This window comes from Stenotrophomonas sp. FW305-3-2-15-E-LB1 (assembly GCF_058787375.1).
In genome coordinates, this window is sequence record NZ_JBYSZR010000034.1 from 1 (window position 1) to 53,244 (window position 53,244).

Below are 53,244 nucleotides of genomic sequence, written 5' to 3' on the forward strand. Positions count from 1 at the left end.
CGGTAACGGCGAAGCCGGCCAGCGGCCGGCACTACCGGGCCGACAGCACCTTCAGCACCGCCGCTTCATCCACGTCCGGCACCACTTCAGCCCGGCCCATGCCGCGCCACAGCACCAGGCGCAGGCGGCCGGCCACGTTCTTCTTGTCCAGCCGCATCCGCCCCAGCAGGGCCTGCGGGTCCAGCCCGGCGGGGATCGCCACCGGCAGCTGCAGCCGTTCCAGCAGGGCCTGCAGGCGCACGCGGTCGGCATCATCGGCCAAGCCCAGTGCGGTGGACAGCTTGGCGGCCAGCACCATGCCGACCGCCACGGCCTCGCCATGGTTCAGCGCATCGCGGCCCGGGGCCGAATAGCCCTGCTCGGTCTCGATGGCGTGGCCAAAGGTATGGCCCAGGTTGAGCAGGGCGCGCTCGCCCTTCTCGAACGGGTCGCGCTCGACGATGGCGGCCTTGTGCCGGCAGCTGCGCGCGATGGCCTCGGCCAGCGCGGCATCCTCACCGGCCAGCAGCGCATCGGCGTGCTGCTGCAGCCATTCGAAGAACACCGCATCGCCCAGCGCGCCGTACTTCACCACTTCGGCCAGGCCGGCACGCAGTTCGCGCGGCGGCAGGGTCGCCAGCACGCGGGTATCGGCGATGACCGCGCGCGGGGGATGGAACGCGCCGACCAGGTTCTTGCCGGCCGGGATGTCCACGGCGGTCTTGCCGCCGACCGAGGAGTCGACCATGGCCAGCAGGGTGGTCGGCAGCTGCACGCAGTCCACGCCGCGCATCCAGCAGGCCGCCGCGAAACCGGCCAGATCGCCGACCACGCCGCCGCCGAGGGCGAACACGCAGGCATCGCGGGTGGCACCCAGCGCGGCCAATGCTTCAATGGCGCGGCCGAACTCGGCCAGGGTCTTGGAGGCTTCGCCGGCCTGCAGGACGTGTTCGCCAACGATCAGGTCCGGGCGCGCGGCCAGCAGCGTCTGCCTGACGGCTGCCAGATAAAGCGGCGCGACCTCGCTGTCGCTGAGCAGCAGCACGTGGCGGCCGCGCACGTGCGAGGCCAGCGCGGCGCCGTCGGCCTGGGCGCCGGCGCCGATGGTGATGGAGTAGGGGCGGTCGCCGCCAACGGCGACCTGCAGCAGGGCGGGGGAAGTCATGCGTTCAGGTCCTGGCGCTGCCATTGCATGGCCAGCTTGACGACAAGCTGGGCGGTGGCATCGGCAGCGGTAAACGGGTCGGTATCGAGGGTGAGGTCGGCCAGCTCGCGGTACAGCGGGTCACGCAGCGCGGCCAGATCGTGCAGCACCTGCTCGCGGTCGGGGCGCTGCAGCAGCGGCCGGCCCTTGTCGCGGGCCAGGCGTTCCAGCTGCGCGGCCACGCTTACCCGCAGGTAGACCACGAAGCCGCGCTGGGCGATGAGCGTACGGTTGCCGGCTTCCAGCACGGCGCCGCCGCCGGTCGAGACCAGCTGGCCCCGGCCTTCCAGCACGCGGGCCAGGGCCTCGCGTTCATGGCTGCGGAAGCCGGCTTCGCCGGAATGTTCGAAGATCGTGGGAATGCTGGCCCCGGCCGCATCGACGATGGCCTGGTCGACATCGACGAAGTCCAGCGTGAAGCGCTCGGCCAGGCGGCGGCCGATGCAGGTTTTGCCGGCGCCCATCGGGCCGATCAGGATCAGGTTCGGAGCAGGATTCATGCCCTCTGATCCTACCACTTCCGCACCCCCGGCCTGGCACGATGGTTGCTGTTGGAAGCATCCGCTGTGGCGCAGCGGTGGGTGTCAGCGCACGGCCTGCACCTGGCGCTGGCCATCCAGCACCACCACGTGGTCGGCGTGGTCGGGCAGGGCGCGCAGGGCCTGCCGGCTGACCCGCTCGTAGTACTGCACGAAGCGCTCCAGCTGGGGGCGGCTCATGCCGTGGCGTCCCGGCTGGGCAGCCTGCAGGTTCTGTTCCTGCTGCCAGCGCCAGCGCGGCACCACCGAGAAATCCGGCGGCTGCAGGAACCACAGGCGGTCACAGCGCTGCCACAGCGCCGGATAGTCGCGGGCCAGCGCCTGGTTGCACCAGCGCCGCCAGCGGCCATCGGCATCGGCCTCGCGTTCCAGCGCGTTCAAGGGGCTGTCCAGCTCGGCATCGTCCTGTGCGGGCGTGCCGAGGAACCAGCCTTCGAACACCAGCAGGTCCAGCGGCGCTTCCAGGGCCACCCACTGCGCTTCGGGCAGCCGCTCATCGGCCAGCTTGTCGAAGCGCGGCAGTGCCAGTGGCCGGCCTGCGGCCACCGCGTCGAGCACGGCATGGGCCAGGGGCAGGTCGTGGGTACCGGGCGGGCCGCGGGTGATCAGCAGCGGGTGGACCTGGCGGGCGAGGCGCTGCCGCTGCGCGCGGGTCAGGTAGACATCATCGATGGACAGTGCCGCCGCGTTCAGGCCGCGCGCCCGTGCACGGGCGACCACCTGTGCGGCCAGCGTCGATTTGCCGCTGCCCTGCACGCCGCTGATGGCCAATACTGGCACCGTGGCACCGCTGGCCAGTGCATCGTCCAGCGCCTGCTCGGCGAGCGCTTCGGGGAATCCTTTCACCTGGGGCATGTACGCAGCAGCAACCATGCCGCCACAATAGCCCAATCCGTGCACGAAGAAGCGAACCATGACCGACCTTTACGCCGAAGCCCTGTCCACCTTTGCCGCCCTGTTCGATGAGGCGAAGCAGAGCCGCGAGGTCGAGCCCAACGCGATGACCGTGGCCACCGCCGATATGCAGGGCCGCCCGTCGGCGCGTACCGTGCTGCTGAAGGCGTTCGATGAGCGCGGCTTCGTGTTCTACACCCACCTGGACAGCCACAAGGGCCGCGAACTGCAGGCCAATCCGCAGGCGGCGCTGCTGTTCCTGTGGCGCAGCCTGCGCGAAGCCGGCATCCAGGTGCGCATCGAAGGGCGCGTGGAGCAGGTGGCCGATGCCGAGGCTGATGCGTATTTCGCCAGCCGCCCGCGCATGAGTCAGATCGGCGCCTGGGCATCGCTGCAGTCGAAGACGCTGGCGACGCGCGAGGAATTCGACGCACGCGTGGCCGAGGTCGAGGCCCGTTTCGAAGGCAAGGACGTGCCGCGCCCGGATGGCTGGAGCGGCCTGCGCGTGGTGCCCGACCGCATCGAGTTCTGGTACGGCGCACAGTTCCGCCTGCACGAGCGCTGGTGCTACGAGGCCGGTGCGGAAGGCCGCTGGAGCAAGCGGCTGCTGTACCCGTGAATGACGCCGCGCCGACGATCCGCCAGGCCACGCCGGCCGACGCGGCCGCGTGGGCGCGTTTGCGACTGGGCCTGTGGCCCGATGCCGATGATCCGCCGGAGGCGCTGGCGCAGTCGCTGGACGATGCCGAAGGCGCGGTATTCCTGGCCTGCCTGGCCGATGGCGAGGCGGTGGGGTTTGCCGAGGTTCGCCTGCGGCATGACTACGTGAACGGTACCGGCTCCTCGCCGGTGGGCTTTCTGGAAGGCTGGTACGTGCAGCCGCCGTGGCAGGGCCATGCCGTGGGCCGTGCCTTGCTGGTGGCAGTGCAGGACTGGACGCGTGCGGCGGGCTGCAGTGAGCTTGCGTCGGACAGCCGCGTGGAGGATGTGCACGCGCACGCTGCGCACCGCGCCTGCGGATTCGAGGAAACCGAGCGCGTGGTGTATTTCCGCATGGCGCTGGATGCCGCAACGCTTTTGTAGAGTCGAGCTTGCTCGACTGCTTCTTGCTACAGAAGTCGAGCAAGCTCGACTCTACAAGAGCGGGTTGTCGCAAATGGACCGGTTCGCTTCATCTGCGAGCAGGCCCGCAACCGGCACACTCAGACGGATGCCCTCGACTTCCGGAGTTTTCATGCCCTCCTGGCGCTGCCTGTTCGCCGTGCCTCCCCCGCGTCGCGGCGTGGAAGCCGTCCTGTTGCTGCTCGCCCGGATCGTCGCCGGGGTGATGTTCTGTGTGTCCGGCTGGAACAAGGTGTTCACCGATGCGGGACGCGAGCGGATGGTGCATACGCTGGTCGATGCCGGTATCCCATTCCCTGTGCTCAGTGCGCCGGTGCTTGGGGCGATTGAATGGATCGCGGGTGGTCTGCTGGTAGTGGGCCTTTTGAGCCGCCCCTCGGCCCTGCTGCTGGCGGCGATCTGTGCAGTGGCGGCGTTGACCGATGGCATTGCACGCATCCCCGCAGGCCTGAGCGTGCCTGACTGGCTGAGCTGGTTCTTCTACCTGAGTGAAGTGCCGCTGGGGGTGTTGCTGCTGTGGATAGCGGCGGTGGGCAGCGGCCGGTTCGCCATCGAGGCGCGCTGGGCGCGCTGACAACACGCATCCTGTAGCGCCGAGCCCATGCTCGGCTGATGTTCCCGCAGAAGCAGCCGAGCATGGGCTCGGCTCTACAACCCCTCCGCGCGCAGCCAGCGCCACAGCGTGGTGCGTGACACGCCCAGCGCCTGCGCCATGCCCTCGCGGTCATTGCGGTGCTCCTGCAGCAGCGCTTCCAGCTGCACGCGTGGCGGGCGCCTGCCGTTGCTTTCCAGTGGCAGTGCCGTCGTGCCTTCGTTCACCAGCTCGGGCGCCAGCTGCAGCAGGCGCGTGGCATCGATGAGCCCTTCGCCTGGCTGCCAGTGGATGCGCAGGCGATCCACCAGGTTGCGCAGTTCGCGCACGTTGCCGGGCCATTCGGCAGCGGTCAGTACCGCCAGTGCCTCGTCATCCAGCGGCGCGTCGATGCCGCGCAGCTGGCGGAAGAAGTGCCCGGCCAGCAGCGCGATGTCCGAACGCCGCGCCCGCAGCGCAGGCAGGGCGATGCGCAGCGCGGCCAGGCGGTAATACAGGTCGCGGCGGAAACTTCCGGCGGCGGCGCGTTGCTCCAGTGACTGCAGCGTGGCAGCGACGACGCGCAGATCCACGGGGGTGGGTTCGGTGGCACCCACGCGCAGCACTTCGCGTTCCTCCAGCACCCGCAGCAGCCGGGTCTGCAGCGGCAGCGGCAGTTCGCCGATCTCATCCAGGAACAGGGTGCCACCGTCGGCCGCTTCGACCAGGCCAACGCGGCCACCCCGTCGTGCACCGGTAAAGGCGCCATCGCTGTAGCCGAACAGCTCGGCTTCCAGCAGCGATTCGCTGATCGCGCCGCAGTTCAGCGCCACGAAGCGGCCACGACGGCCGCTGGCTGCGTGCAGCTGGCGCGCCACCAGCTCCTTGCCGGTGCCGGTTTCGCCAGTGACCAGCACGGTGCTGTCATGCGGTGCATAGAGCACAATCTGTGCGCGTACCTGCGCCATCGCATCGCTGTCGCCGAGCAGGGCATGCGCATCACTGCGTGGGGCGGCACGCCGGCGCGCGGCCGGCCGGCTGCCCCCGGAGCGGGCCAGCGCCTGGGTCAGTTCCAGTGCGTGTTCGAAGGCGTGGCGCACCGAATCGGCTGAGTACAGCAGCACGCCCGGCAGGCCCATCTGTTCGGCATGGTCGATGGCCATGCCGGTGCCGACGATCACCTCGATGCCGTTGGCGCGCAGGTCGGCGATGCAGTCGCGCGCATCCTCGCGGGTAACGAAGCGGCGGTGTTCGATATCCAGGCCGAAGCTGTGCTGGAAGTTGCTGAATACCGGCACGTCGCTGGCGTGGGTGACCAGGCCGATGCGCGGGGCGATGCGGCGGGCGCGGGCCAGGGCTTCCATCAGGTCGAAGCCATTGGCCTGGATCGGCACCAGTGGCAGCTCAAGCCGCCCGCGCAGCCACGCGGCATTGGAGCCGCCGGCGATGACCACGTCGCAGTGCTCGCGGCGCAGGCGCTGGCCGATCACGTCCACCGCCTCCTCGAAGCCCAGGTTGATCTGCTCGATGCGTGCGCGGCGGTCGAACTCGGGGATGACATCGCCGAGCAGGCCGGTCAGGCGCGAGACGCTGACGGTCCAGATGACCGGGCGTCCGGGGTCGGCATCGGCATGGCGCAGGGGCGAGCGGGGCAGGTACATGGCAGCGGCAATGGGTAGCGATGTTTCATGATACATCCGTTTCAATGTTTCATTTGTTTCATCGTTGCAACGCGGTCATGCCTTTGAAATCAACCGCTTGCAGCTTGGCATGGTGCTTGCGCCCTCTATCCCGTTCCCAACCTGGATTGCCGCATGACCGCTTCCACTCCTTCTTCCGCCGGTGCCCGCTTCCGTGAGGCGCTGGCTGCCGAATCGCCGCTGCAGGTGATCGGCGCGATCAACGCCAACCACGCCCTGCTGGCCAAGCGCGCCGGCTTCCGCGCCATCTACCTGTCCGGCGGCGGTGTCGCTGCAGGTTCGCTGGGCCTGCCGGACCTGGGCATCAACACCCTGGAAGACGTGCTGATCGACGTGCGCCGCATCACCGATGTCTGCGACCTGCCGCTGATGGTCGACATCGATACCGGCTTCGGCCCGAGCGCGTTCAACATTGCGCGCACCGTGAAGTCGCTGATCAAGGCCGGCGCGGCCGCCTGCCACATCGAGGACCAGGTCGGCGCCAAGCGCTGCGGTCACCGCCCGGGCAAGGAGATCGTCTCGCAGGGTGAAATGGTCGACCGCGTGAAGGCTGCCGCCGATGCCAAGACCGATCCGGACTTCTTCCTGATCGCCCGCACCGACGCCATCCAGGTGGACGGCGTGGACAAGGCCATCGAGCGCGCCATCGCCTGCGTCGAAGCCGGTGCCGACGGCATCTTCGCTGAGGCCGCCTACGACCTGGACACCTACCGCCGCTTCGTCGATGCGGTGAAGGTGCCGGTGCTGGCCAACATCACTGAATTCGGTGCTACCCCGCTGTTCAGCCGCGACGAACTGGCCTCGGCCGGCGTCGCCATCCAGCTGTTCCCGCTGTCCGCGTTCCGCGCCGCCAACAAGGCCGCCGAGAACGTCTACCAGGCCGTGCGCCGCGACGGTCACCAGCGCAGCGTGGTGGAGAACATGCAGACCCGCGAGGAGCTGTATGACCGCATCGGTTACCACGCCTTCGAGCAGCAGCTCGACGCCCTGTTCGCCGCCAAGAAATAAGCAGTACCCTGCACCATCAGTTTTCGGAGGGAAAACATGAACGATACGACCGCAACCCCGACCTTCAAGCCGAAGAAGTCCGTCGCCCTGTCCGGCACTGCTGCCGGCAACACCGCGCTGTGCAGCGTCGGCCGCAGTGGCAACGACCTGCATTACCGCGGCTACGACATCCTGGACCTGGCCAATACCAGCGAGTTCGAGGAAATCGCCTACCTGCTGGTGCACGGCAAGCTGCCGACCCGTGCCGAACTGGTTTCGTACAAGGCCAAGCTGAAGTCGCTGCGTGGCATTCCGGCTGCGGTGAAGGCTGCCCTGGAAGAACTGCCGCCGTCGGCACACCCGATGGACGTGATGCGCACCGGCGTGTCCGTGCTCGGTTGCGTCGCCCCGGAAAAGGACGACCACAACCATCCCGGCGCGCGTGACATCGCCGACAAGCTGATGGCCTGCCTCGGCTCGATGCTGCTGTACTGGTACCACTGGAGCCACAACGGCCGCGCCATCGACGTGGAAACCGATGACGATTCCATCGGCGGCCACTTCCTGCACCTGCTGCACGGCGACAAGCCGCAGGATTCGTGGGTGAAGGCAATGCACACCTCGCTGATCCTGTACGCCGAGCACGAGTTCAACGCCTCGACCTTCGCCTGCCGCGTCATCGCCGGCACCGGCAGCGACATGTACAGCGCGATCTGTGGTGGCATCGGTGCGCTGCGCGGGCCCAAGCACGGCGGCGCCAACGAAGTGGCGTTCGAAGTGCAGAAGCGCTACGACAACCCCGATGAGGCCGAGGAAGACATCAAGGCCCGCGTCGAGCGCAAGGAAGTGGTCATCGGCTTCGGCCACCCGGTCTACACCGTGTCCGACCCGCGCAACAAGGTGATCAAGGACGTGGCCCGCGAGCTGTCCGAAGAACAGTCCAGCATGAAGATGTACGACATCGCCGAGCGCCTGGAAACGGTGATGTGGGACATCAAGAAGATGTTCCCGAACCTGGACTGGTTCAGCGCTGTCAGCTACCACATGATGGGCGTGCCGACCGCCATGTTCACCCCCCTGTTCGTGATCGCCCGCACCGCCGGCTGGAGCGCGCACATCGTCGAGCAGCGCATCGACGGCAAGATCATCCGCCCGAGCGCCAACTACACCGGCCCGGAAGATCGCGAGTTCGTCGCCATCGACAAGCGCGCCTGATCCACCTGCTGTACCCATCCGGCCGGCCACGTGCCGGCCGGATGCCTTCGTTGCCGCTTACACGGCACCCGGCCCGCCCCAAGTACTCCGCCAGCCCATGAATACCGATTACCGCAAGAACCTCCCCGGCAGCACGCTGGACTATTTCGATGCGCGCGCCGCCGTCGATGCGCTCCAGCCCGGCGCCTACGCCACGCTGCCGTACACCTCGCGCGTGCTGGCCGAGAACCTGGTGCGCCGCTGCGACCCGGCCACGCTCAGCGACTCGCTGGCGCAGCTGATCGAGCGCCGTCGCGACCTCGATTTCCCGTGGTTCCCGGCACGCGTGGTGTGCCATGACATCCTCGGCCAGACCGCGCTGGTGGATCTTGCCGGCCTGCGCGATGCGATCGCCGACAAGGGCGGCGACCCGGCCAAGGTCAACCCGGTGGTGCCGGTGCAGCTGATCGTCGATCACTCGCTGGCGGTGGAGTGCGGTGGTTTCGATCCGCAGGCGTTCGAGAAGAACCGCGCCATCGAGGATCGCCGCAACGAAGACCGTTTCCACTTCATCGACTGGACCAAGCTGGCGTTCGAGAACGTCGACGTGATCCCGCCGGGCAACGGCATCATGCACCAGATCAACCTGGAGAAGATGTCGCCGGTGGTCTACGTGCAGGACGGCGTGGCCTTCCCCGATACCTGCGTGGGCACCGACAGCCACACCCCGCACGTGGATGCGCTGGGCGTGATCGCCATTGGTGTTGGCGGCCTGGAAGCAGAGAACGTGATGCTGGGTCGCGCGTCGTGGATGCGCCTGCCCGATACCGTGGGTGTCGAACTGAGCGGTCGCCCGCAGCCGGGCATCACCGCCACCGACGTGGTGCTGGCGCTGACCGAGTTCCTGCGCAAGGAACGCGTGGTCGGCGCCTGGCTTGAATTCTTCGGCGAGGGTGCGGCGGCGCTGACCATCGGTGACCGCGCCACCATCTCCAACATGTGCCCCGAGTACGGCGCCACTGCCGCGATGTTCTACATCGACGGGCAGACCATCGATTACCTGCGCCTGACCGGCCGTGAGGAATCGCAGGTCGCGCTGGTGGAGAACTACGCGCGCACCACCGGCCTGTGGGCCGATGACCTGGCCACCGCGCAGTACGAGCGCGTGCTGCGCTTCGACCTGTCCAGCGTGGTGCGCAACATGGCCGGCCCGTCAAATCCGCACAAGCGCGTGGCCACTGCCGAGCTGGCCGAGCGCGGCATCGCCGACGAGGCCAAGCTGGAAGCGGGCAAGGCCGAGCAGGCGAAGGGCCTGATGCCCGATGGCGCGGTGATCATCGCCGCCATCACCAGCTGCACCAACACCTCCAACCCGCGCAACGTGATCGCCGCCGCACTGCTGGCGCGCAACGCCAACGCGCGTGGCCTGCAGCGCAAGCCGTGGGTGAAGTCCTCGCTGGCGCCGGGCTCCAAGGCCGTGCAGCTGTACCTGGAAGAATCCGGCCTGCTGCCGGACCTGGAGCAGCTCGGCTTCGGCATCGTCGCCTTCGCCTGCACCACCTGCAACGGCATGAGCGGCGCGCTGGACCCGAAGATCCAGCAGGAAATCATCGACCGTGACCTGTACGCCACGGCCGTGCTGTCGGGCAACCGCAACTTCGATGGCCGCATCCATCCGTACGCCAAGCAGGCCTTCCTGGCTTCGCCGCCGCTGGTCATCGCCTACGCCATCGCCGGTACCGTCCGCTTCGATATCGAGAAGGACGTGCTGGGCGTGGATGCCGACGGCAACGCGGTGCGCCTGAAGGACATCTGGCCGAGCGACGCCGAGATCGACGCGGTGGTGAAGGCTTCGGTGAAGCCCGAGCAGTTCCGCAAGGTCTACAACCCGATGTTCAACGTGCGCGTGGAGCATGGCGCCGCGGTCAGCCCGCTGTACGACTGGCGCCCGCAGAGCACCTACATCCGCCGCCCGCCGTACTGGGAGGGTGCACTGGCCGGTGAGCGCACGCTGGCAGGGATGCGCGCGCTGGCGGTGCTGCCGGACAACATCACCACCGACCACCTGTCGCCGTCCAACGCGATCATGGCCTCCAGCGCCGCCGGCGAATACCTGGCGAAGATGGGCCTGCCGGAAGAAGACTTCAATTCCTACGCCACCCACCGTGGCGACCACCTGACCGCGCAGCGCGCCACGTTCGCCAATCCGAAGCTGTTCAACGAGATGGTGCGCAACGACGACGGCAGCGTGAAGCAGGGCTCGCTGGCGCGCGTGGAGCCGGAAGGCAAGGTGATGCGCATGTGGGAAGCGATCGAAACCTACATGGACCGCAAGCAGCCGCTGATCATCATCGCCGGTGCCGATTACGGCCAGGGCAGCTCGCGCGACTGGGCCGCCAAGGGCGTGCGCCTGGCCGGCGTGGAAGCGATCGTGGCCGAGGGCTTCGAACGCATCCACCGCACCAACCTGATCGGCATGGGCGTGCTGCCGCTGGAGTTCAAGCCGGGCACCACCCGCCTGACCCTGGGCATCGACGGCACCGAGACCTTCGACGTGGTCGGCGAGCGCACTCCGCGCGCCGAGCTGACCCTGGTCATCCACCGCCGCGACGGCCAGGACGTGATCGTGCCGGTTACCTGCCGCCTGGACAGCGACGAGGAAGTGGCGATCTACGAGGCGGGCGGCGTGCTGCAGCGCTTCGCCCAGGACTTCCTGGAAGGGGCCAAGGTGGCGTAAGGCAGCAGGTAGCTGCCTTGTGTCGAGTTGCCGCCATGCTGGCTCCGGCCCGCATGGCGGTAGTCACGGAGGAGAGGGGCGTAGCCCCATCTGCATGGGAACGGCGTTCTACAACATCGCAGGCACGGTCAACACCGCTTTCATCCTGCTGAGCCTGTTGGGTGTGGGCGCGCAGCTGCGGCTGGTGCGCCGCCGCCGGGAACGTGCGGGCGCGGCTGACAGCGCCACTGCGGTGCTATCGCTGAACCAGTTCACGGTCAGCTTCCTGGCCTACCTGTCCTTCTTCGTCTATGGCTACAGCATCACGCCGTTCAATCACTTCATTGTCTGGCCGCGCTTGCTCGCGTCGGTGCTGGTCATGGCCATCCTGGTGGAGATATGGCGCGATCGCCGGAGCCGCTCCGCTACGACCAGCGTGCTGACAGCCGCCCTGCTGTTGCTCTGCGCACTGGCCGGGCTGGCCTGGGGTGACCGGCGTGTGGATGAGGGCAGGGTAGTGGCCAGCGCGATGATCGTGGCCATCACTGTCTTGCTGGCGCAGGGCTACGCGCACCAGATCCTGCTGATCCTGCGCAATGGCCACACCGGTGCCGTGTCGCTGCGGATGAGTCAACTGATCCTGCTGATGGACCTGTCCACGATCGTATTTGCCTTCGCCATGGGCCTCCGGATGGGATGGCCGTTGCTGTTGCTGGCCGTGGTGAGTGGAAGTACCAAACTGGCCATCCTGTATCTGTTCCGCTGGCAGCAAGGGACGTCCGCCGCGGATCGCCGTCGGCAGCAGGTTCAACCAGCGTAATGCGTGTGTTCCTCACATAATCGAGAATTCCATGACCTTCCTTCCCCAACTCCGTCTTCCAGCCACCTACATGCGCGGTGGCACCAGCAAGGGCGTGTTCTTCCGCCTGCAGGACCTGCCCGAAGCCGCGCAGGTGCCGGGCGCCGCGCGTGATGCACTGCTGATGCGCGTGATCGGTTCGCCCGATCCGTATGGCAAGCACACCGACGGCATGGGTGGCGCCACCTCCAGCACCAGCAAGTGCGTGATCATTTCCACCGCCTCGGTGCCCGACCACGACGTGGATTATCTGTACGGCCAGGTGTCGATCGATACCGCCTTCGTCGACTGGAGCGGCAACTGCGGCAACCTCAGCACCGCCGTCGGCCCGTTCGCGATTGCCAACGGCCTGGTGGATCCGGCCCGGGTGCCGCGCGATGGCCTGTGCACCGTGCGTATCTGGCAGGCCAACATCGGCAAGACCATCATCGCCCACGTGCCGATGCGCGACGGCGAAGTGCAGGAGACCGGTGATTTCGAGCTGGACGGCGTGACCTTCCCGGCCGCCGAGATCCAGCTGGAGTTCATCGATCCGTCCGACGACGGCGATGCCGGTGCGATGTTCCCCACCGGCAACCTGGTCGACACCCTGGACGTGCCGGGCGTGGGCAGCTTCGAAGTGACCATGATCACCGCAGGCATCCCGACCATCTTCCTCAACGCCGCCGATCTGGGCTACACCGGCACCGAGCTGCAGCCGGCCATCAACGAGAACAAGGCGGCGCTGCAGAAGTTCGAGACCATCCGCGCCCATGGCGCGCTGCGCATGGGGCTGATCTCGAAGCTGGAGGATGCGGCTACCCGCCAGCACACGCCGAAGGTGGCGTTCGTTGCGCCGGCGCAGGATTACGTGTCGTCCAGTGGCAAGGCCATTCCGGCGTCGGCCATCGACCTGCACGCACGGGCGCTGTCGATGGGCAAGCTGCACCACGCGATGATGGGCACTGCCGCCGTGGCGATCGGCACCGCGGCGGCCATTCCGGGCACGCTGGTCAATCGCGCGGCCGGTGGCGGCGAACGCGAGGCGGTGACCTTCGGCCATCCGTCCGGCACGCTGCGCGTGGGTGCGCAGGCCGGGCGCGTTGACGGCCAGTGGACGGTGACCAAGGCCATCATGAGCCGCAGCGCCCGCGTGTTGATGGAAGGCCGCGTGCGGGTGCCGGCCGACACCTTGTAACGCGGGACCATGGCGGTAGCGCCGGGCCATGCCCGGCGAGCGCAGCAGGGCCCGCCCATGAACCGCCGGGCGTGGCCCGGCGCTACCGGAGTCCAGATGATGTCCAGCAGCCACACCCCCTCCAACGAGCGTGCAGCGTGGGATGCGCTGCTGCTGGACATCGTCGATTACGTGCGCGACGCGCGCATTGAATCCCCCCTGGCGTTCGAGACGGCGCACCACTGCCTGCTCGACACCCTGGGCTGTGGCCTGGAAGCCCTGTCGTTTCCGGCCTGCAGCAAGCTGCTGGGCCCCCTGGTGCCGGGCATCCATGTGGTCAACGGTGCGCGGGTGCCGGGCACGCACTACGAACTGGACCCGGTGCAGGCGGCCTTCAACATCGGCGCGATGGTGCGCTGGCTCGATTTCAACGACACCTGGCTGGCAGCCGAATGGGGCCATCCTTCGGACAACCTCGGCGGCATCCTCGCCGTCTGCGACTGGCTGGGGCGCAACGCACTGGCCCTGCGCCGGCCACCGCCGACCGTGCAGGTCATGCTGCAGGCGATGATCAAGGCGCACGAGATCCAGGGCGTGCTGGCGCTGCAGAATTCCTTCAACCGGGTCGGACTGGACCATGTGGTGCTGGTCAAGGTGGCCACCACGGCAGTGATCGCGCACCTGCTCGGGCTGGACCGCGAGCGCATGCTCAATGCGCTGTCGCTGGCCTGGGTGGATGGCCAGGCACTGCGCACCTACCGGCATGCGCCCAACACCGGCTCGCGCAAAAGCTGGGCGGCCGGCGATGCCACCAGCCGTGGCGTGCGCCTGGCGCTGATGGCAGCCAGCGGCGAAATGGGCTACCCCAGCGCGCTCAGCGCACCGGTCTGGGGTTTCGAGGCGGTATCCATGCACGGCCAGGCACTGACGCTGGGGCGACCGCTGGGCAGCTATGTGATGGAGAACGTGCTGTTCAAGATCAGCTACCCGGCCGAGTTCCACGGCCAGACGGCCGTGGAGGCGGCGATCACGCTGCACCAGCAGCTGCGTGCAGCGGGGCGGCGGGTCGAGGACATCGCGCACATCGACATCCGCACCCAGGAAGCCTGCATCCGCATCATCGACAAGCAGGGGCCGCTGCATAACCCGGCCGACCGCGATCACTGCGTGCAGTACATGGTGGCCATCGCGCTGCTGCATGGGCGGCTGGTGGCCGAGGATTACGAGGACGACATGGCCGCCGACCCGCGCATCGACGCGCTGCGGGCGAAGATGACCTGCCGGGAAGACCCGCAGCTCAGCGCGGACTATCTGGACCCCGGCAAGCGCAGCATCGCCAACGGGCTGACCGTGCGCTTCACCGATGGCAGCGAACTGCCGGAGGTACTGGTGGAGTACCCACTCGGCCACGCGCGGCGCCGGCAGGAGGGCATCCCGCTGCTGATGGACAAGTTCCGCCGGCACCTCGCGCACCGGTTCCCGACCGCCCATCAGCAGCGCATCCTGGCGGCCTCGCTGGACCCGGTGGCGCTGGCCGCGATGCCGGTGACGGACTACGTGGACCTGTACCTGCCGGGGTAGGGGCGGGGTAGTGCCGGCCGCGGGCCGGCAACCCGGTGGGTTCTTTCATTCCGGTTGCCGGCCAGCGGCCGGCACTACCAGCGCGAGGGGGGCTTGCCGAATCGGCGTCAGCACCTTGACGCGGCGCGCCTATAATGTCCGCCTCGATCAAGGAGTGACGACATGAGCGGTCCGGCGCGGCGGAAGCGGTGGGGTTGGGCGGCGGCTGTACTGGCAGGAGGCCTGTTGCTGGGTCTGGCCGGCTGTCGCAATGACAACGGGCAGCTGCCCAAGGCCAGCGGCGAAGCCATCGCCACCAAGGCCGAGCAGGTGAAGGACTTCACCCTGCTGCGCGCCTACCCGGACCAGAAGAGTGAGGGCCTGTCGCTGGCGCTGGAGTTCTCGCGCCCGCTGGTCGGCACCCAGGACTTCGACAAACTCGTGCGCTTCGAAGAGAAGGTCGGCAACGACGACAGCAGCTGGACCCTATCCGACGACGGCCTGACGCTGCGCTACCCCTTCGTTGAAGCCGGCAAGGAATACAGCCTGGTCGTCTCCGAAGACCTGCTGGCCGCCGACGGCAGCCGCCTGGGCAAGGAACTGAAGCAGAAGGTGTTCAGCGGTGAGCTGAAGCCGGTGGCCGGTTTCGCTTCGCAGGGCAGCGTGCTGCCGGCCAAGGACAGCCGTGGCCTGCCGGTGGTCTCGGTGAACGTGCCCGAGGTCGACGTCGAGTTCCTGCGCGTGCGCGAGAAGGACCTGCCGACCTTCTTCAGCCAGTACCAGCGCGGCGGCCGCCGCGGCAGCTGGGAACTGAGCAGCGACTACGAGCGCAGCCCGATCAACCAGCTGGCCGATCCGGTCTACGTCAACCGCTTCATCCTCGGTGGCAAGCAGAACGAGCGGGTGCTGACCTACCTGCCGACCCAGGACATCAAGGAGCTGCAGGAGCCGGGCCTGTACTTCGCTCTGCTCAAGCGCACCGGTGACTACGAAGGCGAGTTCGATACCGCGTTCTTCTCGGTCAGCGACATCGGCCTGCATACCCGCGCCTACAAGGACAAGCTGTTCGTCCATACCGCCGCACTGAAGGACGGTGCGGCGCTGAAGAACGTCGAACTGCGCGTGCTCGACGCCAAGGGCGAGGTGGTGCTCAAGGGCAGCACCGACGGCAACGGCAATGCGCTGCTGAACTACACCCTGGATGCCACCCACGTGCTGGTGGCCAGCAGCGGCAAGGACACCAGCTTCCTGCCGTTCAACCAGCCGGCGCTGGACCTGAGCGAATTCGCCGTGGCCGGCCGTGACAACGCCTGGTTCGACGTCTACGCCTGGTCGGGCCGCGACCTGTACCGACCGGGCGAAACCGTGCGCCTGTCGGCCCTGCTGCGCGACAACGACGGCAAGCCGGTCAAGGCGCAACCGGTGTTCCTGCGCCTGAAGCAGCCCGACGGCAAGACCTTCCGCGAGACCCGCCTGCAGCCGGGTGACCAGGGCTACATCAACTTCGAGCAGACCCTCCCCGCCGAGGCGCCGACCGGGCGCTGGCAGGTGGAATTCCGCACCGACCCGGCCAGCAAGGAAGCGATCCAGGGCATGACCCTGCGCATCGAGGAGTTCCTGCCCGAGCGCATGAAGCTGGACCTGGACAGCGCGCAGAAGACGCTGAAGCCGGGCGAGGACCTGCGCCTGCAGGCCAACGGTGCGTACCTGTATGGCGCGCCGGCCGATGGCAACCGCTTCACCGCACGCATGGCGGTGGCCGCCGAGCAGAAGCCGGTGGAAGGCCTGCCGGGCTATTTCTTCGGTGACCCGACCCTGCAGCTGCCGCGCGAAGCCAAGGACGTGGTCGATACCACGCTGCCGGCCAATGGCCAGCTGCGCGAAGACGTGGCATTGCCGGAAGAGGCGGCCAAGGCCAAGGCCCCGATCGCCGTGGTGCTGTCGGGCAGCCTGTATGAAACCGGTGGCCGCACCGTCACCCGCACCCTGAAGCGGGTGATGTGGCCGGCCAATGCACTGGTCGGCGTGCGCCCGTTGTTCAACCCGGACGACGGCGCCGATGCCAACGGCAACGCGCGCTTCGAACTGATGCGCGTGGATGCCGCCGGCAAGCCGCAGCCGGCCAAGGGCCTGAAGGTGACCCTGGTGCGCGAGCTGCGCGACTACCACTGGACCTTCAACGACAACCGCTGGGACTACGATTTCACCCGCCGCTTCGAGAACAAGGACACCCGCACCGTCGATGCCGGCAGCAGTGCGGTCGCCTTCGATTTCGCGGTGGAGTGGGGCGAGTACCGGGTGGACGTGTTCGATCCGTCCACCGGCCTGACCAGCCGCTACCCGTTCCGCGCCGGCTGGAGCTGGGGCGATGACAACCGCGGCCTGGATGCACGCCCGGACAAGGTCAAGCTGGGCCTGGACAAGACCGGCTACAAGGCCGGCGATACCCTGCAGGTGACGGTGACCCCGCCGCACGCCGGCAAGGGCGTGCTGATGGTCGAGACCGACCGCATGCTGTACGTGCAGGAGATCGACGCCAAGCCGGGTGCCACCTACAAGATCCCGGTCACCGCCGACTGGGAGCGCCACGACGTCTACATCACCGCGCTGGTGTTCCGCGGTGGCAGTGCGCCCAGCAAGATCACCCCGGCCCGCGCCGTGGGCGTGGTGCACGTGCCGATGGACCGCAAGGCACGCACCGTGGCCGTGGGCCTGGTCGCGCCGAAGCAGATGCGCCCGGAACAGGACCTGCCGGTGACGGTGAGCGCACCGCAGCTGGCCGGCAAGACCGCGCACGTCACCGTTTCGGCGGTGGACGTGGGCATCCTCAACATCACCCGCTTCCCGGTGCCCGATGCCGGCGCGCACTTCTTCGCCCAGCGTCGCCTCGGCATCGATGCCTACGACATCTACAGCCGGGTGATCGAGAGCTTCGACGGCAGCAGCGGCAAGCTGAAGTTCGGCGGCGACATGGCCCTGCAGGCGCTGCCGCAGGCCAAGCGCCCGACCGCGCGCGTGCAGACCGTGGACCTGTTCTCCGGCCCGGTGCAGCTTGATGCCAAGGGCAATGCGCGCATCCGCCTGAAGGTGCCGGACTTCAACGGCACGCTGCGCGTGTCGGCGCTGGTCTACAGCGATGACCAGTACGGCAAGCGCGATGTGGAAACCATCGTGCGCGCGCCGATCCTGGCCGAGGCCAGCATGCCGCGCGTGCTCGCACCGGGCGACCGCAGCACCGTCACCCTGGACGTGCAGAACTTCACCGGCAAGCCCGGCCAGTTCAACGTGCAGGTGGACACCGAGGGCCCGCTGAGCCTGGGCGAGGGCAGCCGCAACGTGCAGCTCAACGCAGATGCCAAGACCACGCTGAGCTTCCCGTTGTCGGCCCGCGAGGGCAACAGCGTGGCCAAGGTACGGGTGCGCGTGGATGGCAACGGCTTCAAGGCCGACCGCCGCTACGAGCTGCCGGTGCGTGCGGCGTGGCCGCAGGTGATCCGTTCGCAGGTGCGCACGCTCGATCCGCTGGCTGCGGTCAGCCTGGACGGCGGCCTGGCCGATGGCCTGATGGCCGAGTCGGTCAATGCCCGCCTGCTGGTCAGCCCGCTGCCGCCGATCCCGTTCGCCAGCGCCCTGCAGGGCGCGCTGAACTATCCCTACGGCTGTGCCGAGCAGACCACCAGCAAGGGCTACGCCGCGCTGATCCTGGACCAGGCCACTTCGTCGATGCTCGGCACCGACGGACTGGACGCCAAGACCCGGCGCGAGCGCATGGAAGGCGCGTTCGGTCGCCTGGCGTCGATGCAGGTGGCCAACGGCAACTTCTCCATGTGGGGCGACGATGGCTACGTGAACCCGTGGCTGACCCCGTACATCACCGAGTTCCTGCTCGATGCCAAGGACGGCGGTTTCGCCGTGCCGGACAACGTGCTGCAGAAGGCGCTCAACCGCCTCAGCGAGGACCTGCTGTCCGGTGGCAACCAGTTCTACGGGCAGGATGACCGCGAGAAGCTGAAGTTCGCCAACCAGGCGTATTCCGGCTACGTGCTGGCCCGCGTCAACCGTGCCCCACTGGGTACGCTGCGCACGCTGTACGACAACGAGCGCAGCAAGGCGGTCGGCGGCCTGTCGCTGGTCCACCTGGGCGTGGCGCTGTCCCTGCAGGGCGACGCCAAGCGCGGCCAGGCGGCGATTGCCGCCGGGTTTGCCAAGTCCAGCAGCGAGCGCCCGTCGTACTTCGGCGATTACGGCAGTGCCATCCGTGACGACGCGCTGATGATCGCGCTGACCCACGAAAACAAGCTGGCCAAGCCGGCCTGGGATGCGCGTGCGGTCGATCTGGGCCGTGGCCTCGATGCCCGCCGCAATGCCGGCTGGATGTGGCTGAGCACCCAGGAGCAGGTGGCCATCGCCCGCCTCGGCAAGGCCCTTGCCGCCAACCAGAAGGCCCTGGTGGCCGGTGAACTGGTGATTGGTGGCAACAGCGAGGCCATCGGCGAGCGCAAGCTGTTCGGTCGCAACTTCACCGGCAGCGAGCTGGCCAGTGGCGTGCGCTTTACCCCGCAGGGCGAGCCGCCGATGTTTGCCAGCATCGACGTGGCCGGCATCCCGCGCACCGCGCCGGCACCGGACAACAGCGTGCTGGGTGTCGAGCGCAGCTACTTCGGTACCGACGGCAAGCCGTGGACGCCGCGACCGCTGAAGGAAGGCGAAGCGCTGATCGTGCGCATCACCATCAGTGCCGATACGCAGATGCCCGATGCACTGCTGACCGACCTGCTGCCGGCCGGCCTGGAGATCGAGAACTTCAACCTGGGCGATGCCAAGCAGTGGGCCGATGTGGTGGTCGATGGCATCACCATCAGCGACCGCAGCTCGGCCGCCGATACCAAGCACGAGGAGTTCCGCGACGACCGCTACGTGGCCGCGCTGAAACTGTCGCGCGGTGGCAAGGCGAACGTCTTCTACCTGGTGCGTGCGGTGACCCCGGGTACCTACTCGGTGCCGCCGCCGCTGGTGGAAGACATGTACCGGCCGCAGCTGCGCGGCGTGGGCCGCAGCAACCCGACCACGATCACGGTGGTCCAGCCGTGACCGCGCGGACGGGCCGCGACGGCGCGGCCCGTCCCACCGGCACGCTGCAATGAAGATCGAGTGGACAACCCGGCGGGCGGCCCTGCGCCGCCGGCTGCAACCACTGTGGCCCTGGCTGCGCTGGGGCACGGCAGGGCTGCTGGTACTGCTGCTGGTCCTGGATTTCGTCTTCCCGCCGCCGCTGCCCAGGCAGCGCGACACCAGCACCCTGGTGGTGGCCGCCGACGGCAGCCCGCTGCGCGCCTTTGCCGATGGCGATGGCGTGTGGCGCTACCCGGCCTCGGCCGACAGCGTTTCGCCGTTGTACCTGCAGGCGCTGCTGACCTACGAAGACCGCTGGTTCTGGAAACACCCGGGCATCAACCCGCTGGCGATCCTGCGTGCCAGCGGCCAGCTGCTGCGTGGCGGCCGCATCGTGTCGGGCGGTTCAACGCTCACCATGCAGGTCGCGCGCATCCTTGATCCGCACTCGCGCACGCCGTGGGGCAAGCTCAAGCAGATGCTGCGCGCGGTGCAGCTGGAAGTACACCTGAGCAAGGCGCAGATCCTCGCGCTGTATCTGGAGCGCGCGCCCTACGGCGGCACCATCGAGGGCGTGGAAGCGGCCAGCTGGGCCTACCTCGGCAAGCCAGCCACGCAACTGTCGCACGCCGAGGCCGCGCTGCTGGCGGTACTGCCGCAGGCGCCCAGCCGGCTGCGCCCGGACCGCCACCCGGAAGCGGCGCAGAAAGCGCGCGACAAAGTGCTGGCGCGCATGGCCGAACTGGGTGTGTGGACGCCGGAAGAAGTAGACGATGCGCGCATCGAGAATGTGGTCGCGCGGTCGCTGCGGCCGCCGATGCATGCGGCGCTGCTGGCGCAGCGGCTGCATTCGGCACACCCGGGCCAGGCGCGCATCCAGAGCAGCATCGACCTGGACCTGCAGCGCACGCTGGAAGAGCGCGTGGCCAGCTATTTCTCCACGCTGCCCGAGCGCACCTCGGCAGCCCTGCTGGTGGTCGACAACCAGACCCTGCAGGCCCGTGCGTATGTCGGCACGCTGGCCTTCGGTGACCGCCAACGCCTGGGCCACGTCGACATGGTGCAGGCCTGGCGCTCGCCGGGCTCCACGCTCAAGCCCTTCCTGTACGCCATGGCGCTGGACGATGGCCTGATCCATTCGGAAAGCCTGCTGGTGGATGCGCCGCAGAGCTTCGGCAGCTATCGGCCGGGCAACTTCGATGAGGCATTCAACGGTCCCGTCAGTGCATCCAGCGCGCTGCGCCTGTCGCTCAACGTGCCAGCGGTGGACCTGTTGCAGCGGGTGGGGTCGGCGCGCTTCGCCGCGCGCCTCTCGCACGCGGGCATCCAGTTGCGCTTCCCGCCGGGCAGCTCGCCCAACCTGTCGCTCATCCTCGGCGGCACCGGTGCGCGGCTTGAGGATCTGGTCGGCGCCTTCGCCGCGCTCAACCGCAACGGCATTGCCGGGCGTGTGCGCTACAGCGATGACGATCCGATGATCGAGCGGCGCCTGTCCTCGCCCGGGGCCAGCTGGATCGTGCGCGAGATGCTCGAGTCCAACCCGCGCCCGGGTTATGGGGTGGGCACGTTCGACGTCGGTGGACGCCCGCGCGTGGCCTGGAAGACCGGCACCAGCTATGGCTACCGCGATGCCTGGGCGATCGGCAGCACACGCCACTACACGGTGGGCGTGTGGGTGGGCCGGCCCGATGGCACGCCGCTGCCGGGCCAGTACGGCGCGGTGACAGCGTTGCCGCTGATGTTCGAGGTGGTCGACAGCCTGCCGCGCCAGCCCGGCGATGCCGCTGCTGCACCGATGCCGGCCAGCGTCAGCCGCGCCGACGTGTGCTGGCCCACCGGCGAACTGGCCGGGTCATTGCCGGCCACGCTGTGCCAGCGGCGCATGACGGCGTGGCTGCTGGACGGTGGCGTGCCGCCGACCTTCCCCGAACGTGAGGCGCGGCGCTGGCAGCCGGGCCGGCAGCGCTACATCGCCGATGCGCGCACGGGCCAGCGGCTGTCCGCCGACTGCAGTGCGCCGCACCAGGAAGTGGAACGCGAGATCGCGCGCTGGCCGGCGTTGCTGTCGCCGTGGCTGCCCAAGGCCACGCGCGATGCATCGCAGTTGCCGCCACTGGCCGCCGACTGCCGCGACGATGGCCGCGAAGCGAGCGCGGCCCTGCACGTGGATGGCCTCAACGATGGCGCCGCGCTGGCGCGCGCACCCAACGCCCAGCACGGCGTTCGCCTGCAGCTGCGCGCGCTGGGCAGTGAACAGGCGGTGGACTGGCTGCTGGACGGCCGCTGGATCGCCCGCACCCAAGGGGCGCAGCTGATGCAGCGCGAGTTCGCCCAGCCGGGCGCGCATACGCTGACCGCGCTGGCGACCGATGGCGCGTGGACGCAGGTGAGGTTTACCGTCCTGCGGTAGCGCCGGGCCCTTGTAGAGCCGAGCCCATGCTCGGCTGCTTCTGTAGCGCGCGTGCAACAGCCAGCCGAGCATGGGCTCGGCTCTACAGGGAGCGCTGCAGCGCTATTCCCCGATCCACCCGTCCAGCAGGTCGGCAAACTCGTCGGCGTGTTCCTCCTCCTGCGCCAGGATTTCCTCCAGGATGCGCTTGGTGGTGGTATCGCGGTCGCCGATGAAGTTGATCATCTCGCGGTAGCTGTCGATGGCGATGCGCTCGGCCACCAGGTTCTCGCGCACCATGTCGCGCAGGTCGCTGCCTTCCTTGTACTCGGCATGCGAGCGCGCGGTCAGGGTGTCTGGATTGAAATCCGGCTCGCCGCCGAGCTGCACGATGCGCTCGGCCAGCTTGCCGGCATGGGCCTGTTCCTGCTGCGCGTGTTCGAGGAACTCGGCCTTGACCGCATCGGCCAGCATGCCCTTGGCCATGAAGTAGTGCCGGTAATACCGCAGCACGCACACGTATTCGGTGGCGAGGGCATCGTTGAGCAGCTTGATCACCACCTTGCGGTCGGCGCTGTAGCTGTCGGTGATCGCACCGTCCTCGATGTTGCGCCGGGCGCGTTCGCGCAGGGTCGTGCGGTCACTGATGCCGGGCACCTGGGCGCTGGGCTTGGCGGCGGGCTTGCTGGCGGGCTTGCTGGCTTTGGCTGGCTTGTTGGACATGGCTGGCCGGTTCCTCATGCGGTGGGGGTGTCAGGTGGGAAGGTGCTCCAGCACGTAGTCGGCCGAGGACACCTCGAACTGGCCGGGTTCCTCGATCCAGGCGGCGCGGACCACGCCGTCATCGACGTACAGGGCGTAGCGGCGCGACCGGATGCCCATGCCCGAGGCGCTGGCATCCAGCTCCAGGCCCAGCGCACGGGTCAGTTCGGCGTTGCCATCGGAGAGCATCAACAGGCCCTCGGGCACGTGCTGGTCGGCGGCCCACGCCTTCATCACGAACGGGTCGTTGACCGCCAGGCAGTACACATCGATGCCACGCTGGCGGAACGCCGCGAATCTCTCGACGAAGCCAGGCAGGTGACGGGCCGAGCAGGTGGGAGTGAAGGCCCCGGGCACGGCGAACAGGACGACCTTGCGTCCTTCGAACAGCGCCTGGGTGTCCAGCGTTTCGATGCCCTCGCGGATACGCTTGAGTGTCACTTCCGGGATGCGGTCGCCAACGTGGATCGTCATGGGAACTCCTTGCTGGTGGGCAGGCTAATCGGGCGGGTGGGAGGAACGCGTCAAGACATTGGAAAACCGGTGTGCACGCCCCATCCTGGGGCCAGGGCGGCGGCAGGTGCATTGCGCCGGATCAAACGGCCTCACCGGCGCCGCACGGGCAGCGGCGTAGCATGCCGGCGCGTAGAATGAGCCCGGGGCGGCGCCACCGGCGCGGCCGAAGCAGATCGAGGTAGCTGGATGGAATTCAAGGATTACTACGCCACCCTGGGGGTGGAACCGAGTGCGGGCGAGGCCGAGATCAAGACCGCCTACCGCCGGCTGGCGCGCAAGTACCACCCGGACGTGAGCAAGGAGGCCGGCGCCGAGGACAAGTTCAAGGCGGTCAACGAGGCCTACGAGGCGCTGCGCGATCCGGAAAAGCGCGCGGCCTATGACCAGCTGCGCGCGCAGGGCTATCGCCCGGGCGAGGAGTTCAACGTGCCGCCGAACTACGGCGGTGCGGGCGGCTTCAACTTCGAGGAAGTGTTCGGCGGCGGCGGTGCCGGCGGCGGCTTCAGCGATTTCTTCGAAAGCCTGTTCGCGCGCCAGCGCGGCGGGCAGGGTGCGGGCCCCGGCCCGGGCTTCAGCAGCCACGGCCAGGCGCCCAACCGCGATACCCGGGCCAAGCTGTCGGTGCCGCTGGAAGCGGCGTACAGCGGTGACAGCCTGCGCATCACCGTCAACGGCAAGCAGCTGGACGTGCGCGTGCCGAAGGGCATCCGCCCGGGCCAGGTGATCCGCCTGTCAGGGCAGGGCACCCACGGTGGCAACCTGCTGCTGGAAGTGGAATATGCCGCCCACCCGCAGTTCGAAGTGGATGGCCGCAACATTCTCTACACGTTGCCGGTGACGCCGTGGCAGGCAGCGCTGGGCACCAGCATCAGCGTGCCGACGCTGGGCGGCGCGGTGGAGTTGAAGATCCCGGCCGATTCCGATGCCGGCCGCAAACTGCGCCTGCGTGGCCGCGGCCTGCCGGGCAGCCCGGATGGCGACCAGATCGTTGAGCTGGAGATCGTGGCGCCGGCGGCGACCGACGACGCGCAGAAGAAGGCCTACCGGAACCTGGCAAAGGCCTTCGGCGAAACAATCTGAAGGTAGCGCCGGGCCACGCCCGGCGGTTTCAAACGCGTGCCAACCAACGGTTGGCACCTACCGGGAACGGTTCAGCCCTGGCCGGCGAACACCCGCTCCAGCACCTCGGACAGCTCGTCTTCCGAGAACGGCTTGGTGATGTAGGCCTTCGCGCCCTGGCGCATGCCCCACATGCGGTCGGTGTCCTGGTCCTTGGTGGTCACCAGGATCACCGGGATATGCCGGGTCGCCTCGTCGCGGGCGAGCGTGCGCGTAGCCTGGAACCCGTTGAGGTTCGGCATCACCACGTCCATCAATACCAGGTCGGGCAGTTCGGCCTTGGCCGTCTCCACCCCGGCCGCGCCATCGGTGGCGGTCAGGATCTGGTGCCCGAGTTTCTCGACGATGCGCTGTATCCCCAACAGCTGCGACGGTGAATCGTCGACGATCAGAATGCGTGCCATGTTGTTCCCCGTGTCATGCCCGCAGTGTAGTGCGGGCACATTGCTGGTGGGAGTAGGGTAGCTGCCGTCCGTCGCCTGCCTGCGACGTTCAGTCGATCCGCACCACCGTGCGGCCCAGCGAACCACCGGCCAGCATCCGCTCGAACACGCCCGGCAGGTCCGCCAGGCCCACTTCCGCGGTGCAGATGCGCTCCAGGTGCTGCGGCTTCCATTTCCCGCCCAGGCGCGCCCACACCTGTTCGCGCAGGTCACGCGGCGCACTGGCCGAGGACACGCCGAGCAGCGAGACGCCACGCAGGATGCATGGCATTACCGTCATCTCCAGTTTCGCGCTCGCGGCCAGGCCGGCACTGACCACGCTGCCATAGGGCACCGTCTGCGCCAGCAGGCTGGCCAGCATCGATCCGCCGGCATTGTCCAGGCCGCCGCCGAAGCGGGCCGACTGCAGGGGCGCGGTATCGGCCAGCGCCTCGCGCGGCAGCACCTCGCTCGCGCCGATGTCGCGCAGGAAGGCGGCCTGCTCCGGCTTGCCACTGATCGCATGCACCTCGTAGCCGGCACGGCTGAAGATGTCCACGGCCAGCGCGCCGACGCCGCCGGTGGCACCGGTCACGGCCAGCGGCCCGTGCCCCGGGGTCTGCCGGTTGTCCTGCAGGCGCAGCAGGGCCAGGGCCGCGGTGAAGCCGGCGGTGCCCAGCACCATCGCCTCGCGCGGGCTCAGCCCGGCCGGCTGGGCGATGACGGCGCGCGATTCCAGGCGTACGTACTGGCTGTAGCCTCCGTCACGGGTTTCGCTGAGGCCGCAGCCGGTCGCCAGCACCGCATCGCCCTCGCGCCAGGCCGGGTCGCTGGAGGCGACCACCGTGCCGGCCACGTCGATGCCGCCCACCAGCGGGAAGCGGCGCAGGATCTTCCCTTTGCCGGTGCCGGCCAGGGCGTCCTTGTAGTTGACCGAGGACCAGTGGGCGCGGACCAGCACCTGGCCGGGGCTGAGGTCGTCTACGCCCAGCTGGACAAGGCCGCTGCGGTAGCCAGCATCGTCGTTTTCGATCCGGAAGGCGGTGAACGGGGTGGTGGGGGCCATCGGCGCTGCCTGACTTCGAGGAAAACGCCACATTACCCGGTCAGGGCCCTTTCAAACCTGCCAGTCCGCCCCATCTTGTATGATCGGTGAAGATTCACGGCTGGCGCCGCGGGAAGGGCCCGCGCCGCAGCCCACATATTGATGGAGCGTGCATGGCCTGGAATACACCCGGCGGCAACAAGGGCGGACAAGGCCCCGAGGACAATCGACGCGGGCCGTTCGGGTCGCGCGGCGGTGGCAATGGTGGTGGCTGGGGCGGTCTGCCCGGGCCGCTGAAGGACCTGTTCGATGGCGGCATCCTGCGTTGGGTGGCGGCGGCGGTGGTGTTGCTGGTGCTGTTCTCCAGCTTCCAGCTGATCGGCGAACAGCAGCGTGGCGTGGTGCTGCGCTTCGGCCAGTTCTCGCGGATCCTGACCCCGGGCCCGAACTTCAAGCTGCCGTGGCCGATCGAATCGGTCACCAAGGTCAATGCCACCGAGATCAAGACCTTCTCGATCCAGGTGCCGGTGCTGACCCGCGACGAGAACATCGTCAACGTCTCGCTCAACGTGCAGTACCGCATCGATGACCCGCAGCAGTACCTGTTCGGTACCGTCGATGCGGACCAGGTGCTGGAACAGTCCGCGCAGAGCGCGGTGCGCGAGGAAGTCGGCCGCGCCGACCTCAACTCGGTGCTGAACAACCGTGGCCCGCTGGCCGTGGCCGCCGAGGAGCGCCTGCAGGCGCTGCTGGGTGCGTTCAAGACCGGCCTGACCGTGACCGGCCTGACCCTGCAGGACGCCCGTCCGCCGGAGGAGGTCAAGCCGGCCTTCGACGAGGTCAACGGTGCCCAGCAGGTCAAGGAACGCCTGATCAACGAAGCCCAGGCCTACGCCGCCAAGGTCGTGCCGGAAGCCCGAGGCCAGGCCTCGCGTGCCCGTACCACCGCCGAAGGCTACAAGCAGGCCGTGGTGTCCAAGGCCGAGGGTGACGCACAGCGCTTCAGCCTGCTGCAGGCCCAGTACAAGGACGCCCCGGAGGTCACCCGCAAACGCCTGTGGCTGGAAACCGTGCAGCAGGTGCTGAGCGAGAACCGCAAGGTGATCGGTGGCGATGGTCGCCAGCTGATCTACGTGCCGATGACCGGCGACACCCGTCCCAGCGCCTCGGCGCCGGCCGCGGTGCCGAACCCGGACGTGGTGATGCCGTCGCTGCCGGGTACCGCAACCGAAGTTTCCCGTGATCCGGGCCGGGCCGTGACCCGCCCGACCGGGCGTCCGAGCGGCCGTGAGGAGGGCAGCCGATGAGAAGTTCTATCTGGATTGCCGTCGCCGTGGCGGCCCTGCTGGCCCTGCTGGGTTCGGTCTACGTGGTCCGCGAGGACCAGACCGCCATGGTCCTGAACCTGGGCAAGGTGGTGCGTTCGGACATCAAGCCGGGCCTGCACTTCAAGGTGCCGGTGGTGGAAACCGTGCGCGTGTTCGACCGCCGCTTCCAGGTGCTGGACACGGCGCCGGCGCGTTACTTCACCGCCGAGCAGAAGGACGTCAGCGTCGACTTCTTCGCCGTCGGCTACATCTCCAACGTGGGCGACTACTTCCGTGCCACCGGTGGTGACCCGCGCGTGGCCAACGCGCGCCTGCAGCCGATCATCACCGATTCGCTGCGCAACCAGATCAACTCGCGCACCCTGCAGCAGCTGGTGTCGGGCGACCGCAGCGAGCTGATCGCCGCGCAGCTCAAGGACATCAACGAAGCGGTGTCCGGGCTGGGCATGCAGATGATCGACCTGCGCATCAAGCAGGTCGACCTGCCCACCGACAGCCAGGTGATCAACGACGTGTACGAGCGCATGCGCGCACAGCGCAAGCAGGAAGCCGCCAAGCTGCGCGCCGAGGGCGAGGAGCAGTCGCTGACCATCCGTGCCCAGGCCGACCGTGACAGCACCGTGCTGATCGCCGAAGCCGAGCGCGATGCACAGCGCCTGCGCGGTGAAGGCGATGCCGATGCCGCCCGCATCTACGGCAAGGCCGGTTCGGCTGACCCGTCGTTCTATGCGTTCTATCGCAGCCTGGAGGCCTACCGCGGCTCCATGACCGACGGCAACGGCATTATCGTGCTGGACAAGAACGACCCGTTCCTGCAGTACCTCAAGAGCGACCGCTGAGTCGTTCGGCAAGATCCCACGGGGCCCGGCCAGATGCCGGGCCCCGTGTTTTTTCCGGAGCGCCCCACATGAAAGATCTGTTCGCGGCCGTCTGCCTGGTGGCCGTGCTCGAAGGCTTGCTGCTATTCGTGGCCCCGCTGGCCTGGAAGCGCATGGCCGAGCGCCTGCTGGACCTGCCCAGCCCGGCCCTGCGCAGCTTCGGCGGGCTGGTGCTGCTGGCCGGCCTGAGCCTGCTGTGGTGGGCACGCCATTGAAAGGGTAGTGCCGGCCGCTGGCCGGCAATTCCAGGTTGCCGGCCAGCGGCCGGCACTACCGGCCTGACCGGCCGGTGAAGCCGTCCGTCGGAAAGGTGGCACCCGACCCCGGAAACCCGGATAATGCACAAAAGCCGGACGGGCCTCCCCGTTCGGCTTTTTCCGTGTCTGGGCCTTCCATCGCCGGCCGCTCCCCGTTTGGAGCCGCCTTCCAGGTGCTGGCCAGCCCCGCCACGGTTTACCCGTCCGCGGCCCCGATGGCCGCAACAAATCGAGGAGCCCGTCATGGGTCAGTCTGTCGTAGTGTTGGGTGCCCAGTGGGGCGATGAAGGCAAGGGCAAGATCGTCGATCTGCTCACCGAGGAAATCGGCGCCGTGGTGCGCTTCCAGGGCGGCCACAATGCCGGCCACACCCTGGTCATCAATGGCAAGAAGACCGTCCTGCACCTGATCCCGTCGGGCATCCTGCGTGACGATGCGCTGTGCCTGATCGGCAACGGCGTGGTGATCTCGCCGGCCGCGCTGCAGAAGGAAATCGCCGAGCTGGAAGCCTCCGGCGTCGAAGTGCGTTCGCGCCTGAAGATCTCCCCGGCCGCGCCGCTGATCATGCCGTACCACATCGCCCTGGACCAGGCGCGCGAACGCGCTGCCGGCGGCAAGGCGATCGGCACCACCGGTCGCGGCATCGGCCCGGCCTACGAAGACAAGGTGGCGCGCCGCGGCATCCGCATCGCCGACCTGCATTACCCCAAGCAGCTGGAAGAGCTGCTGCGCACCGCGCTGGATTACCACAACTTCGTGCTGACCAAGTATCTGAACACCGATGCGGTCGACTTCCAGAAGACCTTCGACGAAGCACTGGCCTTCGGCGAATACGTGCAGCCGATGAAGTCCGACGTGGCCGGCATCCTGCACGACCTGCGCAAGCAGGGTAAGCGCGTGCTGTTCGAAGGTGCGCAGGGCGCATTGCTGGACATCGACCACGGCACCTACCCGTACGTCACCAGCTCCAACACCACCGTCGGTGGCGCGCTGGCCGGTGCCGGCGTCGGCGCCGATGCGATCGACTACGTGCTGGGCATCGCCAAGGCCTACGCGACCCGCGTCGGCGGTGGCCCGTTCCCGACCGAACTGGATGATGAAATCGGCCAGGGCATCCGTGACCGCGGCGCCGAGTACGGTGCCTCGACCGGCCGCCCGCGTCGCTGCGGCTGGATGGACATCGTCGCGCTGAAGCGCGCCGTGGCCATCAACGGCATCAGCGGCCTGTGCATCACCAAGCTGGACGTGCTGGACGGCATGGAAAAGCTGAAGGTCTGCATCGCCTACGAATACAACGGCAAGCGCACCGAGTACGCGCCGCTGGACGCGCAGGGCTGGGAAGACTGCACCCCGGTCTACCTGGAGTTCCCGGGCTGGAGCGAGAACACCCACGGCATCACCAACTGGGACGAGCTGCCGCCGGCGGCACGTGCCTACCTGCGTTCGCTGGAAGAGCTGGCCGGTTGCCCGATCAGCATCGTCTCCACCGGCCCGGACCGCGACCACACCATGGTCCTGCAGGATCCGTTCGCCTGAGTAGGCGGTAGCGCCGGGCCATGCCCGGCGTGGTGGTAACGCTGTGCAATTGAAAAAGAGCGCCGCGACTCCCTTAGGGTCGCGGCGCTTCTTTTTGGGTTCTCCACCAACTCCCGTAGTGCCAGCCCATGGCTGGCAGAACCGAAGCCACCAGCATGTCGCTTCCGGCACTCTAAATCGGCCATCCACGTCAGATTCTCCCAAGCCACGCGCCACTCGCACTTCCCGCACGACCTCCGCATACAACTTCTGGTAAGCGATAAACGTCACGCGCCATTCCTTAGCGCGGGTTGTTTGCGTCACTGCGCGTCGCTCTCGCCCGCGCAGCTGCAGATTCGCGCCTTTTCCTGTCGCATCCGCCACTCCCCGCGTATGCAACACTTCGCACCGCACGCTCGATTCCCTCCGGACCTTTCGGATTTTTCTCATTGAATCGATCGTGCAGGCGTAGACACCATGGCGCGCCACCGAAAAAGGGTGGCCGGGCATCCAAACCCGTTGCATAGCTGTAAACGCTTGCCAGCCGGCACCGTCCTGAAACGGTGCCGGCTGGCAATCCGTCGGCCTTTATGGCGGGCGGTGCGTGGGGGTCTTCGGACCCGCCGGATTAGCTATGCACCGGTTTGGAACCCGCACCGTCCGCCACCCCGCTTCCGCGCGGTGGCGCTGTTACGTACAGCCACGGAAGCCGACGCCATGACCACTCGCAAGAACCCGCCGTTCCACGTTGTTGATGCCGTCAACGACGATGAAGACCCTACCTCCGATCTCAGCACCTTCCAGGGCTGCCTCACCCGCATCCGCGATGGCGAAGGCTCTGATGGCATGCTTTGGCCGGAAGAGAACCTGTCCGAAGGCCGCAGACAATCCCTGGCGCGGATCGACCGTGCGGCCGTGGCCATCCTCACCGCGGCGGAGATGCTGCACGCCGCGAACCGCTGCAAGACCATGGCCACGCCCCGCCGCCACCTCGATGAGGGCGTGGTGGAAGGCTTGTTCTTCGCCTGCCGCGAACTGGCCGAGCTGGTGTGCCGGGAAGTCAGGCCGGCCTGACCTCCGTTCTGCATGTGCGATGCCCAGCCTCGCCATCTGGCGAGGTACCGGGCCGGCTCGCGCGCTGCCTTACGCTAGCACTATGGTCACGTGCAGTTCTGCGCTACGTTGTGGCCAACGCCAGCAGGGACGCAGCGCGATGACCGGGAGTTCGGCATGAAGGGCGAGACGGTCGCACGGGTGACCCTGTGGCTGCTGTGGAGCCTGTGGGCGCTGGCCTGCATCGTGCTGGTACTGGGCGCGGCCGCCAACCACCTGGCCTCGCGTACGCAGACCCTGCCATTGGTGCTGCAGCCCGGTGCGACCGCCGAGATCGCGGTCTACCGTTTCATCGACGACCCGCTGCGGCTGCGCCTGCGCTACGCCGATGACGGCGCCGATCCGTCGATCGATCCGGAGCTGCGCCTGCGCGCGGACACCCCGACCGATCGCAACGAGTTCCGCGCGAAGACACGCTCGGGTGCGTCCGGAACGGATGTTTCCCGGGCGCTGGAGTCGGTCGGGCCCAGCAGGTTCGCCGCCTCGTACTTCGGCTATGGGCGGGGGGACGCACTGCCGCGCGGGCGTTCCTGGCTGCGGCTGACCGTGCTGGAGGTTGACCCGGCGCTGGCCGGGCGAGCGGCCTCGGTGGAACTGCTGCCGCCGATGGACGTGTTGAAGCTGACCGACCTCGATTACCTCTGGCTGTGGCCGTTCTTCTTCTGGCAGCCGGTGGCGCTGCTGTTACTGATTGCCGCTGGCGGGCTGGCCGCCGCGAGCATCGCGCTGCGGCGCTGGCAACGGCGCAACAGCACCCGGTAGCGCGGGGGGCAGGCCCCACACTTGCCAAATACCCAATATGGGCACAATAATGCCCAATATGGGTAACCAAGCCGCCACATCGTCGTCCACCGGCCCCATCGGCCTGGCCGACGCGCTGTTCACCCAGACCCAGCAACGGGTGCTGGCCCTGCTGTTCGGGCAGGACCGCCGTGACTTCAGCATTTCCGAGCTGATCAGTGGCAGCGGTGCCGGTTCCGGCGCCGTGCAGCGCGAAGTGGCCAAGCTGGTCGCCAGTGGCCTGGTGGAGCAGCGCAAGGTCGGCAACCAGAAGCGCTATCGCGCCTTTGCGGGCTCGCCGATCCATGCCGAACTGGTGGCGCTGGTGCACAAGACCATCGGCCTGGCACAGCCGCTGCGCGACGCACTGCAGCCGCTGCAGGACCAGATTGCGGCGGCCTTCGTCTTCGGCTCGGTGGCCAAGCGCACCGACAGCGCGCACAGCGACATCGATCTGATGCTGGTCTCCGATACGCTGGGCTATGCTGAGCTGATGGCCGTGCTCGATCCGCTGGAAGATCGCCTGGGACGGCCGGTGAACCCGACGCTGTACACGCACGACGAATTGAACGATCGCCTGCACAAGGGCAATGCCTTCCTGCAGCGTGTACTGGAACAACCCAAGCTGTGGGTGATTGGAGGAATGGATGACCTCGCCATTGCAGAACCTGGTCGGGCCGGGTAAACCGCTCAGCGCCGAGCCGCCGGATCCGCGCGAGATCGAAGGCCTGCAGCGCTCGGGCCTGGCGCGGTTGCGTGACGCACGCAATGCGACGCTTTCGCTGGAAAGCCGCTTCGACCTGGCCTACAACGCCGCCCACGCATTGAGCCTGGCGGCGCTTCGTGCGCAGGGGTTCCGGCCCAGCAACCGCTACATCGTGTTCCAGTCGCTCAAGCACACGCTGGGCGTCGGCCCGGAGGTATGGCGCGTGCTCGACAAGTGCCACCAGCAGCGCAACATCGCCGAGTACGAGGGCGAACTGGATGTCAGCGGGCGCCTGGTGGAAGACCTCATCGCCGCCTGTGAAGCGGTGCGGGTGGCCTGCGGTCTCTGAGTGCACCGGTGGGTTGCCAGGATCCGCAGCCGTGCCGCATGCTTCTGCGTCGCGCCTCGCGGTCCGCGCGTGGCAGGACATCAATCAAGGAAGGAGCAACATCATGGGTGCATGGGGCAGCGGTACGTTCGAAAACGATGACGCCTGCGATCTGGTCTGCGACCTGCGCGAAAGCACGGATCTTTCACTGCTGGAAGACGCGCTGCGCACGGCTGCCGAGACCGATGAAGACCTGGACGCTGGCGATGGCAGCAAGGCCCTGGCCGCAGCGGAAGTGATCCTGGCGCTGCTGGGCCATCCCTCGCCGGCGATCGCCGAAGAGGAAGACCTGCAGGCGTGGATGAAGGCCAATCCACAGCGCCCGACCGCCGCGCTGCTGGCACTGGCCGAACGCGCCGTACAGCAGGTGACGGCCGAAGACAGTGAGCTGCGCGAGCTGTGGGACGAGGCCGATTCGCTGGACGAATGGATGGCCGAAGTGAACACGCTGCAGGCGGGCCTGCGCGCCGCACGCAGCGCAGCCGGCTGAAGCCTCAGCGGCCAGCCGCCTGCAGCAACGGGTAAGGGTTGATCGATTCGCCCTTCCACCATTGCTTCTCCGGGCCCAGCACGTGCACCTCGAAATGCAGGTGCGGGGCCTCGGCGCTGGCATTGCCGGTGCTGCCGACGTAGCCGATCACTTCACCACGCTTGATGGCCTGCTTTTCCGCCAGGCCATCGGCGTAGCGCTGCAGGTGCGCGTAGTAGTAGCACCAGCGTCCGCCGGGCTCGAACTGGTAGATCGTCAGGCCACCGCGTTCGCTGTCGAACAGCTTTTCCACCGTGCCATCGGCCACTGCCAGCACCGGCGTCCCGGCGTCGGCCATGATGTCGATGGCATCGTGCACGCGCCCCTCGCTGCGTGCATCGGTGAAGGTGTCGCGCAGCTGCGATGCCTGGATGCCCTGCACGGGCAGCAGCAGGCCTGCGGGCGCATCCGCATCGGGAGCGGCCAGCGTGAGTGCTGGAGCCGCAGCATCCACGCGCGCGGGCGCAGCCGGCTTCACCGGCGCCGCCGTCACGGCTGCGGGTTGCGCCGCAGGCAGCGCAACCGCTACCGGCTCACCCGCATCGCGGCGCAGCCACCAGCCTGCACCCAGGCCCAGCAGTACGCCCAGTACGATCAGCTGCGAAAGACGCATCGGCTTACTCCTGCATCACCACGGGTACCGAGGTATCCAGCGCATCGGCCACGCGCAGCGCATCCCAGTTGGTCATGCGTACGCAGCCATGCGATTCGGTCTTGCCCACATGGCCGGGTTCGGGCGTGCCGTGCAGGCCGTAATGCGGCTTGGACAGGTCGATCCAGACGCGCCCGACCGGGTTGTTCGGGCCCGGCGGCAGCGTCGCCTTCTTCTCGCCCTTGCGCGCATCCCAGAACAGCTTCGGGTTGTAGTGGAACGGCGGGTCGCGGTACACGCCGAGGATCTTCCATTCACCGATCGGCAGCGGATCGTGCTGGCTGCCCGAGGACACCGGCACCTGCGCGATGACCTTGCCCGCCGCATCGAGCAGCTGCAGGGTGGAATCGGATTTGTCGACCACCACCTTGGCCGCCTTCGGCAACGGTGCCGGGGCGATGTTGGGCACCTGGATGCGGCTGCCGGCCTTGCCCAGGTCGACGCTGGGGTTGAGTGCCTTCAGCAGCTCGGGCGAGGCATGGAAGCGCTCGCCCAGCGATTCTTCCACGCTGCCGTAGCCCAGCGCTTTCAGCTTGGCCTGTGCGGCCGGCCCCTTCGGAACCGGCTGGAACGGACCGGCCACATCCTCCGCGGTCAGCGTGTAACTGGCCAGCGGCGCGTTGGCATCGGCCTGCAGCGCGTTCCAGGTTGCATCGTCCAGCTCACCGGTGACGGTCAGCCCGTGTGCGGCCTGGAAGCCGGACACCGCGCGGCGCTGGTTGCTGCCCACCTCGCCATCGATCTGGCCGGGCGAGAAATTGGCGCGGTCCAGCAGTACCTGTGCGTGCAGCGGCGAGCGTGCGGCGATGTCCGGTCCCGCACGCTCGGCGATGGGCGCGGGCAGGTTGGCCGGCGGGGCCTGCGCGAATGCAGGGGAAACCAGCAGCGACAGCGCAAGCACGGCAACACGGGGTGAACGCATGGGAAGCTCCTGCAGAACGTGCCCCCACCATGCCTGCACCCCGCGACCAGCCCGCGTGAAAACACGGGCGTGTTGCTGAGCGGCAGATGAGCGCTCAACGTGCGGATTGATCCTGGAGGCGCCAGCTCTGCAGCACGCCGAAGACGATCTCGGCGACGGTGAACAGCAGCAGGATCGCACTGGCACCGTGCAGCACCGCATACACCTGCCACAGCGCGAACAGCCCGCGTGCGGCGGCATCGAGCCGGCCCAGCAGCACGCTGGGGGCAAGCACGCGGGCCAGCGACCACATCACCACCACCGAGCCGAGCAGGTTGGCCAGCAGCATGTGCAGCGGGTCCAGAGCCGGTACCTGGCCGGGCAGTTGCCAGGCATCGGCCAGCGCAGCCATCGCCGCATGCAGGGGTGCAAAGGTCCAGGGCAGGGCGAAGGGCAGGGTGACCACCAGGTCGTAGAAGGCGCTGGCGCGGACGATGCAGAGGTAACGGGAGGTGAGCATGGACGCCTTCAACAGGAGAAAGAGGGCGTACTGTCAGGGCTGAAGTAAACTTCAGGGTCAAGCGTTTTCTGGAGCCCCCATGCAGATTGGAGAACTGGCCCAGGCCTGCGGCCTCTCGCGCGAAGCCCTGCGTTTCTACGAGAAGCAGGGCCTGATCGGCGCGCGGCGCCTGGCCAATGGGTACCGCGATTACCCGGACGAAACGGCGATGCTGGTGCACTACATCCGCACGGCCCAGCAGCTCGGTTTCACCCTGGCCGAGATCGGCCAGCGCCTGCCCAGGCTGTGGGAACAGGCCGATGCCGGCCCGCTGCTGGCGGCTGCACTGCAGGAAAAACTGGCCGACATCGACGCCCGCATCGTCGCGCTCAGCGCCCTGCGCCAGGACCTGGCCACCCGCCTGGCCAGCGCCTGTCCGCTGCAACCGCAACGGGCATCCGGCTGAACGGCCAACGTGAACGCCCACCGAAGCGTTCACGGTTGCACGGTCAAGGCCAGCGGGCGGCGCGCCGATAAGGGCACATCCCCCCCGTTTTGGATACCCCCATGAACTACTTGAGGAACGTCAGGGTTGCCTGGCGCCTTGGCCTTGGCTTTGGCCTGTTGCTGCTGCTGGTGGCCGCCGTGGTCGCCACCGGCGCCACCGCCACCGCCGTGCAGAAGCGCGCGATGCAGCAGGTGGTCGACGTCAGCGTGGCCAAGGTGCGGCTGCTGTCGGAGATGCTCGATGCCAACAACCAGATGATGGTCGTGCGCCGCGAGATGCTGATCCGCCAGGGTGATGCTCGCGACGCCGACGAGAAGCGCATCGCCGACCTGGTCAAGCGCTACGAGGCGAGCTGGACCGCCTACCAGGCGCTGCCCGGCGATGCCGAGGGCAAGGCCATGGGCGAGGCCATCGCGGCCAAGCGCGCCATTGCGCGCCCGCTCAACAAGCAGACCAGCGAACTGATGGAACAGGGGGATTTCCCCGGCGCGGTCGCGCTGACCCTGGGGCCGGTGCAGGAGGCGGCCAACGGCTGGAACAAGGCGCTGGCTGATGGCGTGGCCTTCGAGGAAAAAGAGAGCCGCGAGGCGGCGGCCGAAGCGATCCGCCTCGGCGAGCGCAGCCTGCTGCAGCTGCTGGTGCTGGGCGGCGTGGCGCTGTTGGTCGGCATCGCCGCTTCGGTGATGATCGGGCGCAGCATGACCGGCCCGCTGGCGCGCGCGGTGCAGCTGGCGCAGCAGCTCTCGAAGGGCGAGCTGGACCAGTCCTTCCACCTCGGTGGCCGCGATGAACTGACCCAGCTGGGCGAGGCCATGGGCAGCGTGCGGCAGAGCGTGCAGGCCGCCATTGGCGCGCAGCTGCAGATGGCCGAACAGCACGAGGCCGGTGCCATCGGCTACCGCATGGATGCCCGCGCCTTCCCCGGCGATTTCGGCCGCATGGTGCAGGCCACCAACAGCCTGGTGGAATCGCATGTGCAGGTGGAACTGCTGATGGCTGAAGTCATGCAGCGCTACGCGATCGGTGACCTCAGCCGCGACCTGCCGCAGTACCCGGGTGAGAAGGGCGCGTTCACCCGCACCCTGGCCGCGGTGAAGCAGAGCCTGATGGCGATCAGCGCGCAGATCGATACGCTGGCCCGGGCCGCCGGTGCGGGCGATTTCAGCGTGCGCGGCGATGCCGAGGCGTTCCAGTTCCAGTACCGCGCGATGGTCGAACACCTCAACGCCATGATGGCCAGCTCGCAGGCCAGCATCGCCGACGTGTCCGACGTGCTGCGCGCGATTTCGCACGGCAACCTGACTGCGCGCATGGACGGTGAGTACGAAGGTGTCTTCGCCCGCATGCGCGACGATGCCAATACCACCACCACGCAGCTGACCGGCATCGTCCGCGGCATCCAGGTGGCGGCCGACAGCATCAACAATGCGGCGCAGGAACTGGCCGCGGGCAACAGCGATCTCTCGCGCCGTACCGAACAGCAGGCGGCGAACCTGGAAGAGGCCGCTGCATCGATGGAGGAACTGACCTCCACCGTGCGCCAGAACGCCGAGCTGGCCCGCCAGGCGGACAGCGAAGCCCATGCGGCCGGTGCTGCCGTGCGCGAAACCGAACAGGCCATGGCGCAGATGGCAACGGTGATGGGCGAGATCGACCAGTCCTCGGCGCGCATCTCTGAGATCTCCACGGTCATCGACGGCATCGCGTTCCAGACCAACATCCTGGCGCTGAACGCCGCCGTCGAAGCGGCACGTGCTGGTGAGCAGGGCCGTGGCTTCGCCGTGGTCGCCAGTGAAGTACGCACCCTGGCGCAGCGCGCCGGCGTCGCTGCCAAGGAGATCAAGGAGCTGATCGAGGATGCTGCCGCCAAGGTGCAGAGCGGCCTGGCTGTAACGGTGCAGTCCGAGGCGGCGATCGCCCGCCTGGCCCACGCCAGTTCGCGCACCAACCAGCTGATGAGCGACATCGCTGCGGCCAGCAAGGAACAGGCGGCCGGCATCGAGCAGGTCAATCAGGTGGTGGTGCAGATGGACCAGGTGACCCAGCAGAACGCGGCCCTGGTGGAAGAAGCCACCGCGGCCAGCCGCGCGCTGGAAGAGCAGGCCAACGCACTGACCACCTCGGTGTCGGTGTTCCAGATCGAGCAGGGCGGCCCGGCCCGCGCCGTGGTGGCGCGCGCGGCCTGACCGCTGCGCCGGTAGAGTCGTGCTTGCTCGACTCTACCGCGCGGCCCCTTTTTCGGCGATGCTCGCTGGGGTGCTCGCTTGGAGCCGGGGGAGGAGGCATGGACAGCAACGAGACTGAAGGCGCCTACGGCGACGTGCCACGGGTGCAGGGCATGGCTGCGCCCGCCATGCCTTCACCCGAGGTGCCGACCGACTGGTCGATGCTGCCGCTGGCCCGTGGGGATGATGATTCGGCGGTGATGCAGGCGCTGCGCCGCTTGCGCCGCGAACCGGCGCTGCTGGTGACCGTGGCCTACCTGCTGGTCTCGCTGCTGGGCCTGTGGTGCAGCTTCTGGTTCTACCGCGGCTTCAAGCTGTCGATCCTGGATTACCTGCAGCCCAGCGATTTCCTGGTGGCCGGCATCCGCGACCCGGCGTACGTACTGCTGCTGGCCGCAGGCGTGCTGCTGGTCCTGCTGGTGAGCTGGCCGGAAACGCTGCGCATGCGCAATGCCGCCAAGCTGGAACAGCTGCGCGCGCGCAACTGGGCGTGGCGCGCGGTGCTGACACGCTCGGCGCTGACCAGCTGGGAGGGCGTGGGCCTGCGCCCGCTGACCGCGATGACCCTGGCCGTGGCCGCCTTCATGGCGCTTGGCGCGGCGAACTACGTGACCGTGCGCGGTGAGCAGATCCGCAACGCGGGCAGTGGCGAAGTGATCCGCCTGCAGTTGAATGGTGATCGCGCGCCATTGCCGGGCACTGCGCGCCTGCTGGGTTCCAGCAGCGCGTTCCTGTTTGTCTGGTGGCCGCAACAGCGGCGTGCCGAGGCGATTCCGATCGCGGCGGTGCGCACGCTGCAGGCCGTTACCGTGGCGGCGCCTGCGCCGGCCGCCGCGGCAGGGCCCGGCAGTTGAACCCGCCGCGCCCCCCGTGTGCTGATGCTGCCCGGCCTGGACGGTGGCGTGGGCATGTCGGGCGCGTTCCTGGAGGCCGTGCGTGCACACGGGCTGGAGGCGGAGGCGCTGTCGCTGCCCGTGCATGGGGCACAGGATTATCCGACCCTGGCCGCATGGCTGCAGCCGCAGCTTCCCCGGCAGCCATGGGTGCTGCTGGCCGAATCGTTTGCCGGTCCGTTGGCGGTACAGATTGCTGCGCAGGCGCCCGCCGGCCTGCGTGGGCTGGTGCTCAGCACCACGTTCGCGCGACGGCCGGTGCCCGTGCCGGCGGCGAGCGCTGTGGCGCTGTCCGCGGCATGGCCGTTGCCGCCGCTGCCGGTGATGGCGCGGGTGCTGCTGGGGCAGTGGCGAACACCGCAGAACGTGCAGGCTTTGCGCCAGGCCCTGGCCGAAGTGCCCAGCCGCGTGCTGCGGCAACGCGCCGCCAGCACCCTGCGCGTGGACGTGCGTGCGTTGCTGCCGCGTATCGCAGTTCCGACGCTGTACCTGCAGGCGCGGCAGGACCGGCTGCTGTGGCCACCCAGCGTGTCCGAGCTGCAGGCCCTGCTGCCGGAGGCACGCCACGTCGCGCTGCAGGGGCCGCACCTGCTGCTGCAGGCACGGCCCGAACAGGCGGCCGAAGTGGTGGCGCGCTGGGTGAACGGGCTGCCTGGCTGACGGTCAGCCGTCGGCGGCCTTCTTCGTTGCCTTGCGCCCGCTGCCGCTGCGCTTGCCACCGCCATCCTGCTTGTTGACGGTGGCCCACGCGATCCGTTCGGCCGTACTCTCACTGGCGCCGCGCGCGCGTTCGCTTTCCTCAATGTGCTCGGCCTGGCGCTTCTGTTTGTCGGTGTAGGCAGATTTCTCACCACGAGGCATGTCGCTTCTCCGGTAGGGAACGATCAGGCCAGCAGGCGCAGCTTGGGTTCGCGCGCCCACTGGCGGGTGGCCGCGGCAGCGAGGAAGCCCTTGGCGTCCTCGGCTTCCACGGTGCCGGCATCGTTGCCCACGCGGGCGGCCTTCAACAGCGCCTGGCCACCGGCATCGCTGGCAATGGCCTTCAGGTGTGCCCACGCATGGCTGACGAATTCGACGGCAGCGGCTTCCTTGGCCAGCGCCTTGGCCCCATCCGCACTGAGCACCACGGCCACGGCATCGAACACGGCCGAGGGCGTGCCCGCCAGCTGGCCATCGGCGGCCTGGCGCTTGCCGTCGCTGAGGGTGGCGCCACCCACTTTCGGCGCTACCAGCTTCACGTCGGCACCGGCCTTCTGCGCGGCCTTGCGCAGGCTGGCGATCAGCCCCGCATCGGAGCCCTCATCGAACAGGATGCCGATGCAGCGCCCCTGCAGCGTGTCTTTCGTGCGGCCGATGATGCGCACTTCCGGAACGGCGGGCATGTCCTGTGCGGGCGTTGCGGTCGGCGCGGCATCGGGCAGGTCGGCCAGGGCCAGGCCATCGGCCACGCGCTTGGCCAGTGTCTCGTCGATGTTGCGCAGGTGGCTGACGGTACGCACGCGCACCTTCAGCGTTTCCACCTTGGACAGCTCGAACACCAGCGCCGAGGCGAGATGCGCCTGCTCCGGCTTTTCCAGGCTGCGGAAGAACGCGCGCGCCTGGCTGTAGTGGTCGGCGAAGCTCGCCGCACGCGTGCGTCCCTTGCGGCCATCATCGGCGGTCGCATGGCTGCGGAACCCGGCAGCGGTTTCGCGCGGGCTGTCGTCCTCCAGCGAGCTGGGGTCGTAGGCCACGCGGCCCTTCGGCACCTGCATCTGCATGTGCCCATCGCGCTGGTGGTTGGCGAAGGGGCATTTGGGCGCATTGATCGGAATCTGGTGGAAGTTCGGCCCACCCAGGCGGATCAGCTGCGTGTCCAGGTAGGAGAACAGGCGGCCCTGCAGCAGCGGATCGTTGCTGAAATCGATGCCGGGCGGCACGTTGGCGGGGCAGAACGCCACCTGCTCGGTTTCGGCGAAGAAATTGTCCGGCCAGCGGTCCAGCACCATGCGCCCGATCACCTTCAGCGGCACCAGCGATTCGGGAATGATCTTGGTCGGGTCGAGGTGGTCGAACGGGAACGCCTCAGCCTCTTCTTCGGTGAACAGCTGCACCGCCAGTTCCCATTCGGGGAAGTCGCCGCGCTGGATCGCCTCGAACAGGTCGCGGCGATGGAAGTCGTTGTCGGCGGCCTGCAGTTTCAGCGCTTCGTCCCACACGGTGGACTGGATGCCCAGCTTCGGCCGCCAGTGGAACTTGACGAACGTGGAGTCGCCGTTCTCGTTCAACAGGCGGAAGCTGTGCACGCCGAAGCCCTCGATCATGCGCAGCGAACGCGGGATGCCACGGTCGCTCATCGCCCACATGATCATGTGCATCGATTCGGGCATCAGCGAGATGAAATCCCAGAACGTGTCATGCGCGCTGGCGGCCTGCGGGAATGCGCGGTCCGGCTCCATCTTCACCGCATGCACGAGGTCGGGAAACTTCATCGCATCCTGGATGAAGAACACCGGGATGTTGTTGCCGACCAGGTCCCAGTTGCCTTCCGGCGTGTAGAACTTGACCGCGAAGCCGCGCACGTCGCGCGGGGTGTCGACCGAACCGGCACCGCCGGCCACGGTGGAGAAGCGGGTGAACACCGGCGTTCTCGTGCCCACTTCGGTGAGCACGCGGGCGCGGGTGTACTTCGCCAGCGAACGGGTCAGTTCGAAATAACCATGGGCGGCGCTGCCGCGCGCATGCACGATGCGTTCGGGAATGCGCTCGTGGTCGAAGTGGGTGATCTTCTCGCGGAGGATGAAATCCTCCAGCAGGGTGGGGCCGCGCGGGCCCTCGCGCAGCGAGTTCTGGTTGTCGGCCACCGGAATGCCCTGTGCGGTGGTCATCGCCGGATGCGTGCCGCCGGCCTGCAGGTGCAGTTCGTCACCCTCGCCGCGCTGCTGGGTCTGGGACGTCTGGGACGGGGCGGGTGCGCGCTTGCCGGTCGGCTTGCTGGCGGCCATCGGGGGGTTCTCCGGGATACGAGGGGGTCAAGCCATGACAGTCGCCCCCGGGCCGTTAACCCACGGTCCGCCGCAGGTGAACGTACAGGCAAAAGCGGGCTCGGGTATGCTTGCTGCATGCGAGTCGAGCCCACCGACATCGAAGCCCTGTTCGACGCCATTCCGGACGTGCTGTTCTTCATGAAGGACCGCCAGGGCCGCTACACCCACGTCAACCAGACCATGCTGCGGCGGCTGGGCCTGCGTGCGCGCAAGGATGTCATCGGCCGCACCGCTGCCGAGATCTACCCGACCGGCCTGAGCGCGGATTACGTGGACCAGGACGCACGAGTGCTGTCCGGTGAAGTGATCGAGAACCTGATGGAGCTGCACCTGTTCGCCAACCGCGAACCGGGCTGGTGCCTGACCTGCAAGCGGCCGCTGCTGGTGGATGGCAGCATCGAGGGGCTGATCGGCATCTCCCGCGACCTGGGCCAGAAGGACAGCCTGGGCACCCAGTACGAGCAGCTGCGCCTGGCCCTGGCCCACCTCAACGCGCACTACGCCGAGAACGTGCGCATGCAGACCCTGCTGGACATCACCGGTTTCTCGCTGTCCAAGCTGGAGCGCAGCTTCCGCAAGGTGTTCCAGATGACCCCGCAGCAGGTGCTGACCCGGCTGCGCATCCAGATGGCCATGCACCTGCTGCACGGTGACGACAGCATCGCCTGCATCGGCCAGGCCTGTGGTTTCAGTGACCAGAGTGCGTTCACCCGCAAATTCAAGGCTGAAACCGGTTTCTCGCCGCGTGCCTATCGGGCCCGTATCGGAGGCAATGTCGGCGAGGCCCTGCTGTCCTGAGCGGTCTGCTGCACTGTGCCTATCCCCGTGGGTGGGGGACAATGTAAGGTGACGCCCCTGTAGCCGCCGCCAGTCCCGCCGATGCCCGCCAGCCCCGTTACGCCTTCCCGCCTTGGCCATTCGCTCAAGCCGCGTCAGTTGATCATGATGGGCCTGGGCAGCGCGATCGGCGCCGGCCTGTTCCTCGGTTCCGGCGTGGGCGTGCAGGCGGCCGGCCCGGCCGTGCTGGTGTCCTACCTGGTGGCCGGCGCGCTGGTGATCATCGTGATGAATGCCCTGGGCGAAATGGCCGCGGCCAAGCCGACCAGTGGCGCGTTCTCGGTGTATGCGGCCGATGCCATGGGCGCCACCGCCGGTGCCACCGTAGGCTGGTTGTGGTGGGTTCAGCTGGTCATCGTCATCGCCGCCGAGGCGGTGGGTGCGGCCGGCCTGCTGGCCACGGTCTGGCCGGTGATACCGGTCCCGATGGCGGCGCTGGCCTTCATGCTGTTCTTCACTGCGATCAACCTGCTCGGGGTGAAGAACTTCGGCGAGTTCGAATTCTGGTTCGCCATCCTCAAGGTGGCCGCCATCCTGGCCTTCATCGCCATCGGCATCGCCCTGCTGATGGGCTGGCTGCCGCAGGTGGCCTCGCCGGGGCTGAGCAACTTCACCCAGCACGGCGGCTTCGCGCCGAAGGGCCTGGCCGGCATCGGCGCGGCCCTGCTGGTGGTGGTGTTCGCCTTCGGCGGCACCGAGATCGTGGCGGTGGCCGCCGCCGAAACCGAAGACCCCGAGCGCAGCATCGCCCGTGCCATCCGCACCGTGGCCTGGCGCATCCTGGTGTTCTACATCGGCTCGCTCAGCGTGATCATCGCCGTGGTGCCGTGGACCAGCGAGTCGCTGAAGTCGCCGTTTGCCGCCGTGCTTGCGGTCGCCAACATTCCGGGCGCGGCCACGGCCATCACCCTGATCGCGGTGATCGCGCTGCTGTCGGCGCTCAATGCCAACCTCTACGGTGCCTCGCGCATGATGTATTCGCTGGCGCAGCGCCGCGAAGCCCCCGCCGTGCTGGGCTGGACCGACCCGCGCCAGGTACCGGTCATCGCCGTGCTGGCCAGCGTGCTGTTCGGTTTCGCCGCCACCATCATGGAGCTGCTGTTCCCGGACAAAGTGCTGCCGGTGCTGCTCAACATCGTCGGCTCCACCTGCCTGCTGGTGTGGACGCTGTCGCTGGTTTCGCAGCTGGTGCTGCGCCGTCGTGCCGATCGCCTGGGCACCCGCCTGCCGTTCCGCATGGCCGGCTTCCCGTGGCTGACGGTGTGTGCGCTGGGCATCCTGGCGCTGATCTTCGGCCTGCTGCTGAGCGAGGCGCATACGCGCCTGCAGTTCCTGTCGATGGTGGCGCTGACCGCGGCCATCGCCGCCGGCAGTGCCATTGCGCGGCGCATGCGCGAGGCGTAATTCTGTAGAGCCGACCCTACGGTCGGCTGCTGTTCGCGCGGCCGCCAGCCGAGCATGGGCTCGGCTCTACAGAAGGCATACATCCGCCGTGCCATCCTGATCGCGTGGGCCGTCACCGGCCCGTCGAACAGGAGTACCGCATGCTGCGCAGTCGCCCGTTCCTGATGTTCACCGGCCAGGCCGAGGCCGCCATGGCCCTGTACGCCGACGCCTTCGCCGATTTCCGCCTGCTGGCCCTGCAGCACCACCCCGAAGGTGCCGGCGCCGGCGTGCCCGGCCAGGTGCGCCAGGCCATCTTCCTGCTGGGTGGCACCCACTACCTGTGCTTCGACAGCCTGGACGTGCACGACTTCACGTTCAGTCCCTCGATCTCGCTGTTCGTCGAATGCGCGGGCAGCGAGCAGTTCGAGCGCGCGGCGCGGGTGCTGGGCGAGGGCGGGCACTGGCTGATGCCGGTGGGGGACTACGATTTCAGCAACCGCTACGGCTGGGTGCAGGACCGCTACGGCGTGTCGTGGCAGTTGAGCCTGGGGCAGATGCCGGACCCGTGAGGCACAACGAAAACGGCCCGCTTGCGCGGGCCGTTCCGTTTACCGATCCATCGGGAATTTACGCCTCGACTTCGTCGTCCTTGTAGGCATCGACCGGGATGCAGGCGCACATCACGTTCTTGTCGCCGTACACGTTGTCGACGCGGGCCACCGGCGGCCAGTACTTCTGCAGCTTCAGGCTGGGCAGCGGGAAGGCCGCCAGCTCACGCGGGTAGGCGTGGGTCCACTCGCTGGCGGTCACCGCCGTCGCGGTATGCGGGGCGTTCTTCAGCGGGTTGTCCTCGCGGTCCAGGCGGCCGTCTTCGATCGCGCGGATTTCCTCGCGGATCTGGATCATCGCGTCGATGAAGCGGTCCAGCTCGTGCAGCGATTCGCTCTCGGTCGGCTCGACCATCAGCGTGCCGGCCACCGGGAAGCTCAGGGTCGGGGCATGGAAGCCGAAGTCGATCAGGCGCTTGGCCACGTCCTCGGCGCCGATGCCGCTGGTCTTCTCCAGCGGGCGCACGTCGAGGATGCACTCGTGCGCCACCAGGCCGTTGCGGCCGGTGTACAGGGTCTTGAAGTGCGGGGCCAGGCGCTTGGCGATGTAGTTGGCGTTGAGCTGCGCGACCTGGGTGGCCTTGCGCAGGCCTTCGCTGCCCATCATGGCGATGTACATCCAGCTGATCGGCAGGATCGAGGCGCTGCCGAAGCTGGCCGCGCTGACCATGCCGACCGGGCCGTTGTCACCCAGCTTGCCCGGCAGGAACGGGGCCAGGTGTTCCTTCACCGCGCACGGGCCAACGCCCGGGCCGCCGCCGCCGTGCGGGATGCAGAAGGTCTTGTGCAGGTTCAGGTGGGAAACGTCCGAACCCCACTTGCCCGGCTTGGCCACGCCGACCAGGGCGTTCATGTTGGCGCCGTCGGTGTACACCTGGCCACCGTGCTGGTGGATGATCTCGCAGATCTCGACCACTTCTTCCTCGAACACGCCGTGCGTGGAGGGGTAGGTGATCATGATCGCGGCCAGGCGGTCGCTGTACTTCTCGGCGTTGATGCGGATGTCTTCGACATCGACGTTGCCGTTGGCATCGGTCTTGGTCACCACGACCTTCATGCCGCACATCTGCGCCGAGGCCGGGTTGGTGCCGTGCGCCGAATCCGGAATCAGGCAGATGTCACGATGATCTTCGCCGCGCGAGCGGTGGTAGGCGCGGATCGCCAGCAGGCCGGCGTACTCGCCCTGCGCGCCGGAGTTCGGCTGCAGGCTGACCGCGTCGTAGCCGGTGCATTCGACCAGCATCACTTCCAGCGTTTCGATCAGTTCCTTGTAGCCCAGCGCCTGGTCGGCCGGCACCAGCGGATGGATCTGCGAGAACTCCGGCCAGGTCACCGGGATCATCTCGGCGGTGGCGTTGAGCTTCATGGTGCACGAGCCCAGCGGGATCATCGTGCGGTCCATCGCCAGGTCCTTGTCGGCCAGCGAACGCAGGTAGCGCAGCAGCTCGTGCTCGCTGTGGTGGGTGTTGAACACCGGGTGGGTCAGGAACTCCGACTGGCGCAGCAGGGCCGCCGGCAGTGCGTCGGCGGTGCTGGCATCCAGTGCGTCCACGTCGGCCTGCGCACCGAACACGGCGGCCAGCGCCACGATGTCGGCGCGGGTCGCGGTCTCGTCCAGGCTGATGCCGACCGAGTCGCTGTCGATCGCGCGCAGGTTGTAACCGGCGGCGCGGGCCTTGGCGTGGATCTCATCGGCGTGCACGCCGGTGATGTGCAGGGTGTCGAAGAAATCGCCACCCACCTGCACGCCGGCATTGCGCAGCGATGCAGCCAGGATCGAGGCCAGGCGGTGGGTACGACGGGCGATGCGGGCTAGGCCTTCCGGGCCGTGGTAGACCGCGTACATCGAGGCCATCACCGCCAGCAGCACCTGCGCGGTGCAGATGTTGGAGGTGGCCTTCTCGCGGCGGATGTGCTGCTCGCGGGTCTGCAGGGTCAGGCGGTAGGCCGGCTTGCCTTCGGCATCGATGGAGACACCAATCAGGCGGCCCGGCATCGAGCGCTTGTAGGCATCACGGCAGGCCATGAACGCGGCGTGCGGGCCGCCGAAACCGAACGGCACGCCGAAACGCTGGCTGTTGCCGACCACGATGTCTGCGCCCCATTCGCCGGGGGCGGCCAGCAGGGTCAGGGCCAGCAGGTCGGTGGCCACGGCCACCAGGCCGCCGCGCGCGTGCACGGCATCGACCAGCGCCTTGTAGTCGCCCACCTGGCCGAAGGTGTCCGGGTACTGCAGCAGCAGGCCGAAGGCCTCCGCTTCCAGCGCTTCGGCCGGGGTGCCCACGCGCAGCACGATGCCCATGGGCTCGGCGCGGGTGCGCAGCAGTTCCAGCGTCTGCGGGTGCACGGCGTCGTGCACGAAGAAGGTGTCCGACTTCGACTTGGCCGAACGCTTGGCCAGGGTCATCGCTTCAGCGGCGGCGGTGGCTTCGTCCAGCAGCGAGGCGTTGGCGATTTCCATGCCGGTCAGGTCGGCACACAGGGTCTGGAAGTTGATCAGCGCTTCCATGCGGCCCTGCGAGATTTCCGCCTGGTACGGGGTGTAGGCGGTGTACCAGGCCGGGTTTTCCAGGATGTTGCGCAGGATCACGTTCGGCGTGTGGGTACCGTAGTAGCCCTGGCCGATGAAGCTGCGCAGCACGGTGTTCTTGTCGGCAATGGCACGGATCTTCGCCAGCGCCTGCACTTCGGTCATCGATTCCGGCAGTGCCAGCGGCGCGGGCGACTTGATCCTGGCCGGCACGATGGCATCGGTCATCGCATCCAGCGTGGCGTGGCCGAGGACATCGAGCATCTGCGCGACCTCGGCATCGTTGGGGCCGATGTGGCGCTCGACGAACGCGGAATGATGCTCAAGCTCACGCAGGGAGGGGGTGTTCTGGGACATGGCGAAGGATCCGTCAGGAAAGGGCACACGCACGGGCACAAGCCGCCGGTTGGCGGTCTGCGGGGCGCCCCTCTGTCCTTTTGCCTGAGAGTTTAAAAGCGCGGCTGGCCGCAGCTTCGTGCCCCTTCGGCGCCGGATCGAACCGGTCTCTCCAGAGTTCTGTTACGGGTGGTATCGGGCCTGAGCGATTACGGGCGTTGCGCCTTCGGCAGCGGTGTTCCGCTTCTCCCACCATGTTGCCCGTCGATTATAGCGGGTTGCCGCCGCTGAACACGGGTCCGGAACCGGGGCAGGGCGCCTGCGCGCCTGAATGGCCGATGGCCCGGCCATGCGTTTCGTGCAGTGGTCGATGGCATCGGCTGCAATCCGGGCCTATCATGGCCGGACTCTCGTATTCATCTGGCGCCGTCCCTGCTGCAGGGGATCGGCGCCCGCCGTGCGTGCCGCGCATGGCCCTGCCGGACGCTTTGCCGATGACCCCCGCTGTTGCCCCCTCCACCCGACGCATGGCCCTGCTGCTTGCCGGCCTGGCCATGTTCGGCCCGTTCTCGATCGACACCATCTTCCCGGCCTTCCCGCAGCTGGCCCAGCGCCTGGCGGTGGATGAGGTGGCGGTGCAGCAGACCATCAGCGTCTACCTGCTGTTCTACGCGTTGATGAGCCTGGCGCACGGACCGCTGTCCGATGCCTGGGGCCGCAAGCGGGTAATCCTCGGCGGCCTGGTGGTGTTCATCGGTGCCTCGGTCGGCTGCGCGCTGTCCACCGACCTAAGCACCCTGCTGGTGTTCCGCGCGTTGCAGGGCCTGTCGGCGGGCGTGGGCATGATCGTCGGCCGCGCGGTCATCCGCGATCTGTACCACGGCCACGATGCGCAGCGGCTGATGAGCCAGGTATCGATGCTGTTCGGCATCGCCCCGGCCATCGCGCCGATCATCGGCGGCTGGATCCTGCTCAGCGGCGCCGGCTGGCCGCTGATCTTCTGGTTCCTGGTGGCGTTCTCGCTGCTGCTGCTGGTGTGCACCGCCCGCTTCATGCCGGAGACCCACCCGGTGGAGGCGCGCGTGCCGTTGTCGCCACGCGTGCTGATGCGCGACTACGTACGCATCGGCTTCAACCCGCGCTTCCTGCGCCTGGCCCTGGCCGGCAGCGTCGGTTTCGGTGGCATCTTCCTGTACATCGCCTCGGCGCCGGTGTTCGTCATGCAGCACCTGCACCTGGGCGAAGGTGGCTTCGCCTGGTTGTTCATCCCCACCATCGGCGGCATGACCACCGGTTCGTTCCTGTCCGGGCGCATGGCCGGGCGCACCACGCCCACCCGCCAGGTCGCCATCGGTTTCACCCTGTGCGCGGTGTCGGTGCTGCTCAACGTCGGCTATGTGTCCCTGGCACCGCAGTTCGTGCTGCCGTGGGCGGTGCTGCCGATCTTCCTGGGCGGCATGGGCATGGCGCTGATCTTCCCGATCCTGGCACTGGCGGTGCTGGACATGTACCCGCACCAGCGCGGCCTGGCCTCCTCGCTGCAGGCGTTCATCCAGCTGATGATCAGCACCGTGGTGGCCGGCGTGGTGTCGCCGCTGTTGAGCGGCAGCCCGCTGCACCTGGCCCTGGGCCAGGCCGCCTTCTTCGCGGGCGGCTTCGTGTTCTGGTACTGGGAACACCGCCGCGAGCGCGCAGTGCAGGCAGTGGCCACCGGCCTTTGAGCAGCGCGCAGGGGCAGGGCTGCGCAAGTGTCCCCCGGCCCCTTGCGGTGCTGCAGCGGCGGGCTAGGCTGGGTGTTCCAGCCAGCCACTGCACGGGTGCATGACGGCCAGCCGATCCGAAGCCGTCGCGAGGTACCCCCATGGCTGCGCAGCAGACCTACCGCCTGTTCGAGGTGGCGCTGAAGGAGCGCCGCGTCCTTTCCCCCTCCCTGCACCGCCTGGTGTTCACCGGCGCCGACGTGGCGCGGATGAAGACCGAGGGCCCGGACCAGCGGATCAAGGTGTTTTTCCCCTTGCCCGGCCAGGACGCCCCGGACGTGCCCAGCGGCGAGGACTGGTACGCCCGCTACCGCGCCCTGGCCGACGACCAGCGCCCGCCGATGCGCACCTACACCCTTCGCCAGCTGCGCGCCGCGCAGGGCGAGGTCGACGTCGATTTCGTCCTGCACGGTGAAACTGGGCCGGCCTCGCGCTGGGCCACGCATGCCCGGCCCGGTGACCGTGTGGTGCTGCTGGCCCCGGATGCCGAGTGCGCCGAGAGCAGCGAAGGTTGGGAATGGAAGCCACCGGCCGGGGTCGGCCAGGTGCTGCTGGTGGCCGACGAGACGGCGCTGCCGGCGGTGGCCGGCATCCTGGAGGAACTGGCCGCGCAGGTAGATCCGCCGCGCGTGCTGGCCCTGCTGGAAGTGGCGGGCGAGGGCGGTGCCATCGCCTTGAAGGCGCCGCCCACTGCCGAACTGGTGTGGCTGCCGCGCGGCCAGGCCGCTTACGGCCAGGCGCTTGTGGAGGCCGTGCAGGCACGGTTGGCCGCCTCGTCGGTGGTTGCCGGGGAAGCGCTGGACGAGATCGACGTGGACGCACAGATCCTGTGGGAGCAGTCCGACGCGGGCGTGGCCGGGCCGTTCTACGCCTGGGTGGCCGGCGAGGCCGGGGCCGTGATGGCGATCCGCCGCCACCTGGTCCGAGACTGCGGGCTGGACCGCCGTGCGCTGACGTTCATGGGTTACTGGCGGCAGGGCCGGGTGCTGGACTGAGCAGGCGGGGCCGGCGCCCGTGAAGCGGCGTCATGGCCGGGGTGCGTTATCCTTGCGCCCCCTCGTCGCGGTACCGCCCCATGTCCACCACCTCCAAGACCCGTCGCGACCAGCGCCGCCGCCAGGAAGAAAAGGCTGCCAACAAGGCCGCTGCCCAGGCCTCGCCTGTCGAGCCGCATGCCGAACTGCGCGATGCGCAGCGCACGCTGCTGGCGGGCGTCGTGCGCCGCGATGGCGAATGGGTGCTGGGCATGGATGGCCGCATCGCCGGCCACAGCGAGAGTGCCGCGCAGGTGCTCGCGCTGATCATGCAGGCCGGTGAACTGCACGAGCGCAAGGGCACGCCGGTGCGCCTGGTGTATTCCGATGCGCTGCGCGATGCCGCGCAGGCCGAGGCCAGGGAGAAGGGCCAGACCTTCGAGGAATACAAGGCCGAACTGGCCGCCGCAATGGCGGCGAAAAAGAACAACTGACCTGCAGAGGGTAGCGCCGGGCCATGCCCGGCGAGCGCAGCGGTGCGATGAAAAGCCGCCGGGCGCGGCCCGGCGCTACCGGAAACATCAGGGGCGGATCCTTGCGGACCCGCCCCTTCTTTCATTTCGCCGCCGGTGCCGCGCTGGCCTGCCAGCCGCACATCTGGCCCTGGTTCTGCTGCTTCAGCCAGTCGTTGACCGGGCTGAAGTACTCGATCATCGGGCCGGCATCGAGCTTGTCGCTGCCGGTCAGCTCCTTCAGCGTGGCCTGCCACGGCTGGCTGGCGCCCTTGCTCAGCATCGCCCAGTACTTCTGCCCGGCTTCCTTGTTGCCGTAGAAGGTGCACTCATGCAGCGGGCCCTTGTAGCCGGCCGCATCGCACAGGCCCTTGTAGAACTGGAACTGCAGGATGCGCGCCAGGAAGTAGCGGGTGTACGGCGTGTTGCCCGGCACATGGTACTTCGCGCCCGGATCGAAGAATTCCTCGCCGCGGGTGCTGGCCGGGGCCACGCCCTGGTACTTGGCCTTCAGATCCCACCAGGCCTTGTTGTAGTTGTCCGGGGTGATCGAGCCATCGAACACGCCCCAGCGCCAGCGGTCGATCATCAGGCCGAACGGCAGGAACGACACGCCGGACAGGGCCATGCGCATCTGGTTGTTGATGACCGCCTCGCGGCTTTCGCTCGGCGCGTCCACCAGGCCGATCGAGCTCAGGTACTTGGGCGTCATCGCCAGCACGATGGTGTCGCCGATCGCTTCGTGGAAGCCATCGTTGGCACCGCCCTGGAACAGCGGCGGCAGCGGGTTGTAGGCCAGGTCGTAATAGATGTGGCCCAGCTCGTGGTAGATGGTGGTGAAGTTCTCTTCGTTCGGCTTGATGCACATCTTGGTGCGCACGTCGCCTTCCATGTTCATGTCCCAGGCACTGGCGTGGCAGACCACGTCGCGGTCATCGGGCTTGATGAACTGGGTGCGTTCCCAGTACGTCTGCGGCAGCGAGGGCATGCCCAGCGACACGTAGAAATCCTGCGCGCGCTCGGTCATCTGCTTGGCGGTGCGCAGTTCGGCCTCGCGCTGCGCCTTGTACTGCGCCGCCACGTTGGCATCCTTGCCGGCCTTGGCCAGCGCCGCGCTCAGGTTGGCCTGGTACTGCTTCTCCAGCGCTGCGGTGATGTCCAGGCTGCCGGCACCGGGGTACGGTTCCAGCTGGTCCCACAGGTTGGACCAGTCCTGCTGCCACATGTTGCCCAGCAGGTGCGCGGCAATCAGGCCGTTGCCCACTTCGGCCTTGTCCTTGCCATAGGTCTTGTCCAGCTTGCCGCGTGCATAGCAGTGCAGCTGCTCGTACATCGGCTTGACCTGCTCCCACAGGCGGTCGGTTTCCGGCCCGATCTGCTCCGGCGGCATGTCATAGCCGCTGCGCCACATCTGCCCGGCATCGGTGAAGCCCATGCCCTTGGCGCCTTCATTGACCAGGCTGACGAACTGCTGGTAGTCGCCGCGCATGCTCTTGGTGGTGCTGTGCCAGCCCTGCCAGGCGTCGAGCTGCGTGTCGTAGTCGCGGCTGCGCGCCAGCACCTGTTCCAGCTCGCCGAGCTGGCGGCAGGAGTTGGGATCGTTGGCATCGGTGCAGTACTTGCCCGCGCCGTAGCTGCCTTCCATGCGGGTGGCGATCTGGGTCAGCTGGGCCAGCTTGGCCGGATCACGCGGCGCCGGCATCGAGGACATCAGCTTCAGCAGGTGGATGGCGCGCTTGCTGTCCTCGCTCATCGGCTGGCCGTCGAACTTGCCGGCCTGCTCGATCCAGCTGTTGAGCTGGGTCAGCGAGCGCTCGTTGGCCTTGGCGGCGATACGTTCGGAATCGCTGTTGATGTAGGTGGAGGACAGCCACTGTGCCGAGGTCATCTCCGGGTAGGCGGCCTTGAATTCGGCGTTGATGCGGGCGACGAACTGGTCGGCGGTCTCGCCGGCGGGCGCGCTGGCGGTGGCGGCCTCGGTGCCGGGCGAAGGTTCCTTCTTGCAGGCGACCAGGGCCAGCGTGGCGGCGGCGATTGCCGAGGCCAGCAGGAGATGGCGGTGAGTCACGGGCGGTCCTTGGGTGGTGAACGACGGCCGAAGGCTAGTGGGCGCGCGTGCCTACCGCAAGTGGGGAAGGTTGGTGGGGTCCGGCAGGGCTGCGCCCTGCACCTGCAGAGGCCAAGGCAACGTCAACGTCAAAAGCGGGCTATCCGTGGGTTGGCGGGGCGGTGTCGGATTGCGGACACCCCGCAATCC

45 protein-coding genes, 1 pseudogene and 1 riboswitch are annotated in these 53,244 nt (G+C 68.1%); of the genes and pseudogenes, 31 read left to right on the forward strand and 15 right to left on the reverse strand.

All coding sequences use genetic code 11. The features are described from left to right. Window positions 1-31: 31 nt before the first annotated feature. The 3 genes from aroB to AC3WL7_RS18705 all read right to left on the reverse strand — a co-directional run bounded on the left by aroB (window position 32) and on the right by AC3WL7_RS18705 (window position 2,595). Complete coding sequence (gene aroB, locus AC3WL7_RS18695; RefSeq protein WP_313420392.1) at window positions 32-1,144, reverse strand: 3-dehydroquinate synthase; 1,113 nt, start codon at window positions 1,142-1,144, stop codon at window positions 32-34. Then, on the reverse strand, window positions 1,141-1,683 hold the full coding sequence (locus tag AC3WL7_RS18700; RefSeq protein WP_079222809.1) for a shikimate kinase: 543 nt from the start codon (window positions 1,681-1,683) through the stop codon (window positions 1,141-1,143). The genes aroB and AC3WL7_RS18700 overlap by 4 nt, the downstream gene beginning before the upstream one ends. 84 nt (window positions 1,684-1,767) lie before the next feature. Next, the gene (locus AC3WL7_RS18705; protein ID WP_492752393.1) at window positions 1,768-2,595 is read right to left on the reverse strand and encodes a kinase; all 828 of its coding nucleotides are present in this window, start codon (window positions 2,593-2,595) and stop codon (window positions 1,768-1,770) included. Window positions 2,596-2,635: 40 nt separating this feature from the next. Here AC3WL7_RS18705 and pdxH point away from each other — a divergent pair, with 40 nt between their 5' ends. From pdxH to AC3WL7_RS18720, 3 genes are all read left to right on the forward strand, one after another. Then, window positions 2,636-3,235, forward strand: a complete 600-nt coding sequence (gene pdxH, locus AC3WL7_RS18710; RefSeq protein ID WP_492752395.1) for a pyridoxamine 5'-phosphate oxidase — start codon at window positions 2,636-2,638, stop codon at window positions 3,233-3,235. Next, the gene (gene aacA / locus AC3WL7_RS18715) at window positions 3,232-3,699 is read left to right on the forward strand and encodes an aminoglycoside 6'-N-acetyltransferase (RefSeq protein WP_492752396.1); all 468 of its coding nucleotides are present in this window, start codon (window positions 3,232-3,234) and stop codon (window positions 3,697-3,699) included. The genes pdxH and aacA overlap by 4 nt, the downstream gene beginning before the upstream one ends. Window positions 3,700-3,850: 151 nt before the next feature. Continuing rightward, window positions 3,851-4,312, forward strand: coding sequence for a DoxX family protein (locus tag AC3WL7_RS18720; protein WP_492752398.1), 462 nt, complete (start codon window positions 3,851-3,853; stop codon window positions 4,310-4,312). Window positions 4,313-4,386: 74 nt separating this feature from the next. On the opposite strand, the gene prpR is transcribed toward AC3WL7_RS18720, so the two are convergent. Further along, the gene (prpR, locus tag AC3WL7_RS18725; RefSeq protein ID WP_492752399.1) at window positions 4,387-5,970 is read right to left on the reverse strand and encodes a propionate catabolism operon regulatory protein PrpR; all 1,584 of its coding nucleotides are present in this window, start codon (window positions 5,968-5,970) and stop codon (window positions 4,387-4,389) included. Between the two features lie 153 nt (window positions 5,971-6,123). Between prpR and prpB the strand changes: the two genes are divergently transcribed. From prpB to pbpC, 8 genes are all read left to right on the forward strand, one after another. Beyond that, complete coding sequence (gene prpB, locus AC3WL7_RS18730; protein WP_079222803.1) at window positions 6,124-7,017, forward strand: methylisocitrate lyase; 894 nt, start codon at window positions 6,124-6,126, stop codon at window positions 7,015-7,017. Between the two features lie 36 nt (window positions 7,018-7,053). Beyond that, entirely contained in the window at window positions 7,054-8,211 is a 1,158-nt protein-coding gene (prpC, locus tag AC3WL7_RS18735; protein WP_079222802.1) for a bifunctional 2-methylcitrate synthase/citrate synthase, read from the forward strand. A 97-nt stretch (window positions 8,212-8,308) separates the two neighbouring features. Continuing rightward, on the forward strand, window positions 8,309-10,927 hold the full coding sequence (gene acnD / locus AC3WL7_RS18740) for a Fe/S-dependent 2-methylisocitrate dehydratase AcnD (RefSeq protein WP_492752402.1): 2,619 nt from the start codon (window positions 8,309-8,311) through the stop codon (window positions 10,925-10,927). A gap of 94 nt (window positions 10,928-11,021) precedes the next feature. Further along, the gene (locus tag AC3WL7_RS18745) at window positions 11,022-11,726 is read left to right on the forward strand and encodes a hypothetical protein (protein WP_492752404.1); all 705 of its coding nucleotides are present in this window, start codon (window positions 11,022-11,024) and stop codon (window positions 11,724-11,726) included. 31 nt (window positions 11,727-11,757) lie between these two features. After that, a complete protein-coding gene (gene prpF, locus AC3WL7_RS18750; protein ID WP_492752406.1) occupies window positions 11,758-12,942 on the forward strand; it encodes a 2-methylaconitate cis-trans isomerase PrpF in 1,185 nt (394 codons plus the stop codon). A 99-nt stretch (window positions 12,943-13,041) separates the two neighbouring features. Beyond that, window positions 13,042-14,502 carry a bifunctional 2-methylcitrate dehydratase/aconitate hydratase gene (locus AC3WL7_RS18755; RefSeq protein WP_492752407.1) on the forward strand — a complete coding sequence of 487 codons (1,461 nt, stop codon included), beginning with the start codon at window positions 13,042-13,044 and terminating at the stop codon, window positions 14,500-14,502. A 162-nt stretch (window positions 14,503-14,664) separates the two neighbouring features. Beyond that, on the forward strand, window positions 14,665-19,572 hold the full coding sequence (locus tag AC3WL7_RS18760; protein ID WP_492752409.1) for an alpha-2-macroglobulin family protein: 4,908 nt from the start codon (window positions 14,665-14,667) through the stop codon (window positions 19,570-19,572). Window positions 19,573-19,621: 49 nt separating this feature from the next. Beyond that, window positions 19,622-22,003, forward strand: coding sequence for a penicillin-binding protein 1C (gene pbpC, locus AC3WL7_RS18765; protein ID WP_492752411.1), 2,382 nt, complete (start codon window positions 19,622-19,624; stop codon window positions 22,001-22,003). Between the two features lie 102 nt (window positions 22,004-22,105). On the opposite strand, the gene AC3WL7_RS18770 is transcribed toward pbpC, so the two are convergent. Together AC3WL7_RS18770 and AC3WL7_RS18775 are read right to left on the reverse strand one after the other, a co-directional pair. Continuing rightward, window positions 22,106-22,705, reverse strand: coding sequence for a ferritin-like domain-containing protein (locus AC3WL7_RS18770; RefSeq protein ID WP_492752413.1), 600 nt, complete (start codon window positions 22,703-22,705; stop codon window positions 22,106-22,108). Window positions 22,706-22,735: 30 nt separating this feature from the next. Continuing rightward, window positions 22,736-23,218, reverse strand: coding sequence for a peroxiredoxin (locus tag AC3WL7_RS18775; protein ID WP_079222793.1), 483 nt, complete (start codon window positions 23,216-23,218; stop codon window positions 22,736-22,738). A 228-nt stretch (window positions 23,219-23,446) separates the two neighbouring features. On the opposite strand from AC3WL7_RS18775, the gene AC3WL7_RS18780 reads away from it, so the two are divergent. Then, window positions 23,447-24,340, forward strand: a complete 894-nt coding sequence (locus AC3WL7_RS18780; RefSeq protein WP_108758018.1) for a DnaJ C-terminal domain-containing protein — start codon at window positions 23,447-23,449, stop codon at window positions 24,338-24,340. Between the two features lie 71 nt (window positions 24,341-24,411). Here the strand turns inward: AC3WL7_RS18780 and pilH are convergent, their stop codons facing one another. Both pilH and AC3WL7_RS18790 read right to left on the reverse strand, forming a co-directional pair. Next, window positions 24,412-24,783: a twitching motility response regulator PilH gene (gene pilH, locus AC3WL7_RS18785; RefSeq protein ID WP_005410644.1), complete on the reverse strand. Its 372-nt coding sequence runs from the start codon at window positions 24,781-24,783 to the stop codon at window positions 24,412-24,414. 88 nt (window positions 24,784-24,871) lie between these two features. Further along, on the reverse strand, window positions 24,872-25,867 hold the full coding sequence (locus tag AC3WL7_RS18790) for a YhdH/YhfP family quinone oxidoreductase (RefSeq protein ID WP_492752416.1): 996 nt from the start codon (window positions 25,865-25,867) through the stop codon (window positions 24,872-24,874). A gap of 152 nt (window positions 25,868-26,019) precedes the next feature. Here AC3WL7_RS18790 and hflK point away from each other — a divergent pair, with 152 nt between their 5' ends. From hflK to AC3WL7_RS18835, 9 genes are all read left to right on the forward strand, one after another. Continuing rightward, window positions 26,020-27,153, forward strand: a complete 1,134-nt coding sequence (hflK, locus tag AC3WL7_RS18795; protein WP_108747183.1) for an FtsH protease activity modulator HflK — start codon at window positions 26,020-26,022, stop codon at window positions 27,151-27,153. Next, entirely contained in the window at window positions 27,150-28,013 is an 864-nt protein-coding gene (gene hflC / locus AC3WL7_RS18800; RefSeq protein WP_079222789.1) for a protease modulator HflC, read from the forward strand. Before hflK ends, hflC begins: the two co-directional genes overlap by 4 nt. Window positions 28,014-28,081: 68 nt before the next feature. Then, window positions 28,082-28,267: a DUF2065 domain-containing protein gene (locus AC3WL7_RS18805; RefSeq protein WP_079222788.1), complete on the forward strand. Its 186-nt coding sequence runs from the start codon at window positions 28,082-28,084 to the stop codon at window positions 28,265-28,267. Window positions 28,268-28,552: 285 nt separating this feature from the next. Further along, window positions 28,553-29,845, forward strand: coding sequence for an adenylosuccinate synthase (locus tag AC3WL7_RS18810; RefSeq protein ID WP_079222787.1), 1,293 nt, complete (start codon window positions 28,553-28,555; stop codon window positions 29,843-29,845). A gap of 696 nt (window positions 29,846-30,541) precedes the next feature. Further along, a complete protein-coding gene (locus tag AC3WL7_RS18815; RefSeq protein WP_079222786.1) occupies window positions 30,542-30,898 on the forward strand; it encodes a hypothetical protein in 357 nt (118 codons plus the stop codon). Between the two features lie 156 nt (window positions 30,899-31,054). Further along, window positions 31,055-31,699 carry a hypothetical protein gene (locus AC3WL7_RS18820; protein WP_492752420.1) on the forward strand — a complete coding sequence of 215 codons (645 nt, stop codon included), beginning with the start codon at window positions 31,055-31,057 and terminating at the stop codon, window positions 31,697-31,699. 58 nt (window positions 31,700-31,757) lie between these two features. Further along, window positions 31,758-32,402, forward strand: a complete 645-nt coding sequence (locus AC3WL7_RS18825) for a MarR family transcriptional regulator (protein ID WP_200752290.1) — start codon at window positions 31,758-31,760, stop codon at window positions 32,400-32,402. After that, window positions 32,365-32,772, forward strand: a complete 408-nt coding sequence (locus tag AC3WL7_RS18830; RefSeq protein WP_079222784.1) for a hypothetical protein — start codon at window positions 32,365-32,367, stop codon at window positions 32,770-32,772. The genes AC3WL7_RS18825 and AC3WL7_RS18830 overlap by 38 nt, the downstream gene beginning before the upstream one ends. 103 nt (window positions 32,773-32,875) lie before the next feature. Then, the gene (locus tag AC3WL7_RS18835) at window positions 32,876-33,301 is read left to right on the forward strand and encodes a DUF4259 domain-containing protein (RefSeq protein WP_492752422.1); all 426 of its coding nucleotides are present in this window, start codon (window positions 32,876-32,878) and stop codon (window positions 33,299-33,301) included. 4 nt (window positions 33,302-33,305) lie between these two features. On the opposite strand, the gene AC3WL7_RS18840 is transcribed toward AC3WL7_RS18835, so the two are convergent. The 3 genes from AC3WL7_RS18840 to AC3WL7_RS18850 all read right to left on the reverse strand — a co-directional run bounded on the left by AC3WL7_RS18840 (window position 33,306) and on the right by AC3WL7_RS18850 (window position 35,413). Further along, window positions 33,306-33,953 carry a M23 family metallopeptidase gene (locus tag AC3WL7_RS18840; RefSeq protein ID WP_492752423.1) on the reverse strand — a complete coding sequence of 216 codons (648 nt, stop codon included), beginning with the start codon at window positions 33,951-33,953 and terminating at the stop codon, window positions 33,306-33,308. A 4-nt stretch (window positions 33,954-33,957) separates the two neighbouring features. Beyond that, a complete protein-coding gene (locus AC3WL7_RS18845; protein ID WP_492752424.1) occupies window positions 33,958-34,914 on the reverse strand; it encodes a L,D-transpeptidase family protein in 957 nt (318 codons plus the stop codon). 94 nt (window positions 34,915-35,008) lie between these two features. Further along, window positions 35,009-35,413 carry a hypothetical protein gene (locus AC3WL7_RS18850; protein ID WP_492752426.1) on the reverse strand — a complete coding sequence of 135 codons (405 nt, stop codon included), beginning with the start codon at window positions 35,411-35,413 and terminating at the stop codon, window positions 35,009-35,011. A 79-nt stretch (window positions 35,414-35,492) separates the two neighbouring features. Between AC3WL7_RS18850 and AC3WL7_RS18855 the strand changes: the two genes are divergently transcribed. The 4 genes from AC3WL7_RS18855 (at window position 35,493) to AC3WL7_RS18870 (ending at window position 39,678) form a co-directional block, all read left to right on the forward strand. After that, complete coding sequence (locus AC3WL7_RS18855) at window positions 35,493-35,858, forward strand: MerR family transcriptional regulator (RefSeq protein ID WP_492752427.1); 366 nt, start codon at window positions 35,493-35,495, stop codon at window positions 35,856-35,858. A gap of 101 nt (window positions 35,859-35,959) precedes the next feature. After that, complete coding sequence (locus AC3WL7_RS18860; protein WP_312738998.1) at window positions 35,960-38,086, forward strand: methyl-accepting chemotaxis protein; 2,127 nt, start codon at window positions 35,960-35,962, stop codon at window positions 38,084-38,086. Between the two features lie 98 nt (window positions 38,087-38,184). Beyond that, window positions 38,185-38,979 carry a hypothetical protein gene (locus AC3WL7_RS18865; RefSeq protein WP_492752429.1) on the forward strand — a complete coding sequence of 265 codons (795 nt, stop codon included), beginning with the start codon at window positions 38,185-38,187 and terminating at the stop codon, window positions 38,977-38,979. Window positions 38,980-39,003: 24 nt separating this feature from the next. Further along, on the forward strand, window positions 39,004-39,678 hold the full coding sequence (locus AC3WL7_RS18870; RefSeq protein ID WP_492752430.1) for an alpha/beta fold hydrolase: 675 nt from the start codon (window positions 39,004-39,006) through the stop codon (window positions 39,676-39,678). Window positions 39,679-39,690: 12 nt separating this feature from the next. Here the strand turns inward: AC3WL7_RS18870 and AC3WL7_RS18875 are convergent. Together AC3WL7_RS18875 and AC3WL7_RS18880 are read right to left on the reverse strand one after the other, a co-directional pair. Further along, window positions 39,691-39,879 (reverse strand): annotated as a pseudogene (locus tag AC3WL7_RS18875) (hypothetical protein); the annotation flags it as partial. A 23-nt stretch (window positions 39,880-39,902) separates the two neighbouring features. After that, the gene (locus AC3WL7_RS18880; protein WP_492752432.1) at window positions 39,903-42,002 is read right to left on the reverse strand and encodes a catalase; all 2,100 of its coding nucleotides are present in this window, start codon (window positions 42,000-42,002) and stop codon (window positions 39,903-39,905) included. 117 nt (window positions 42,003-42,119) lie between these two features. On the opposite strand from AC3WL7_RS18880, the gene AC3WL7_RS18885 reads away from it, so the two are divergent. From AC3WL7_RS18885 to AC3WL7_RS18895, 3 genes are all read left to right on the forward strand, one after another. Further along, window positions 42,120-42,842, forward strand: coding sequence for an AraC family transcriptional regulator (locus AC3WL7_RS18885; protein WP_079222773.1), 723 nt, complete (start codon window positions 42,120-42,122; stop codon window positions 42,840-42,842). An 81-nt stretch (window positions 42,843-42,923) separates the two neighbouring features. Beyond that, the gene (locus AC3WL7_RS18890; protein WP_108758034.1) at window positions 42,924-44,285 is read left to right on the forward strand and encodes an amino acid permease; all 1,362 of its coding nucleotides are present in this window, start codon (window positions 42,924-42,926) and stop codon (window positions 44,283-44,285) included. A gap of 140 nt (window positions 44,286-44,425) precedes the next feature. Continuing rightward, window positions 44,426-44,836, forward strand: coding sequence for a VOC family protein (locus AC3WL7_RS18895; RefSeq protein ID WP_079222771.1), 411 nt, complete (start codon window positions 44,426-44,428; stop codon window positions 44,834-44,836). A 58-nt stretch (window positions 44,837-44,894) separates the two neighbouring features. On the opposite strand, the gene gcvP is transcribed toward AC3WL7_RS18895, so the two are convergent. Next, a complete protein-coding gene (gene gcvP, locus AC3WL7_RS18900; protein ID WP_492752435.1) occupies window positions 44,895-47,762 on the reverse strand; it encodes an aminomethyl-transferring glycine dehydrogenase in 2,868 nt (955 codons plus the stop codon). 62 nt (window positions 47,763-47,824) lie between these two features. Next, window positions 47,825-47,927: riboswitch (glycine riboswitch) on the reverse strand. Between the two features lie 308 nt (window positions 47,928-48,235). Here gcvP and AC3WL7_RS18905 point away from each other — a divergent pair. The 3 genes from AC3WL7_RS18905 to AC3WL7_RS18915 all read left to right on the forward strand — a co-directional run bounded on the left by AC3WL7_RS18905 (window position 48,236) and on the right by AC3WL7_RS18915 (window position 50,969). Then, window positions 48,236-49,462: a multidrug effflux MFS transporter gene (locus AC3WL7_RS18905; RefSeq protein ID WP_200732641.1), complete on the forward strand. Its 1,227-nt coding sequence runs from the start codon at window positions 48,236-48,238 to the stop codon at window positions 49,460-49,462. Between the two features lie 140 nt (window positions 49,463-49,602). Next, on the forward strand, window positions 49,603-50,496 hold the full coding sequence (locus AC3WL7_RS18910; protein ID WP_492752438.1) for a siderophore-interacting protein: 894 nt from the start codon (window positions 49,603-49,605) through the stop codon (window positions 50,494-50,496). Between the two features lie 80 nt (window positions 50,497-50,576). Further along, window positions 50,577-50,969: a hypothetical protein gene (locus AC3WL7_RS18915; RefSeq protein ID WP_108758038.1), complete on the forward strand. Its 393-nt coding sequence runs from the start codon at window positions 50,577-50,579 to the stop codon at window positions 50,967-50,969. A 121-nt stretch (window positions 50,970-51,090) separates the two neighbouring features. Here the strand turns inward: AC3WL7_RS18915 and AC3WL7_RS18920 are convergent, their stop codons facing one another. Then, complete coding sequence (locus AC3WL7_RS18920; RefSeq protein WP_295518270.1) at window positions 51,091-53,055, reverse strand: M2 family metallopeptidase; 1,965 nt, start codon at window positions 53,053-53,055, stop codon at window positions 51,091-51,093. Between the last annotated feature and the right edge of the window lie 189 nt (window positions 53,056-53,244).

Bases quoted from the DNA above. Each gene is read 5' to 3' on its own strand.
- AC3WL7_RS18760 (WP_492752409.1), top strand. From the start codon at position 14,665: ATGAGCGGTCCGGCGCGGCGGAAGCGGTGGGGTTGGGCGGCGGCTGTA.
- AC3WL7_RS18850 (WP_492752426.1), bottom strand. From the start codon at position 35,413: ATGCTCACCTCCCGTTACCTCTGCATCGTCCGCGCCAGCGCCTTCTAC.
- AC3WL7_RS18810 (WP_079222787.1), top strand. From the start codon at position 28,553: ATGGGTCAGTCTGTCGTAGTGTTGGGTGCCCAGTGGGGCGATGAAGGC.
- AC3WL7_RS18870 (WP_492752430.1), top strand. From the start codon at position 39,004: ATGCTGCCCGGCCTGGACGGTGGCGTGGGCATGTCGGGCGCGTTCCTG.
- hflC (WP_079222789.1), top strand. From the start codon at position 27,150: ATGAGAAGTTCTATCTGGATTGCCGTCGCCGTGGCGGCCCTGCTGGCC.
- AC3WL7_RS18770 (WP_492752413.1), bottom strand. From the start codon at position 22,705: ATGTCCAACAAGCCAGCCAAAGCCAGCAAGCCCGCCAGCAAGCCCGCC.
- AC3WL7_RS18755 (WP_492752407.1), top strand. From the start codon at position 13,042: ATGTCCAGCAGCCACACCCCCTCCAACGAGCGTGCAGCGTGGGATGCG.
- prpF (WP_492752406.1), top strand. From the start codon at position 11,758: ATGACCTTCCTTCCCCAACTCCGTCTTCCAGCCACCTACATGCGCGGT.
- AC3WL7_RS18805 (WP_079222788.1), top strand. From the start codon at position 28,082: ATGAAAGATCTGTTCGCGGCCGTCTGCCTGGTGGCCGTGCTCGAAGGC.
- AC3WL7_RS18855 (WP_492752427.1), top strand. From the start codon at position 35,493: ATGCAGATTGGAGAACTGGCCCAGGCCTGCGGCCTCTCGCGCGAAGCC.
- AC3WL7_RS18865 (WP_492752429.1), top strand. From the start codon at position 38,185: ATGGACAGCAACGAGACTGAAGGCGCCTACGGCGACGTGCCACGGGTG.
- pdxH (WP_492752395.1), top strand. From the start codon at position 2,636: ATGACCGACCTTTACGCCGAAGCCCTGTCCACCTTTGCCGCCCTGTTC.
- AC3WL7_RS18815 (WP_079222786.1), top strand. From the start codon at position 30,542: ATGACCACTCGCAAGAACCCGCCGTTCCACGTTGTTGATGCCGTCAAC.
- AC3WL7_RS18790 (WP_492752416.1), bottom strand. From the start codon at position 25,867: ATGGCCCCCACCACCCCGTTCACCGCCTTCCGGATCGAAAACGACGAT.
- AC3WL7_RS18820 (WP_492752420.1), top strand. From the start codon at position 31,055: ATGAAGGGCGAGACGGTCGCACGGGTGACCCTGTGGCTGCTGTGGAGC.
- AC3WL7_RS18830 (WP_079222784.1), top strand. From the start codon at position 32,365: ATGACCTCGCCATTGCAGAACCTGGTCGGGCCGGGTAAACCGCTCAGC.
- acnD (WP_492752402.1), top strand. From the start codon at position 8,309: ATGAATACCGATTACCGCAAGAACCTCCCCGGCAGCACGCTGGACTAT.
- AC3WL7_RS18915 (WP_108758038.1), top strand. From the start codon at position 50,577: ATGTCCACCACCTCCAAGACCCGTCGCGACCAGCGCCGCCGCCAGGAA.
- pbpC (WP_492752411.1), top strand. From the start codon at position 19,622: ATGAAGATCGAGTGGACAACCCGGCGGGCGGCCCTGCGCCGCCGGCTG.
- AC3WL7_RS18905 (WP_200732641.1), top strand. From the start codon at position 48,236: ATGACCCCCGCTGTTGCCCCCTCCACCCGACGCATGGCCCTGCTGCTT.
- gcvP (WP_492752435.1), bottom strand. From the start codon at position 47,762: ATGTCCCAGAACACCCCCTCCCTGCGTGAGCTTGAGCATCATTCCGCG.
- hflK (WP_108747183.1), top strand. From the start codon at position 26,020: ATGGCCTGGAATACACCCGGCGGCAACAAGGGCGGACAAGGCCCCGAG.
- AC3WL7_RS18700 (WP_079222809.1), bottom strand. From the start codon at position 1,683: ATGAATCCTGCTCCGAACCTGATCCTGATCGGCCCGATGGGCGCCGGC.
- AC3WL7_RS18895 (WP_079222771.1), top strand. From the start codon at position 44,426: ATGCTGCGCAGTCGCCCGTTCCTGATGTTCACCGGCCAGGCCGAGGCC.
- AC3WL7_RS18860 (WP_312738998.1), top strand. From the start codon at position 35,960: ATGAACTACTTGAGGAACGTCAGGGTTGCCTGGCGCCTTGGCCTTGGC.
- AC3WL7_RS18840 (WP_492752423.1), bottom strand. From the start codon at position 33,953: ATGCGTCTTTCGCAGCTGATCGTACTGGGCGTACTGCTGGGCCTGGGT.
- AC3WL7_RS18745 (WP_492752404.1), top strand. From the start codon at position 11,022: ATGGGAACGGCGTTCTACAACATCGCAGGCACGGTCAACACCGCTTTC.
- pilH (WP_005410644.1), bottom strand. From the start codon at position 24,783: ATGGCACGCATTCTGATCGTCGACGATTCACCGTCGCAGCTGTTGGGG.
- AC3WL7_RS18890 (WP_108758034.1), top strand. From the start codon at position 42,924: ATGCCCGCCAGCCCCGTTACGCCTTCCCGCCTTGGCCATTCGCTCAAG.
- prpB (WP_079222803.1), top strand. From the start codon at position 6,124: ATGACCGCTTCCACTCCTTCTTCCGCCGGTGCCCGCTTCCGTGAGGCG.
- AC3WL7_RS18705 (WP_492752393.1), bottom strand. From the start codon at position 2,595: ATGGTTGCTGCTGCGTACATGCCCCAGGTGAAAGGATTCCCCGAAGCG.
- AC3WL7_RS18880 (WP_492752432.1), bottom strand. From the start codon at position 42,002: ATGGCCGCCAGCAAGCCGACCGGCAAGCGCGCACCCGCCCCGTCCCAG.
- AC3WL7_RS18720 (WP_492752398.1), top strand. From the start codon at position 3,851: ATGCCCTCCTGGCGCTGCCTGTTCGCCGTGCCTCCCCCGCGTCGCGGC.
- AC3WL7_RS18885 (WP_079222773.1), top strand. From the start codon at position 42,120: ATGCGAGTCGAGCCCACCGACATCGAAGCCCTGTTCGACGCCATTCCG.
- AC3WL7_RS18775 (WP_079222793.1), bottom strand. From the start codon at position 23,218: ATGACGATCCACGTTGGCGACCGCATCCCGGAAGTGACACTCAAGCGT.
- prpC (WP_079222802.1), top strand. From the start codon at position 7,054: ATGAACGATACGACCGCAACCCCGACCTTCAAGCCGAAGAAGTCCGTC.
- prpR (WP_492752399.1), bottom strand. From the start codon at position 5,970: ATGTACCTGCCCCGCTCGCCCCTGCGCCATGCCGATGCCGACCCCGGA.
- AC3WL7_RS18780 (WP_108758018.1), top strand. From the start codon at position 23,447: ATGGAATTCAAGGATTACTACGCCACCCTGGGGGTGGAACCGAGTGCG.
- aroB (WP_313420392.1), bottom strand. From the start codon at position 1,144: ATGACTTCCCCCGCCCTGCTGCAGGTCGCCGTTGGCGGCGACCGCCCC.
- AC3WL7_RS18910 (WP_492752438.1), top strand. From the start codon at position 49,603: ATGGCTGCGCAGCAGACCTACCGCCTGTTCGAGGTGGCGCTGAAGGAG.
- AC3WL7_RS18845 (WP_492752424.1), bottom strand. From the start codon at position 34,914: ATGCGTTCACCCCGTGTTGCCGTGCTTGCGCTGTCGCTGCTGGTTTCC.
- AC3WL7_RS18825 (WP_200752290.1), top strand. From the start codon at position 31,758: ATGGGTAACCAAGCCGCCACATCGTCGTCCACCGGCCCCATCGGCCTG.
- AC3WL7_RS18835 (WP_492752422.1), top strand. From the start codon at position 32,876: ATGGGTGCATGGGGCAGCGGTACGTTCGAAAACGATGACGCCTGCGAT.